Source organism: Escherichia whittamii, assembly GCF_014836715.1.
Taxonomy (GTDB): Bacteria; Pseudomonadota; Gammaproteobacteria; order Enterobacterales; family Enterobacteriaceae; genus Escherichia; species Escherichia whittamii.
The window spans coordinates 230,686-288,356 of the sequence record NZ_JACSQI010000005.1 but is presented as its reverse complement, the minus strand read 5'-3'; the positions used below and the strand labels follow the sequence as shown (position 1 = coordinate 288,356).

Here is a 57,671-nt window from a genome sequence, read left to right as displayed (position 1 = left end):
CCGGATGTAACAACGACGTTGTGCGGCTATCGTAAAACGATAACCCCAGCCAGGTCGGCGCGAACACCAGGCTTAACAGCATCACCGGTTTTTTGTTCACTGGTAAATTAGCCGCGCGCGCCGGAATAAACAGCATTTCTCCTTCCACCATGTGCTGCTGCTTTGCTTCCAGCAGGTTGCCGTATTCGCCGCGCAGCACAATATCCAGACGGGGAAAATCAATACACAAACTGCCTACCGGCAGCGAGGCAGGCTGGCTGGCAAACCAGACGCGCCCAAGCAGTTGCGGGTTAAGCACCAGGCCGCTGAACAGATCGGCGAAAAATTGTTGATCGGCGGGCAAGCCTGTTGCTTTCATGGATCTTCCTGATTACAGATGCATTAACTGGCGGAATTCTTTAACTTTACTGCGGCTGACCGGCACTTCAAAATCCAGATCTTTCAGCCGCAGAATATAGGTATTGTTAAACCACGGTTCGATCTCGCGGATTTTGTTCAGGTTGACGCAAAATGAGCGATGGCAGCGGAAAAAATGCGACGACGGCAGTTTGCTGCAAAACTCGGTGATGTTCATCGGCATCACATAAGATTCACGCCGCGTATAGACAAAGGTCATTTTCTCGTGCGCTTCGGCGTAGTAGATATCATTAACCGGCGTCACGATGAGGCGTTCATCTTTCACCAGATTAATGGTGTCATTCTCACGCGTTAACGGCACGGCGGGCGTGCTGCTGGTTTGCTGTTGCTGCCAGGCGGTTTCCAGCTTTTGCAGCATCCCGGTAATCCGTGACTCCTGATACGGTTTGAGAATGTAGTCAAATGCCTCCAGTTCAAACGCTTCCACCGCATGCTCTTTCCACGCGGTGATAAACACAATAAACGGTTTATGAGCGAACTGGCTGATGTTTTGCGCCAGCAGCACGCCATCCAGCGACGGAATATTGATATCCAGAAAAATGGCGTCGACGCGGTTATGCTGCAAAAACTTCAACACGTCCAGACCGTCGTCAAAGGTGCCGACAATCTCCATCTGGCTGTGCTCTTTAATAAGCCAGCTAAGTTCCTGTTGTGCCAGGAATTCGTCTTCAACAATGATGACTTTCACAATATCACTCCGGCTCAAAGCAATAACGTAGCTTGTGAGGCGACAGGGGTGCGTTGGTTAGGAATGTAAAACGCAATTTCCGTTCCTGGTTCCAGGCGGCGGATATGCAGCCCCTCGCCATATAACAACTTCACGCGATGATGCACATTCAGCAGGCCGATTTTATTGCCTGGCATTTCGTTCGCTTCGACCCGCTCAATCACCTTTGGATCGATGCCATGCCCGGTATCTCTTACCGCAATGCGTACTCGGTTACCGCACTCCGCAACGCTGATGGTGACAACGCCTTTTCCCTTGCAAGGCTGAATACCGTGGACGATGGCGTTCTCCACCAACGGCTGGATCAGCAAGCTGGGTATACAGCAATTCACCTCTTCATCAATATCGTAGATAACTGCCAGCTTGTCGCCAAAGCGGGCCTGCTCAATGGCGATATAGTCTTTGATTTGGTACAGCTCTTTTTTGATATCAATTTGCTCATCGTCTTTTAATTCAATGTTATAGCGCAGATAGCGCGACAAATTAAAGATCAGCTGGCGAGCAGTGTCTGGATTCAGACGGATCGACGATGAAATAGCGTTCAGAGCGTTAAACAGAAAATGGGGATTAATTTTACTTTGCAGGGCGCGAAGCTCTGCCTTATTTGCCATTTCCCGCAGCTGCTCGGCACGGGAAACCTCCAGTTGGGTAGAGATGATTTGCGACAGACCGACCGCCATCTCCTGTAATGACGAAGTTATCTGATGCGCATGGCAGTAGTAAATTTTCAGCGTCCCGGTCACAACGCCTTTCTCCCACAATGGGATCACCAGCATGGAATGAATCTCTGGTGTGCGGTGGGCTTCATCATTGTTTTTAATGATGATTTTGCCGTAATTCATTGCCTGACGCGTCGTTGGGCTAATGAAGTCATCGCCATTCTGATAGTTATGCTCACCGACGCCAACATAGGCCAGTACATGTTCGGTATTGGTTATTGCCACCGCATCGGCGTGAATGTCATCGCGGATAATTTCGCAAACTTTACGTAATGATTCGCTATTCACATGACGAAACAGCGGCAGCGTTTTATTGGCGATATCCAGCGCCAGCTTGGCCTGGCGCGCGGCGCTGGCCTCTTTTTCGCCCTCAACGCTTTGCACCAGCAGCACAATAAAGCCAATACAAACGCTGCCGAGGATCATCGGGATACCGATTTTGGAGACGATATCCAGCCCCAGCTCAGTGGTTGGCGCCCAGACAATCACCAGAATCATGGTCAACGTTTCACAGAGCATGCCGCCGAGAATACCGACACGCCAACGTTGCGCTTTAGGGATTTTCAGATTGATCCAACCAGAGATGCATCCCGCCAGAATACTGGTGATGAAGCAGGGGATAGCCGTCACGCCGCCAATATCAATTAAATAACGATGAATACCCGCGATCACGCCGGTAATGATGCCCACCCACGGGCCAAACAGAATCCCGCCTGACATTACCGCGATAATACGCACGTTAACCAGCGAACCTTCCACTGGTACGCCGGACCAGGTGCTGAACAAGGCGAACATCGAGAAAATGGCGGTAACAGCGAGCAGCTCTTTCGCTGAGTGCGCCGACTTGTGCAACAGCTCGCGAAACAGGCGGATACGAATAAGGAAGAACAGGCAGATAAGCATTAGCGCTGCCCGATCGAAGACCGCCAGCAGCATGTTGAATATTTCGTGCACGGGTGACTCTGAATAAGGTTTAAACCTCTATGATAGGTAACCTGAGGGCTGATGACCAGTGCGCTACTTTTGAGGAAAAACCACAAATTTAAAAGGGGATTGAAAGCTAAATGGTGTACTGGCAATGCATCTCTTGTCAGCATCAAACTAATTGGTAAATTTTTTGAAATTATATTGTTAATGCAATTGATGATAATTTTCTTGTTGGCGAATCTAAATTTCCTGTTTTTAATGTTTCGATCCTCTTTTTTTCGCATTGATAATAATTTTCTAAAACGCTGGACAGACAGAAATTAATCAGGCTATTTTCAAATCAGCCACCATCGTGGCTGCGTCGCTCGGACGGTCCGGGCGCTAACGTTAATCTGAGGGAATTATGGCTGACACTCGCCCTGAACGTCGCTTTACGCGCATTGATCGTCTCCCGCCTTACGTTTTTAACATTACCGCTGAACTGAAAATGGCTGCGCGTCGGCGCGGCGAAGATATTATTGATTTCAGTATGGGTAACCCGGACGGCGCGACCCCGCCGCATATTGTCGAAAAATTATGTACTGTGGCGCAGCGACCGGACACACACGGTTACTCTACCTCACGCGGTATTCCTCGGTTACGTCGCGCGATTTCTCGCTGGTATCGGGAACGCTACGATGTTGAGATCGACCCGGAATCAGAAGCCATCGTCACCATTGGCTCGAAAGAGGGGCTGGCGCACCTGATGCTGGCGACGTTGGATCACGGCGATACCGTGCTGGTGCCGAATCCAAGCTATCCCATTCATATTTACGGCGCGGTGATTGCTGGTGCGCAGGTACGTTCAGTGCCGCTGGTGGAAGGTGTCGATTTCTTCAACGAACTGGAACGCGCTATTCGTGAAAGTTATCCGAAACCGAAGATGATGATCCTCGGCTTCCCGTCAAACCCTACTGCGCAATGCGTAGAACTGGAGTTCTTCGAAAAAGTAGTGGCGCTGGCGAAACGCTACGATGTGCTGGTGGTCCACGACCTGGCCTATGCTGATATCGTTTACGATGGCTGGAAAGCGCCGTCAATCATGCAGGTGCCAGGCGCACGTGACGTAGCGGTCGAGTTCTTTACCCTGTCGAAAAGTTACAATATGGCGGGCTGGCGTATCGGCTTTATGGTCGGCAATAAAACGCTGGTTAGCGCGCTGGCACGCATCAAAAGTTATCACGATTACGGTACCTTTACGCCATTACAGGTTGCCGCCATCGCGGCGCTGGAAGGCGATCAGCAGTGCGTGCGTGACATTGCCGAACAGTATAAGCGTCGGCGCGATGTGCTGGTAAAAGGGCTGCATGAAGCGGGCTGGATGGTCGAAATGCCGAAGGCTTCGATGTATGTCTGGGCAAAAATTCCGGAACCGTATGCGGCAATGGGCTCGCTTGAATTTGCTAAGAAGCTGCTGAACGAAGCGAAAGTGTGTGTCTCGCCAGGAATCGGCTTTGGCGACTACGGCGACACGCATGTCCGCTTTGCGCTGATTGAAAACCGCGACCGTATTCGTCAGGCAATCAGAGGGATTAAAGCGATGTTCCGCGCTGACGGCTTACTGCCCGCCAGCAGCAAACATATTCACGAAAACGCTGAATAACGCCTTCGCCAGAAATGCAAACAGGAGCCAGATGGCTCCTGTTTTTCGTTTCGCAGTTTACTTTTAGATCATCAGGGCAAAAGTACCGGCCCAAACGATGACCATAAAAGAAATGCCCATAAAGAAATATTTCACTTTACATCTCTCCGCGTAATTACTGCTACGCCTGAATGACTTCATTACACCTGATACAGTGAGCTGACACCCGCGGGCATCACCTCAGAATTCTGAGCATATTGGCTCGAGACGGCGCTAATGTACGCCTAAAACTAAATCGAAACAAGTGGCATTTTCTTATTTACTTTTAGTAACTTACGAGTGTCGCATATCGGCGACAGATTGATTTCCGGCAGTAATAATTCACGATTCAGCGAAGGGAAAAATCTTAAGAAAAAAGCCATAAAAACCATGATGTTATTATGGCTTATCCGAGGAGGGAAAAAGTCTGGGTTATTTGCTAAACGTATAACGAGGCTTCACCCACCGGACGCGTTTTGAAGCGGCGATGGATCCAGAGATACTGCTCTGGTGCGCGCATAATCTCTTTCTCAATAATTTTGTTCATATAGGCGGCGGCCTGAATTTCATCAGCCGGATAGCCTTCCATCTCTGGCGTAATAAACAGACGGTAACCGCTATAATCGGTTTTTCGTACCATCGTCACAGTTAGCATAGCCGCGCCAGAGAGGCGAGAGAGGACGTAGGTACCATTGGTCGTGGCAACATTTTCTACCGCAAAGAACGGTGCGAAGGAGCTACCCTTACGACCATAATCCTGGTCAGGTGCAAACCATACGGCTTCACCTTTTTTCAGTGCACTGACAATGCCGCGCAGATTATTTCTACCGATCATCGCTTTATTGGAACGCATGCGACCACGGGTCTGCACCCATTCCATCAGTTGATTATTATGCGGACGGTAAGTTGCCATCATCGGTTGGCAAAGCCCCATTACGCGGCCACCCAACTCCAGCGACATAAAGTGCACACCGACAACCATCACGCCGCGATTTTGCATTTGTGCGCGTTGCAAGTTATCCAGCCCTTCGACATCAAACCACTTACGCACGCGACGATCTGGCCAGAACCACGCCATTCCGGTTTCTACCAACGCCATTCCGAGCGAGCGAAAGTTGTCGGTAATCATCTTCTCGCGCTCTTCAGAGGAAAGCTGCGGGAAGCAAAGCTCAAGGTTTTTGCGGGCGATGGATTCGCGACGTTTCAAGAAGGGCCTGGCCATTGTGCCGATACGCGTGCCAAGAAAGCACAGAACAGGGTAAGGAAGTTGTACCCAAAGCCAGAGTACGCCAAGACCAAACCACGTCAGCCAGTAGCGAGGATGCAGGAACTCGCGGGAAAATTTGCATTGTGGAAACATAGTTACCTTCAGTAGATACGAATTGTTGTATCGCAGAAGATTCCATGTCTACAGCGGTACACTCAATTGATTGGGCCATCATGTACGACAATGGTTCCTGTAAAGAGTGTAAAGACTAGTCAGGACATAACCACGAGGAGCATGAATACGGTTTTTCTATTTTATCACCAGCTGATTATTTTCAGCTACTGATTATTTATTGCTCAAGTAAATATTTTTCAGGGATGTACAGTCATGTCTATAATATATTGTTTTTATTGATGTTTTGTTAATATTGCCAGTGATTAAGAATTGTCTTACTATTGAAGTAAATAAAGTAACACGTTTTTTAGCACGGCAGGAGGTTGAGCTATGATTTATTTATGGATGTTTCTCGCCTTGTGTATCGTCTGCGTTAGCGGATATATCGGTCAGGTATTAAATGTAGTTTCTGCTGTCTCTTCTTTCTTCGGCATGGTCATCCTTGCCGCACTCATTTATTACACCACGATGTGGCTAACCAGTGGCAATGAGTTGGTCACGGGAATATTTATGTTTCTTGCACCAGCCTGCGGATTGATGATTCGCTTTATGGTGGGGTACGGAAGGCGGTAGTAGGGGGACGAAAATTTTTATGGCAGGTGTTCAGAGCACCAACTGAAGAGATTGTTCACCTGTGACCATCCATTTCGTGAATATATAATGCCACTTTAGAGCAATCGGCTGGACATGACCGTTATTGTTGAGTTGATGGCCGTTTTTACGGTCATTTCCGATAAAGGGCATTTGCATAGAATTGTGTGCAAACACGAAAAAAAGAGAGTATTAGGAATTTGGGGGCATTCCAGTAATTTACAATCAGAAAGGAATGACATATGTACCGGTCTTTCGATTTTGATAAAACCCCTGAAGTACTTCAGTCCGGATCTAACGGATAAAGACGTCATTTTAACCCAGTTAATCAAATAGTTAACCTCAGCTGCATTGACTGCGGAATTTGGCTCTCGTTTGATTCAGTAGTTGGAAGCATGGCCTTAAAACGGTTCCAGTAAAAAGATCATTTAAGCTACAACGGGCAGTTTCGAACGGGCTACGTCACGCGATTCTAATCGCTCGGTTGACTCCCTGTTAGTGAAAAGAGCCAGACCGCGCTGCCCGATAAGGTTAAACGGATTATCATTCTCTTGTTGCATTTGGGATACGTTGCCAGGATATCTGCAGTGAGATTGAAGATTTATATGTTTTCAGCGTGTCCGCTACGACTATCATCATCGTGGCAAATAAAGTTATTTCTGAGTTAAACCAGTGGCAACAACGTCCACTAGAAAAGTTCTAGCGTCTGGCTGGATGCTATTCAATATAAAATACAGGAAGATGACCGTTATCAGGACAAAGCAGTTAAGACGATACAAGAGCTGAATCTGGAAAGTAAAAAGAACCTCTGAGTCTGTATCTGCTTAAAAAAGAATCGCTAATTTCTGGTCATTTGTATTAAGTGACCAGAAAAATTAAAGCCCCTGCTTCGGGGCATAAATCATGCAATACTTTAGTGGCAGTGAATTTCGCTAATTAAGTTTGTTGGAACAATCATAACCCAGTTTGCTGGTTTGATTTGTATGGCTGAATTTGCGTTATCAATTTTTTCAGCGTGACATATTGAATAATAAAAATGATCATTTAAAAAAATGTTTTTCTTTGCCATTTCACTTTCTGATATTATGTCTGCATTCACAATATAAATACACAATAACACTCCGGAAATAAAATAAGATAAATAACTGATTGGCTTTGAGAAATTACATTGGGATAAACATGCTATGAACAATAAGATAGAGAGAAAATTTGTTCCTACAAAATATCTATCGGGAAATGTAATTTGATAGTTATTCAAGAGATCGCTGAGGCCGATTCTACCGAAAACAGTCGTAATAAGACAGATAAAGAGTGCGATCGCTAAAGTAAGTAAATGTTTTTTTATTGTTGCATCTTTAGTTTTGTAAATAATCGTTGTGCAAAAGATAACATATACGAATGATAGGGCTATCGATATTGAATCATTTAATTTTTCATACCACGGAAATACAAATGGATAAAGTAGCAGTCGAGCTGTTACCATTTCAATAATATTATTAGGATTATAGCCATAGTCACCAAGTCCACCAGAGCCATTGAGTCGAGGAAGTATAAATAAAGCTAATATGACCATGGATATTGCTAAAGGTAGCATATCCTTAATTAAAGTATATTTATTTTTAACATTCAACAACTTGAAGGAATAATAAACTCCTACAATTATAAATACGACTGGGTTTGTTGCGGCAGTTAACCAGATCATCATGTCAATAATAAATTTAGCAATTTTTTTATTGACGTACTCTCTCTGTATAATAAGAGCACTCGCTATAGCTGGCATATAAAAACCAATTTGTAACAAATGACCGATATTTTCAGATTGAGAATGGCCTAAGGGCAATAAGAGAGTTATGAAATATGCTAAAATAGAAAATAATGGATTGGATATTTTAATAATTAAATGAAAAGCCATAACGGCCATTAGACTATAGAAAAAATATGATACTACAGCTATAGATTGCGGAAGAAGTAATAAGGGACTCCCGCTTATAATACTGCTGATTGATGTTGATACAAACAAAAAGAAAATATTAAAGAATACAAAATAATCTTCTCTGGCATTAATGAAGGTTTCTAGCCAACCATGATTCAATGCATTAGCAACCCAGACACCATCTTCCGCATAAAGCCAGGGATTGATGATTGGAGTCGTATAACGCATAGCCAAAACTATCATGCCAAATATTATTAAAATAATATAACTGCTGATGTTTATATTTTTCATTTTCATTTTCCTTTTCCTTTTCCTTGATTATAAAATCCAAAACACGCTTTAAATAAGACAATCAATACGGAAAAGTTTCCTTTGATTCCATTTATTTTTGTAGGTATTTCACCTTTAGGATAACGACGAATGGTCGGAATTTCTAAGCAACGATAACCAAGTTGTGGGACTCGGTATGAAAGATATGCCAGTAGTTCATAAGATGAGAAAATATCACGGAACGGTGCAACACGCTCGTCAAGCAGCATTTTACTACTATAACCCCTAAATCCTTGAGTAGTATCTGTCCATTTAAATCCTGAAAAGAAACTAAGCATAGGCGCATGGATAAAGCGTATTGCAATATCTCGGGTGAGAGGAGTATTTTCTGCTACACCACCATTAAGGAAACGAGACGCCTGAACGAAATGTACACCATTTTTTAGAGCTGTGATAAATTGTGGAATAGCCACAGGATCATCTTTGTCATTTCCATCAATAGTCACAATGCCTTCATAACCTTGCTCAAGAGCAAAAGCATAGGCACATCTTAGCTGTGCGCTTAGCTTACCTGGTGCTTTTTTCAGTATTAGACCACGAACGCCTTTTTCCTGTAGGATATTGGGATTCAGAGAACCATCGGTGCTGCCACCATCAACAATAATTATATCTGCATAAGTTGATACATTTATGGCAGCCATTCTTGCTAATAGGTTATGTATGCGAATGCCCTCGTTAATTACGGGGATAACGACACAATAATTGTGTTTTTTACCAAGCCACATTTGGTTTTCGTAGGCAGGGACTTGCCATTTGGCGCGAAGTGTTTGAGATATGAATTCAGTCATAATGTTTACTTAACTTTAAGGGTAATAAGGGCGACACCACTCATCACCAACAGAATTCCAGTAATGGTAGACCAGTAAACTGGTTCGCGGAAAATAACGACAGAGAATAATGCGACACAGGCAATTGCACCAGAGGTCAGTATTGGGTGTGCTACATTCAAAGGTAAAAATGCCAGTGTAACAGCATATAACAAAAAGGCAATTCCATATAGAAATATCCCTAACCATAATGGCCAATTTGCAAGCGCGGCAAGAGGTTCAGTCAGACTTGGAAGCCTTCTGGGAGGGGTTATTGCTAATTTTATCAGAACACTGGCCGAGGCATTAGAAAATATGCCAAGAATCAAAATGAGCCACTTCATTCTATTCCCTCTTTCTACTGACGATAATGAGAAATTGCGAAATCAAGAGCATCCTCAATAGAGGAAAGCGAATGTTTATTTTGGGGATCGAGCATTTCAATTGTTGCAATAGAGTTCGGTAATGCGTGATAGAGAGCATTAGCAATATGCGTATGGTTCGCACCGCTACAGCCTAAAGGAGCCAGATCTGGTTCACTGAGATGAATGTGACCTATGATATCAGCGTCTTGCTGAAGGATATCATTAATATTTTCTTTGTTAATTATGATGGCACCAGTATCCAGCTGCATTTTAATTGCAGGGTGATTTACTTGCCGAACAACAAAAGCAGTTTCAGCACTGTTAATCATAAAATTTGCCCCGTAACAGACTGGGTTTGGTTCAAGGCAAAAATAAACGCCTTCTTGCTGTGCAATATCACCAAGATGATTAAAGAAATTTATTGCAATTTCAAGAGTAATACTATCAGACAATCCCTTTCGGTCGCGGTTTTTAGGTGATCCAAACACTAATGCTGGAATTCCTAAACCGGCAGCAATACGACTGATAGCCTGTAAGTGAACCAACATTTTTTTTTGTACTTCGTTGGTTGAAAAAATATTTAACCCTTGAGTTCCAAATAATAGTGATTGCATACCAACTAATGAAATTCCATTATCATGCCAGTAATTGCGAACGGCAAATATTTCGCGTTCACTTGCGTCTAACGGATTGGGGAAGTATTTTCCAGGGACAATATCTATTGCATCAATCTGTCTGGAATGTAGTAAGTGACAGATGGAATTATCATTAGTTATATTCCAGGCCATACCTGAGAGTGAAAGTCTCATTTTAATTACTGCCTATTTCAGATTGTGCATAAGCGCGTATTGCCATCAATGATTCACGACGGTTATACTGATAGTCATGATCGTTAGTAAATAGGTGACTATGGCAACTTTTCATATCGTAATATCCAGGTTTATCCTGAATGTGATTGCAAAACTCGAAGCCAAAGCTATGTTGTGCTATATCAGCGACGCTTATTGGTGCCGCAGTCAAATGTATCAGTGATAATTTATGTTGTAGCGCAATATTAATGTCATACCACAAGTTGATCATCGGGTAAAATTGAAAAATACTACGACTTTCAATTTGTAAAATATTATTTTTATGCAAAAAATCATAGATAATGTTTTTTTTGAGACCTGGCCCAACGAGGCCTGGTAATCGTACAATTAGATTGTCTGGGAATTGTTTGCTAACAAATTGTTCTAAATAATATCTGTGTGCACCGTAAGCATGTAATCCTTCTGTTTCGATTGATGTGGTCTCATCAACATTAACTGGATCTTTAAAGACATCTACAGTACTAATCAAAATAAATTTTTGACAAGATATTGTTTTTAATTTTTCAATTAGGTTATTGATTTTTTTTATGTCGCCGGCAGGGTCTTTATTTGCAAGCCATTTTTGTGCAGGGGCACCGGCACAAACTACCGTGTCAAATGTTTTTCCAACAATTTCGTCGATGTTGGTTGAGCGATATAGTGCATCGAAACGACGTTGCCTTAATAAAGTTGTACCGACAAAACCGGAATATCCAATCAATGCGTCCATTCTTCCCCCATAGTCTGTGGTGTTAAACCATCACGACCAGTTTGTACATAATTAGACTCTAGTGGCAGAGAAGTGTGCATAACATTAAACCTATCGGTATTAACCATGACTTCACTTGTTCGTTCATAAACCACTGCATACTCTGCCTGTGAGTTGCTTTCATCCAACAGGCGCCCCAAATACTCGCCAAAAAAAGCCATCATGACGAACTGAATTATAAATAATGAAGTTACAACTAATATAGTCGTTGTCCAGCCTTCAACAATAAGCCCACTGAACAGATGGATCAACACGCTATAACAAGCAAATAGAAAACCCGCAAGACTTCCGCCGAAACCGAGAATAGACATCCAACGTAGCGGCTTCGTGGAGTTAAATATTACCAAGTGCATCAATCGATGCAATGATTTTACTACCCCGGCGCCCTCTGATTGTTTTAGAGGTTTGTAGATGAGGGCTTCGGCTGGATAGCCGGTTTTGTGAATACGAAGATAGAATTGGTGGTGAAATCGACCGATTCGAGTAACGGCATTTACAGCGCGACGGCTTAAACAACGTAACCCCGTTGAGTTAGAAGGAATCTCATAATCTATGGTGCGCAATGCAACATTCATGAGTCGACGAAGTATCCGATAACGTAGTGAACGAACGTTATTCGAAACACCAATTACGACATCGGCACCTTCACGACATTTGTTAACACTTTGAGGTACGACTTCTACTGGATCGGCCAGTGGATTCCATAAAACAACAAAATCACCAATAGCACTTTCTAATCCAGCCGCTAAAGCAACATCATGAAATACGGAAGTGGATAGCTGGATTATTCGTACACAAGGAATATCCTTCAACACTCGATCTTCTACCTGTGCGCTAGTACTGTCTAACCCCGGTGCTATAACGACTAATTCGTAATCACTGTATAGCGTATCCAGAAGTGAGGCAAGTTTAGATAAAGGAGCATAGATATCATTCAAGTGGTCTGGAATGACAATAACGACTGATACAAAAGATTCACTTTTCATTTTTATCAACTCAACTCGATCACGCGTTCTATTTCATGTAGAGCATCATAAATATTGTCAATTTTCCCACCCATCACGCAGTGAAGCCCCTTCAATATATAATTCGGGCGAAATAAAATTGGGCGAGAATCATCGCTATCGCTTCGTGGAAGGATTGTTTTTACTTCCCAGATTGAGCTTTGATATTGGCATTCACTCAAACAAGGGATATAACGTGTGGCATCTCTTATCATATGCCCCCAGGCCGAATGCCGTTCATTCAGTTCATACTTTCTATATGCATCCTCATAAGGTTTATTTGGTCTGTCATTCCATTGGTAATGGGGTGTGTATCGAACATGGCTGAAGGAATGTAGTTGAGCTGGTGGGAATGGCATAACAGAAAAAAATGGGCCGCACATTAGTGTTAGCCCCATTTTTTTTAGCTCATCTGGAACAGTTACAAGACACATTTCCGTCATTTCATGACGAAGGGGAATTAATGTAAGCTCAGAACCATTCAAGAGATAATTAATTCTTGAATAAGTACAATTGAAAAGATGATCAACATAACTAATATCTGGTTGTCCAGATATTGTTGTGATTACCTCTAACCCCTCACCAGATTTGCTAACTTTTTCAACAACCGCGTCCGTTACAATAGTAACTTTCGCCGCTGAAAGCCGTTGTAGCATTGTATTACGCAGCTTATGGGAATCAAATGCATACTCACGGGTAGTAAACACCGCATCAATAAGTACAGGATTAATCAAACGTTTCACTGACGGAGGAGCATCTTCACATTCAGCACCTATACGTTGACAAAATCGACTAAATTGTGCACCTGTTATTTTACTCAACGCACCTGCAACAAGGTAATATTTGGCAAAATCATCTTCAATGCAGTCGCGAAATTCTGTAACAAAACGAGGGAAAGAGATACGAGAGCGTAACGCTGTCAAGATGCTGCGTGGATAATGATAGCCATTGTGCACTCGAGCCTGATTAACATAGGATGCACGGGACATGAGTTCTTGACTTTTCTCATAAACTGTAACTTTACAACCTTTCAATGCAAGTTGTTCTGCCAGATACAAACCAAAAAAACCGCCTCCTGCGATTGCAACATTTTTACTCCCCATAATCGTAACCTCCGAAAAATACGTTAAAACTAAAAGTATTAACGTTGGTAAGTTTTGGCTTGCAAAAATTTAACCGCAGTTATATTTTTAGATTATCCTTAATATTAAGATAATACTTAATTCATGAGATGAATGAAAGTCTATTGTGAATTTTTAGTGGTTTATTGAATTTGTTCAGCTGAACAGCGGTGATATGCTCACCTTAGAACAAACAAGTATCCCAATGAAAAGAAGAAATTTCAGTGCAGATTGTAAATGCGAATCCGCTCAACGGGTTGTTGACCAGAACTACACAGTGGCAGATGCCGCCAAACTATGGATGTCGGCCTTTCCACGATGACAAGATGGGGCAAACAACTGCGCAATGAGCGTCAGGGCAAAGCACCAGAAGCCTCCCCGATAACTCCGGAACAAATCGAAATACGTGAGCTAAAGAAAAAGCTACAACGAATTGAAATGGAATACGAAATATTAAAAAAGGCTACCGCGTTTTTGATGCCGGACTCCCTGAACAGTTCTCGATAATCGGGAAACGCAGGTCGCGTTATCCTGTGGTCACTCTCTGCCATGTGTTCGGGGTTCATCGCAATAGCTACAAATACTGGATCGTTCTGGAAAACCAGACGGCAGACGGGCTGTATTACGCAGTCAGGTACTTGAGCTACATGGCATCAGCCATGGTTCGGTCGGAGTAAGAATCATCGCCACAATGGCAACCCAGAGAGGCTATCAGATGGGGTGCTGGCTTGCTGGCAGGCTTATGAAAGAGTTGGGGCTGGTCAGTTGCCAGCAGCCGACTCACCGGTACAGGCATGGCGGTCATGAACATGTTGTTATCCCTAACTATCTTGAACGGCAGTTCGCCGTGACAGAACCAAATCAAGTAGTGTGGTGTGGCGGCGTGACTTTGTTGGCTCGCTCCATTGCGCCGCGATCTTCAAATCTGCGGATTACTTCCAGCAGTTGCATCGGCTCAATATCCTGAATTTCGAGGCCGCCGATGATAGGTAAAATGTCGTCATCAAACATTTTTGCAAGTTCAGTCGCATACCCTACAGACCAGACTTGCTTCTTGTGCTCGTACCATTCCTTGTAAATGGCGCTAAAGGAATTGTTGTTTGACGAAGCCTTTTTCGCTTTTACCGGATCGATGCCAACCGAGATGTCTTGCCTCGCAGTCCATGCCTTATCCTTTGCCTCCTGCAAAGTCATAAGCGGATATTTTCCGACGGTCAGTATTTTCTCCTTACCGTCAATTTTGTAGCGAAGCTGTCATACCTTTTTACCGGACACAGGGACATAAAGGTACAGGCCATTACCATCGAGAAGGCGTAATGGTTTTTCTTTCGGCTTTGTTGCTTCAATCTGCTTAACGGTGAGCATGGGTAAAATTATTTTATCCACTTTTTACCCGTCATGGAGTGCGGCTGTTAACAATCTTACGCGAACCATGACGAACTGTGGATGCACGGGAAGTTTGATATTCAAGGGGATTTCGCGGACTGGTACAGATGATGGGAGCGAACTGATAAATGGTGTCCCCTGCAGGAATCGAACCTGCAATTAGCCCTTAGGAGGGGCTCGTTATATCCATTTAACTAAGAGGACAATGCGGCATGAGTATAACCGCTATTAAACAGCGGGGTAAGTACACTGCCGCTCGATTGCTTAAACCCTCGCCACTTATAGCGGATTTTTATCATTTTTCTTAATGGTTTCCGCACGTTCTGCTTTCTGGCGTGCCTCTTCTTTACGCTTGTTACTCATATCGTTACGGATCTGCGCATGGCTCATTAATGCGAAGATGAAGGTACCGCCGCAGATGTTCCCCGCCAGAGTAGGTAGCGCAAATGGCCAGATGAAATCACTCCAGTGCAGCGCGCCGTTAAATACCAGATAGAGGATCTCTACAGAACCGACGACGATGTGGGTTGTGTCGCCCAGTGCAATAAGCCACGTCATCAATATAATTACTACAATCTTTGCCGCTCCCGCCGCAGGGAACATCCATACCATAGTAGCTATTAGCCAGCCGGAAATGATCGCATTGGCGAACATCTCGCTGGGCGAGTTCTTCATCACATCCATGCCGATTTTGACAAACGCATCGCGGGTTTCTTCATTAAAGATTGGCATATACTCAAAAGCCCACGCCGCAATAGCTGTTCCCAGAATATTACCTAACAGAACCACCCCCCAAAGTCGCAACAATAAACCGACATTGCCCATTGTCGGCTTTTGCATTACAGGCAGTACCGCAGTAACTGTATTCTCGGTGAATAATTGTTGGCGCGCCATAATAACGATAATAAAACCAAAGGTATAACCGAGATTCTCCAGCAAAAAACTGCCCGGTACGCCTTCCAGTTCGACATGAAATATCCCTTTTGCCAGTAGCGAAGCGCCCATCGACAGACCCGCCGCAATGGCTGACCACAGTAGCGCCATCGCGTCACGTTCCAGCTCTTTTTCGCCGTCCTGACGGATATGTTCGTGGATAGCCATTGCCCGGGAAGGGAGCCGGTCTTCATCTATTTCAATTTTTTTTCCGCGCTCTTTTTCTTCGCTCTCGACTTCAATTTCGTCGCTGTGTTTATCAATTTTATCGTTATCCATGGTGAGTTCTCTTGATTAGCACGTATAGCTAAAGCGTAGCGGCTTTTTTGCTCGCAACCGGCGGGAGTTACTCTGAAAATACATAAAAGGCAACGTTTGCCTTTTTCTGTTTCTATAGAATCAAGTAGCCTACAGGGCGGTGATTACCAGGCTATGATCAAATCAGTAAAACAGGGCGTATGGACATCATTTGACGTGCTGTTACAATCGCCCACACCTAAACAGGCGGATACGGTATCGTTCCGTCATGGATGGCAAACTGCATAAGCCATAAAAAAACAGGGAGACATTTATGAAGCTTCGCCTGTCGGCGCTTGCTCTGGGAACTACGCTTCTGGTGGGGTGTGCGAGTTCCGGAACAGATCAGCAAGGGCGTTCTGACCCGTTAGAAGGGTTCAACCGCACCATGTACAATTTTAACTTCAATGTGTTAGACCCGTATGTGGTTCGACCGGTGGCTGTCGTGTGGCGTGATTATGTTCCGCAACCGGCACGTAATGGGTTAAGCAACTTTACTGGCAACCTTGAAGAACCTGCGGTGATGGTTAACTACTTCCTGCAGGGCGATCCTTATCAGGGGATGGTCCACTTTACCCGCTTTTTCTTGAACACTCTTTTGGGGATGGGCGGTTTTATTGATGTTGCTGGGATGGCGAATCCGAAACTGCAACGAACGGACCCTCACCGCTTTGGTAGCACGCTCGGCCACTATGGCGTGGGGTATGGGCCTTATGTCCAGTTACCGTTCTACGGTAGCTTTACGCTGCGTGATGACGGCGGTGATATGGCTGATGGCCTCTATCCAGTGCTTTCGTGGTTGACCTGGCCGATGTCGGTAGGTAAATGGACGCTTGAAGGTATCGAAACGCGTGCGCAACTGCTGGATTCTGATGGCCTGCTTCGTCAGTCGTCCGATCCTTACATCATGGTGCGCGAGGCGTACTTCCAGCGTCATGATTTCATCGCCAATGGCGGAGAACTCAAACCGCAGGAAAACCCGAACGCGCAAGCGATTCAGGATGATTTAAAAGATATCGATTCTGAATAAGAGCCAATAAAAAAGGTGAGTTGAAAAACTCACCTTTTTTCTTATTAAACTAACGTGTTATTAGAACGCGTAGTTAAAGTTCGTGCCGAACAGCCAGGCTTTACCTTCAGACTCGAACTGATATGGCCCTTCGTTGATCTTCACGCTTTGACCGTGCATATAAGAGACACCGACATCTACAGAAGCATCTTTATTAAATGCATAAGTAGTACCTGCACTCAGCCAGAAACGGTCCTGATCCGGAATGGAGATAGAACGGTTCTGTGCAGGAACTGGGCTGTCATCGAAGGCAATACCGGTACGGAAGGTCCAGTTATCATCGTAGTAATAAGTTGTACCTAACGCGATGCGGTAAGCATCTTTAAAGCCTTCATGCTTCTGGAACAGCGTATCACCACTGGTTGATGTTGCTTTCAGTTGTTGGAACTGACTCCAGCTAGTGTAAGCCAGGCTATAGTGAATCGCCCACTGCGGCGCTACACGGTTATAACCAGATACTTCCCACATTTCAGGCAGATTCAGCGTCAGATATCCTGACTGTGTTGCACCACCTGTGGCACCTGGCAAACCAAAGTTGTAGTTATTCAAACCAATTGGCAGATCGCTACTGTAGTTACCTTTGAAATCAATTTTTACTTCAGAACGGTAGGTCAACGCGTAGCGGTTATTTTTATCCAGTTCATACAGGATACCGGCATTCCAACCGAAGCCCCATTGGTTACCGTTCAGGTGAGCAATTTTGGTGTTGCTTTCAATACCATTAGCGGTTGCCGCCAGTGCTTGACCCTGTGGTGTCCGTCCGGCTGGAGATTGCATAATCTGACCAGCAACCAGTTGCCCCAGATCGCCCGCGAAACGTTCAATTTTCGCACGAGCATAGACGGCGTTCAGACCAAGACCGAAACTCCAGGAGTTGTTTAAGCGGTAGGCACCGCTTAAGTTCATGTTCACGGTTTCAAGGTCAGTTGTACCGCCTACAGAACCGCCTGCATAAGTGTCGTTAAATTCTGTTGCCAGACCATAGTTAGAGGTAATGGAAGCCCCCCAACCAAATTGGTCATTTATCGGCGCAACAAAATGTGCGTTCGGAACCCATGCCGTAGGTGCGATGTTATCCGCGTCGAGGCTACGACCAGACGGAGAAGTTCCGCTGATATTCACATCCGGATCAATATAAACCGCGCCCGCTGAAAAAGTTGGGCGGTCAAACATGGTAATCAACGCGGGGTTACGGCTGACGTTACCAGCATCATCGGCAATTGCGCCTTCCCCTGAATAAGCCCGGCCCAGGCCTGAGGAAGAAAATTCGTTTAACTGAAAGCCTGCCGACCAGGCCTGGGTGGAGATAAGTGCCACTGCGACTGCGATAGCAGACTTTGTAAACAGGGTTTTCTGGCTCATGACCATAACCTCAATAATTTATTTTTATACAAACTATGTTACGTGCTGTAACAGGAGCGCGAAGTGTAGGGTCTGATGTACATCTTAGAAATCAGACCAGTGGCGAGAGTATAGGTCGGACCAGATGGGATGTTGCAAGTATGTTTCTATATTTTTTCAAATATGATCTAAGAAACGCGATCCAGCTGGCAAAATTTGGAGGTGGCGCACTCATGGATTCGGGTGAATTTTGTTTTAGATCATTTTTAAGTGTGATTTCGGTCGCTTATCCGATTTTGCAGAATTAACAACTGGAGTGGCACTTTTCAGAAGCGTAAAATATCCGCAACGTTTATCTGGCACCTTGGGTGCACATACAGAGGAAATCAACGATGAGTAAATGTAGTGCTGATGAAACCCCGGTTTGCTGCTGTATGGATGTTGGCACCATTATGGACAACTCCGATTGCACCGCGTCTTACAGCCGTGTGTTTGCAAACCGCGCAGAAGCAGAACAAACGCTGGCGGCGCTGACTGAAAAAGCCCGTAGCGTGGAATCCGAACCGTGCAAAATCACCCCGACCTTCACTGAAGAGTCTGATGGTGTGCGCCTGGATATCGATTTCACTTTTGCCTGCGAAGCTGAAATGCTGATCTTCCAGCTGGGTCTGCGTTAATTCCTCTCGGGTACATACGCCCCTGCCAGCAACAGGCAGGGGCGTTTTCTTTTCTTTCTCCTGTCTTCAGTGTGTCATAGCTCTCACTTTCCTTTTTCTCCGCTTGGCTAAATGTAAAAAAATAGTTAAGACTATGATCAGGTCAGACCACTTTATATATTTTTTTACAGGGGAGTGTTATGGGTCAGGTTTTACCGCTGGTTACCCGTCAGGGCGATCGTATCGCTATCGTTAGCGGGTTACGTACGCCTTTTGCCCGCCAGGCGACGGCTTTTCATGGCATTCCTGCTGTTGATTTGGGGAAGATGGTCGTAGGTGAATTGCTGGCACGCAGCGAAATTCCCGCAGAAGTGATTGAGCAACTGGTCTTCGGCCAGGTTGTGCAAATGCCAGAAGCGCCCAATATTGCGCGTGAAATTGTTCTCGGTACTGGAATGAATGTGCATACCGATGCTTACAGCGTCAGCCGCGCTTGCGCTACCAGTTTCCAGGCCGTCGCGAACGTTGCTGAAAGCCTGATGGCGGGAACTATTCGAGCGGGGATTGCCGGTGGGGCAGATTCCTCTTCGGTATTGCCAATTGGCGTCAGTAAAAAATTGGCGCGCGTGCTGGTGGATGTCAACAAAGTTCGAACCATGAGCCAGCGCCTGAAACTCTTTTCTCGCCTGCGTTTGCGTGACTTAATGCCCGTACCGCCTGCGGTGGCGGAGTATTCCACCGGATTACGGATGGGCGACACCGCCGAACAAATGGCGAAAACGTATGGCATCACCCGTGAACAGCAAGATGCGTTGGCCCACCGTTCGCATCAGCGTGCTGCCCAGGCATGGTCAGACGGTAAATTAAATGAAGAAGTCATGACCGCGTATATCCCGCCTTATAAACAGCCTCTCGCGGAAGATAATAATATTCGCGGCAATTCCACGCTTGCCGATTACGCAAAGCTGCGCCCGGCGTTTGATCGTAAACACGGAACGGTAACGGCGGCAAACAGTACGCCGCTGACCGATGGCGCGGCAGCGGTGATCCTGATGACTGAATCCCGGGCGAAAGAATTAGGGCTGATACCGCTGGGATACCTGCGTAGCTACGCATTTACCGCTATTGATGTCTGGCAGGACATGCTGCTCGGCCCGGCCTGGTCAACACCGCTGGCGTTGGAACGTGCTGGTTTGACAATGGCCGATCTGACGTTGATTGATATGCACGAAGCGTTTGCCGCCCAGACTCTGGCCAATATTCAGCTGCTTGGCAGCGAACGTTTTGCTCGCGACGTACTGGGTCGTGCACATGCCACAGGAGAAGTGGACGATAGCAAATTTAACGTGCTTGGCGGCTCGATTGCTTACGGGCATCCCTTCGCGGCGACCGGCGCGCGGATGATTACTCAGACCTTACACGAACTTCGCCGTCGTGGCGGTGGATTTGGTTTGGTGACCGCCTGTGCCGCAGGTGGGCTTGGTGCGGCAATGGTTCTGGAGGCGGAATAATGGAAATGGCATCAGCGTTTACTCTTAATGTCCGTCTGGACAATATTGCCATCATCACCATCGACGTTCCCGGCGAGAAAATGAACACCCTGAAGGCGGAATTTGCCTCGCAGGTGCGCGCCATTATTAAGCAACTCCGCGAAAACAAAGATCTGCGTGGTGTGGTGTTTATCTCTGCGAAACCAGACAACTTTATCGCTGGCGCAGATATCAACATGATCGGCAACTGCAAAACGGCGCAAGAAGCGGAAGCACTGGCGCGGCAGGGGCAACAGTTGATGGCGGAGATTCATGCTCTGCCAGTTCCGGTTATTGCCGCTATTCACGGTGCCTGCCTGGGGGGCGGGCTGGAGTTGGCGCTGGCGTGTCATGGCCGCGTCTGTACTGACGATCCTAAAACTGTCCTCGGTTTGCCGGAAGTACAACTTGGATTGTTACCCGGTTCAGGCGGTACTCAGCGTTTACCGCGCCTGACAGGCGTCAGCACAGCATTAGAGATGATCCTCACCGGAAAACAACTTCGGGCGAAACAGGCATTAAAGCTGGGGCTGGTGGATGACGTCGTTCCGCACTCCATTTTACTGGAAGCCGCAGTTGAGCTGGCGAAGCAGGATCGTCCATCTTCCCGCCCTCTACCTGTACGCGAGCGTATTCTGGCAGGACCGTTAGGTCGTGCACTGCTGTTCAAAATGGTAGGCAAGAAAACCGAGCAGAAAACTCAGGGTAACTATCCGGCGACAAAACGCATCCTTGACGTTATTGAAACCGGATTAGCGCAGGGGACCAGCAGTGGCTATGACGCCGAAGCCAGGGCGTTTGGTGAACTGGCGATGACGCCGCAATCGCAGGCTTTGCGTAGTATCTTTTTTGCCAGTACTGAAGTGAAGAAAGATCCCGGCAGTGATGCTCCGCCTGCGCCATTAAACAGCGTGGGGATTTTAGGTGGTGGCTTGATGGGCGGTGGAATTGCCTACGTTACTGCCTGTAAAGCGGGTCTGCCGGTAAGAATTAAAGATATCAATGCCCAGGGCATAAATCATGCGCTGAAATACAGTTGGGATCAGCTGGAGGGCAAAGTGCGTCGCCGACATCTCAAAGCCAGCGAACGTGACAAACAACTGGCATTAATTTCGGGAACGACGGATTATCGCGGCTTTGCCCATCGCGATCTGATTATTGAAGCGGTGTTTGAAAATCTCGAATTAAAACAAAAGATGGTGGCGGAAGTGGAGCAAAATTGCGCCGCTCATACCATCTTTGCTTCGAATACTTCATCTTTACCGATTGGCGATATCGCCGCTCACGCCACGCGACCAGAGCAAATTATCGGTCTGCATTTCTTCAGCCCGGTAGAAAAAATGCCGCTGGTGGAGATCATTCCTCATGCGGGGACATCGGCGCAAACCATCGCCACCACGGTAAAACTGGCGAAAAAACAGGGCAAAACGCCGATTGTGGTAAAGGATAAAGCCGGGTTTTATGTCAATCGCATCTTAGCGCCTTATATTAACGAAGCTATCCGCATGTTGACCGAAGGTGAACGTGTTGAGCAGATTGATGCCGCACTGGTGAAGTTTGGTTTTCCGGTGGGGCCAATCCAACTTTTGGATGAGGTAGGAATTGATACCGGGACTAAAATTATTCCTGTACTGGAAGCTACTTATGGAGAACGTTTTAGCGCACCTGCAAATGTTGTTTCTTCAATTTTGAATGATGATCGCAAAGGCAGAAAAAATGGCCGAGGTTTCTATCTTTATGGCCAAAAAGGGCGTAAAAGCAAAAAACAGGTCGATCCTGCCATTTACCCGCTAATTGGTGCGCAAGGGCAGGGGCGACTCTCCGCACCGCAGGTTGCTGAACGGTGTGTGATGTTGATGCTGAATGAAGCAGTACGTTGTCTGGACGAGCAGGTTATCCGAAGTGTGCGTGACGGGGATATTGGCGCGGTATTTGGAATAGGTTTTCCGCCGTTTCTTGGTGGCCCATTCCGCTATATCGATGCTCTCGGTGCGGGGAAAGTGGTTGCAATAATGCAACGGCTGGCCACGCAGTATGGTTCTCGTTTCACCCCTTGCGAGCGTTTAGTCGAGATGGGCGAGCGTGGGGAAAGTTTTTGGAAAACAAGTGCAACTGACCCTCATTAAAAGGGTCAAAGCTATATGAATCCGCGCTGAGTGGCGGCGTGTTGGTCAATATGTAAACGCATGTTGACTATACTTACGCCATTGAGGTAAAAAACAGCGTTTCATTCGGTGAATGGATAAGGCACAATGCCGGCCACCGTTTTCTTTTTTTAGTTTCAGATGAAAGAAGACGGGCGAATCTGGTTAACAAAAGCGGTGCAATATGCAAGTTTTTATCATGCGTCACGGCGACGCAGCCCTCGATGCCGCCAGTGATTCGGTTCGTCCCCTGACCACTAACGGTTGTGACGAATCTCGCCTGATGGCGAACTGGCTGAAAGGTCAAAAAGTGGAAATCGAACGCGTTCTGGTGAGCCCGTTCCTGCGAGCCGAGCAAACACTGGAGGAAGTAGGGGATTGTCTGAACCTGCCTTCCAGTGCAGAAGTTCTGCCGGAGTTAACGCCCTGCGGCGATGTTGGTCTGGTCAGTGCCTATTTGCAGGCGTTGACCAATGAAGGTGTTGCTTCGGTGTTGGTTATCTCCCATTTACCGTTAGTCGGGTATCTGGTCGCCGAGTTATGTCCGGGCGAAACGCCGCCTATGTTTACCCCCTCGGCCATTGCCAGCGTAACGCTTGATGAAAGCGGAAACGGCACATTCAACTGGCAGATGAGCCCGTGTAATTTGAAGGTGGCGAAAGCTATCTGATTCGTTTGAAAAGATGCCCGATGTAAGGTTTACACCGGGCATCTGCCTTCTTGCAATACGATGAATTTATTCAATATCGCTGATGGAGTCGGTGCGCTTCAATGGTAGCATGTTGAGTGAAAATCGTATCCGCGTATAAATTTTTATTTGAAATATTCCGCTCTGTGGATAGACCATGCCACTCATTTAATGGTGGGTGTTTTTTCGCATATCTGAACTAACGAAACATATAAAAGGAATAGGTAAAGATATTATTTAGTCTTAATTTTATATTGCTTGTAGCGTTTAAATATTATATTTCACCAAAAATAGAATTACAATCCAGTTATTTTTCTTTGTCTGTTTTATGAACAAATGGTATTTGTTTTTGGTATGCCAGTAATGCTTTTTAACCATTTTATTGGACTTTTATAAGATTATCCTGATAAATGGGTGCTGTTTTTTATATATTAAGAAACTCTACATTCAATCGTTAGTAAATTTAATTTGTATTGCGTTCCTGAAAATATCACCATCCACCCACACCAAAGAATATCTTCTTATGCGACCTATTTTCTTGTTAGTTAGATCGGATAGCTTATTCAATGGCTGGGTATAAATAATTGCTATTGACTGAATCAATGTATTGCAATGTTTATATTTTTAATTATTTATGGTTTAAGGACAAATAATGAGTAAGTTTGTAAAAACAGCTATTGCTGCAACAATGGTAATGGGGGCGTTCGCTTCTACTTCAACAATCGCTGCTGGCAACAACGGTACTGCACGTTTCTACGGCACCATTGAAGATTCCCCGTGCTCCATCGTTCCTGATGATCACAAACTGGAAGTCGATATGGGTGACATTGGTTCGGGGATCCTGAAAAACAACGGGACTTCCACACCAAAAAATTTCCAGATCCATCTGCAAGACTGTGTGTTTGACACTCAGACAACCATGACCACGACCTTCACCGGTAACGTGTCCTCTGCCAACAGCGGCAATTACTACACTATTTACAATACTGACACTGGCGCGGCATTTAACAATGTCAGCCTGGCGATTGGTGACGCTCAGGGTACCTCTTACAAAAGTGGCATGGGCATCGACCAGGCAATCGTAAAAGATACTTCTACCAACAAAGGCAAAGCGAAGCAGACTCTGAACTTTAAAGCCTGGCTGGTGGGTGCTGCGGATGCGCCAGATCTGGGTAATTTCGAAGCAAATACCACCTTCCAGATTACTTACCTGTAAGGCATACCCCCATAGCGACACTGCTATGGGGGATTTAAATGGATTTTGACCGAACAAGAATAAAAACGGATAGAAACGTGTATGCCTGACCATTCTCTTTTTCGATTACGGATACTTCCATGGTGCATTGCGCTGGCAATGTCAGGAAGTTATAGCAGTGTCTGGGCTGAAGACGACATTCAGTTTGATTCCCGTTTTCTGGAATTAAAAGGCGACACAAAAATTGATCTGAAGCGTTTTTCCAGCCAGGGGTATGTAGAACCCGGAAAATACAATTTACAGGTTCAACTAAATAAACAGCCATTGGCGGAAGAGTACGATATTTACTGGTATGCTGGCGAAGATGACGCGAGCAAAACCTATGCTTGCCTGACACCAGAATTGGTGGCGCAGTTTGGTTTAAAAGAAGACGTGGCGAAAAATCTGCAATGGAGTCACGACGGTAAATGCCTGAAACCCGGCCAACTGGAAGGGATGGACATTAAAGCTGACCTGAGTCAGTCGGCGTTAATCATTTCATTACCACAAGCTTATCTCGAATATACCGATATTGACTGGGACCCGCCTTCACGCTGGGATGATGGCATCTCCGGAGTCATCGCGGACTACAGCATCAACGCACAAACACGACACGAAGAAAATGGTGGTGATGACTCTAACGAGATCAGCGGCAACGGTACGGTTGGGGTTAACCTCGGGCCCTGGCGCTTGCGAGCCGACTGGCAGAGCGATTATCAGCATACCCGCAGTAACGATGAAGAAACCGATAACAGCACCGAGAAAAACTGGGACTGGAGTCGTTACTACGCATGGCGCGCGTTACCGAGCCTGAAAGCCAAACTGTCGTTAGGTGAAGACTACCTCAACTCCGATATTTTCGATGGCTTTAACTACATTGGCGGTAGCATCAGCACTGACGATCAAATGCTGCCGCCGAACCTGCGCGGTTATGCCCCGGATATTTCCGGCGTGGCGCATACGTCGGCAAAAGTCACCGTCAGCCAGGAGGGCCATGTGATCTATGAAACCCAGGTGCCTGCCGGGCCATTTCGTATTCAGGATCTTGGGGAATTTACCTCCGGTACGCTGCATGTGCGCATTGAAGAACTGAACGGGCAGGTGCAGGAATACGACATCAGCACCGCCTCCATGCCGTTCCTGACTCGCCCCGGCCAGGTTCGCTACAAAGTGATGATGGGGCGTCCGCAGGAGTGGGGACACCATGTGAACGGGGGATTCTTCTCAGGTGGGGAAGCCTCCTGGGGGATAGCCAACGGCTGGTCGCTGTACGGCGGGGCGCTGGGCGATGAAAATTATCAGTCAGTCGCACTTGGCGTAGGGCGCGACCTCTCCATTTTCGGGGCGATGGCCTTTGATATCACCCATTCGCATACCCGGCTTGACGATTCGACCGCTTACGGAAAAAGCACACTTGACGGTAACTCCTTCCGGGTCAGTTACTCTAAAGACTTTGATGAACTAAATAGCCGCGTCACCTTCGCCGGATACCGCTTCTCGGAAGAGAACTTTATGACCATGAGCGAATATCTTGACGCCAATGACAGCAATATGGTGCGCTCCGGCAACGATAAAGAGATGTACACCGCCACCTATAACCAGAACTTCAGAGATATCGGTGTTTCTGTTTATCTGAACTATACGCGCCATACATACTGGGACCGCGAGGAGCAGACCAACTACAACGTAATGCTTTCCCATTATTTCAACATGGGCGGCATTCGTAACATGAGTATTTCTCTGACCGGTTATCGTTACGAGTATGACAACAGCGCCGATAAAGGCGTTTATATCTCCTTAAGTATGCCGTGGGGCGATAACAGCACCGTGAGTTACAACGGCAATTACGGTAGCGGTTCAGACAGCAGTCAGGTGGGGTACTTCAACCGTATTGATGATGCCAGTCACTATCAGATAAACGTTGGCGCCAGTGAAAATCACTCTAGCGTAGATGGCTATTACAGCCATGACGGTTCAATGGCGAAGGTGGACCTTAGCGCCAACTACCATGAAGGGCAGTACACTTCTGCCGGGCTGTCGCTGCAAGGCGGGGCCACGCTAACTGCGCACGGTGGCGCGTTGCATCGTACTCAAAACATGGGGGGGACGCGCCTGCTTATAGACGCTGATGGCGTGGCTGATGTACCGGTCGAAGGTAACGGTTCAGCGGTTTACACCAACATGTTTGGTAAAGCGGTTGTTGCAGACGTCAATAACTACTACCGTAATCAGGCCAACATCGACATCACAAAACTACCGGAAAACGCTGAAGCCACCCAGTCAGTGGTGCAGGCGACGCTAACCGAAGGGGCGATTGGCTACCGTAAATTTGCGGTTATCAGTGGGCAAAAGGCGATGGCTATTCTGCGCCTGAGCGATGGCAGTTATCCGCCATTTGGCGCAGAAGTGAAAAATGAACACGACCAGCAGGTCGGCCTGGTTGACGATGGCGGCAACGTCTATCTGGCTGGGGTAAACGCTGGCGAACGTATGAGTGTTTCATGGAATGGGGCGTCCCACTGTGAGATCTTGCTGCCGGACCCGCTTCCTGCCGACCTGTTCAACGGCCTGTTACTGCCGTGTCAACAAAAAGGTACTGTGGGGCCTGCCACTCCTGTGAAAGTAAAACCGGTGATTAATGAACAGACGCAGCAGGTGACTCCTACAGCAGCGCCAACCTCAATTTCAATAAACCAATAACGTGATTAAGGAATGATCCATGTTTACTACTTTGACTCCTACAATAAAAATGGTTGTTCCGGCGCTGGCGATCGCCGTCAGCTTCGCCGCTCATGCATCGGTGACGCCCGACCGCACTCGTTTAATCTTCAATGAAAGCGACAAATCCATCAGCGTAACTTTGCGCAACAATGACTCTAAGCTACCGTACCTGGCGCAAAGCTGGATAGAAGACGAAAAGGGCAACAAAATCAGCTCGCCTTTGACGGTACTGCCGCCGGTACAGCGTATTGATGCGATGATGAATGGTCAGGTAAAAGTCCAGGGAATGCCGGATATCAATAAATTGCCCGCTGACCGTGAGAGCATGTTCTACTTCAACGTGCGCGAAATCCCGCCAAAATCTAACAAACCCAACACACTGCAAATTGCACTGCAAACGCGGATCAAACTGTTCTGGCGACCGAAGGCGTTGGCAGAAATCAACATGAGAGATCCGTGGCAGCACAAGGTGACGTTAACCCGTAATGGTCAGGCCTTCACCGTCAATAATCCGACGCCATATTACGTCATTATCAGCAACGCCAGTACGCAGAAAAATGGCAATCCGTCAGTCGGCTTTACGCCGCTGGTGATGTCGCCGAAAACGTCCGCGCCACTGAATGTGAAGATGGACACCGTTCCTGTGCTGACTTACGTCAACGACTACGGTGCGCGGTTGCCGCTGATCTTCACGTGTAATGGTAATAGTTGCCAGGTAGATGCAGAGCAGAGCCGCAAAGGCTGATGGCAGGAGCGCCCCGATGAAAGGATCTTGTTTAGCCTCGACTGCGGTCTGTTTGCTGATGTGCAGCGTCGGTAGTTTACCGGCGATGGCTGGCAGTAAATCCGTAGAGTTAACGCTGCGCGTGTTAGTGGATGCGCCGCCACCCTGTTCAGTGAAGGGCAGTGCGGTTGAGTTTGGCAATGTGCTTATTAAAAACATTGATGGTGCCAGCTATCGACAGCCAGTGGCTTACACCCTGAACTGTCAAAACAGCTCCTCCAACGATCTGCAAATGCAGTTACAAGGAACAACCAGCACCATTAACGGCGAAACGGTGCTCAGTACCGGCATTAATGGTTTTGGTATTCGGGTACAGAATGCGGCCGATCATTCTCTTTTTGTTCTCGATAGCGGCCACTGGATGCCATTTAACATTGGTAGCTTGCCGACCCTGGAAGCCGTCCCGGTGAAACAAAACGGTGCGCAACTCACTGCATCAGAATTTAGCGCAACGATGACCATGGTGGTTGACTATCAATGAAACGATTTGCGTTTTGCTTATTGTGTGGCTGTGTCGGTAGTGCCCTGGCAGCCGATAACGACATCTCATTTCACGGTACGTTGGTTGCGCCGCCTGCTTGCACCATTAGCGACGGCAAGACAATCGAAGTCGAGTTTCGTAATGTGATTATTGACGATATTAACGGTGATAATTTCCGCCAGGAGGTACCCTACACGATCTCATGCGACCCCGATATTCGTGACGATGCCTGGGAGATGACGCTAACCTGGATGGGAAGCCAAACAAGCTATGATGATGCCGCCATCGAGACAGACGTAACAGGGTTAGGTATTGAACTTCAGCAAAATCACCAGCCATTTAAGCTGGGTACGCCGCTGAAAATCAATCCTGAAAATCCGCCGACACTGCAAGCCGTCCCGGTAAAAGCCACTAATGCAGATCTTAGCGATGGGACATTCTCTGCTTACGCAACATTACAGGTGGATTACCAATGAACCTGAAACAAACATTTCACTCTGCAACGGTTCTGGGCGTTGTGTTGCTGTCACCCTGCGCATCAGCGGCGGAAAACTTACATTTCTACGGTAATTTACTCAGTAAATCTTGCACGTTGGTGGTGCAGGGGGAGGTTCTGGCTGAAGTGCATTTTCCTACGGTGAGCCGCAAAGATTTAATGGTTATCGGGCAATCGGCGCGGGTACCCGTTGTATTTCAACTTAAGGATTGTAAGGGGCCTGCGCAATATGAAGTAAGGGTAACGCTGACAGGGACAGAAGATGCAGAACAGCCCGGTTTTTTGGCGCTGGATGCCTCATCTGCTGCACAGGGCGTGGGGATTGGCATGGAAAAAACGGATGGAACTCCAGTGCCGGTCAACAACACAACCGGAGTGACTTTCTTGCTCAGTAACGGCAATAACAATCTTAATTTTAATGCCTGGTTACAGGCGAAAAGCGGTCGTGAAGTAACGATGGGGGAGTTTACTGCCTCTCTGACTGCAACATTTGAGTACATTTAAAATGAGAATACTACGATGGTTGTGCTGCCTGGTGATGTTGATGTGCGCCACGGAAGGTCTGACTGCGGGGCATAGCGTTGATTTATACTACGGTAATAGCGAAAATCCACTGTCTGCTATGTTCTTTAACCTGAAAATAATGATGCCTTCGGGGGTCTATGATGGTGAATATAAAAGCGATGGCGTGTTGCGTACTGGCGATTATTTGAGCAATGTCAGTTGGAGTGGCCCCCCTCCAGCACCTTCGGTTAAATTGTTAAGCTTCAGGCAAAATCTCAATAAGTCTTTATGTCCGGGACTACCTTCTGGATGGGACTGCGGACAGCTTACCTTTGAAATTATTGTCTCTGCGGATATTGAATCTTATTTTTATTGTCCGTGGCTGGTGGTTATGAACGACGTAGTTACTTTACCTGCGTATCAAGGAGGCCTGTCATACCCGGGGCCGAATGGTTACGCCACGGTCTGCCCGACCGTTTCTGTTACGCCTTATGATATTTCATGGGATGAGAGCTATGTCAATAAGTCGAAACTTCTCACTTTGCAGTCGACGGGCGAGGTGGTTGAGAAAACACTTTCAACCTATTTGATGAAAGATGGAAAATTGTGTGATAGCTCGCAGATGAATGAAACCGGAGGTTACTGCCGCTGGGTCGCGCAGATGATTACCTTTACTGCGACCGGTTGTGATAAGGCGGAAGTCACTGTCACGCCAAACCGGCATCCGATTACGGATAAGCAACTGCACGATATGATCGTGCGTGTCGATACCAGTAGCAGGCAGCCCATCGATTCTACCTGTCGATTCCAGTACATATTGAACGAGTTGTAGCAAGTAGGCCGGATCAGGCGTTTACGCCGCATCCGGCTTTTACCATTCAGGGCAACTCTGGCGGCAGCCACTCTTCCACTTCAATCAACACTAACAACGCCGCATCTCCGCCGTACTCTTTCGGTGCCTGGTGAAACGCCATCACATGCGGATGTTGCGCCAGCCACAGCGGCGTTTGCTGTTTTAAAATATGCTTACCATGACCATGCATCACGCAGGCACAAAACACATGCTCACGGCGGCAGGCGGCGATCAATGCGCCTAACTCTTGTTTGGCTTGCAATTGCGTCAGACCATGCAAATCTAAAAACAGCTCTGGTGAATAATCACCACGACGCAGTTTCTTCGCCTCAAAATGGCTCACATCCGGGCGGACATATTTAACCGGACCTTCGGTATTTAATAACGGTTGAAACTCATCGGAGAAATAATGACTGGCATCAGCCTGTTCCTGAATCAACCGCTTCACCGGCACTTCGCTGATTTTTTTACGCTGCGGTCGGTGGACAATTGTGTCCTGCTTAATCTTGCGAGTGCCCGCCATCAACTGGCGAAACAGTGCCTGGTCCTCCTCGCTGAGTGTTGTTTTCTTTTTCATTTATGTATCTCTGTTTTAATTTTCCTACAGTTTACCCGACTCGCAGCGCAATCGATCGGTCAAAACGTATTTTTCCTGCGTCATCGCCGCGTGAATGCTGATTTATCGTCATCTTCATGGCAAACTAGCCGCCGAAATTAATGCGACCATGCCCTGGAGGAATACGTGGATAAAATTTTCGTTGATGAAGCAGTAAATGAGCTGCAAACCATTCAGGACATGTTGCGCTGGTCGGTTAGCCGCTTCAGCGCGGCAAATATCTGGTACGGCCACGGCACCGACAACCCGTGGGATGAAGCGGTGCAACTGGTATTGCCATCGCTCTATCTGCCGCTGGATATTCCGGAAGATATGCGCAACGCCCGCCTGACCTCCAGCGAAAAACACCGTATTGTTGAGCGTGTGATCCGCCGCGTCAACGATCGCGTTCCGGTGGCCTATCTGACCAACAAAGCCTGGTTCTGCGGCCATGAATTTTACGTCGATGAACGCGTGCTGGTGCCGCGCTCACCGATTGGTGAACTGATCAACAATAAGTTTGCCGGACTTATCAGCAAGCAACCGCAACATATTCTGGATATGTGCACTGGTAGCGGTTGCATCGCCATTGCCTGCGCTTATGCCTTCCCGGAAGCGGAAGTCGACGCGGTAGATATCTCTCCCGACGCGCTGGCGGTAGCCGAACAGAACATCGAAGAACATGGTCTGATCCACAACGTCATTCCGATTCGTTCCGATCTGTTCCGTGACTTGCCGAAAGTGCAGTACGACCTGATCGTCACTAACCCGCCGTATGTTGATGCGGAAGATATGTCCGACCTGCCAAACGAATATCGTCACGAGCCGGAACTGGGCCTGGCATCTGGCACTGACGGCCTGAAACTGACGCGCCGCATTCTCGGTAACGCGGCAGATTACCTTGCTGATGATGGCGTGCTGATTTGTGAAGTGGGCAACAGCATGGTACATCTTATGGAACAATATCCGGATGTTCCGTTCACCTGGCTGGAGTTTGATAACGGCGGCGATGGTGTGTTTATGCTCACTAAAGCGCAGCTTATTGCGGCACGGGAACATTTTGGAATTTATAAAGATTAAATTTACTCGTCATTCTTCAAGTTGCATGTGCTGCGTCTGCGCTCGTTCACCCCAGTCACTTACTTCTGTAAGCTCCTGGGGATTCACTCACTTGTCGCCTTCCTGCAACTTGAATTATTTAGAGTAAAAAATGCAAACACAACAATAACGGAGCCGTGATGGCTGGAAACACAATTGGACAACTCTTTCGCGTAACCACCTTCGGCGAATCGCACGGGCTGGCGCTCGGCTGCATCGTCGATGGTGTTCCGCCAGGAATTCCGCTGACGGAAGCGGATCTGCAACATGATCTCGACCGTCGTCGCCCTGGGACCTCGCGCTATACCACCCAGCGTCGTGAACCGGATCAGGTAAAAATTCTCTCCGGCGTTTTTGAAGGTGTTACCACTGGTACAAGTATTGGCCTGCTGATCGAAAACACCGATCAGCGTTCCCAGGATTACAGCGCAATTAAAGACGTTTTCCGTCCAGGCCATGCCGATTACACCTACGAACAAAAATACGGTCTGCGCGACTATCGCGGCGGTGGACGCTCCTCCGCCCGCGAAACCGCCATGCGCGTTGCGGCAGGGGCGATTGCCAAAAAATATCTCGCTGAGAAATTTGGCATCGAAATTCGCGGCTGCCTGACCCAGATGGGTGACGTTCCCCTGGAAATCAAAGACTGGTCGCAGGTTGAACAAAATCCGTTCTTCTGCCCAGACCCGGACAAAATCGACGCGTTAGATGAACTGATGCGCGCGCTGAAAAAAGAGGGTGACTCCATCGGCGCGAAAGTCACTGTGGTGGCAAGTGGCGTACCCGCAGGACTTGGCGAACCGGTATTTGATCGTCTGGATGCCGACATTGCTCATGCGCTGATGAGCATCAACGCGGTGAAAGGTGTGGAAATTGGCGATGGTTTTGACGTGGTGGCGCTGCGTGGCAGCCAGAACCGCGACGAAATCACCAAAGAAGGTTTTCAGAGCAACCATGCAGGCGGCATTCTTGGCGGTATCAGCAGCGGGCAGCAAATCATTGCCCATATGGCGCTGAAACCGACCTCCAGCATTACCGTGCCTGGGCGCACGATCAACCGCTTTGGCGAAGAAGTTGAGATGATCACTAAAGGTCGCCACGATCCCTGTGTCGGGATCCGCGCCGTGCCAATCGCAGAAGCGATGCTGGCAATCGTTTTAATGGATCACCTGTTACGGCAGCGGGCGCAAAATGCCGATGTGAAGACTGATATTCCACGCTGGTAAAACATGAACAAAACCGCGATTGCGCTACTGGCCCTGCTTGCCAGTAGCGTCAGCCAGGCAGCGACGCCGTGGCAAAAAATAACCCAACCTGTGCCGGGTAGCGCACAATCGATAGGTAGTTTTTCTAATGGTTGTATCGTCGGCGCTGACACGTTGCCGATACAGTCCGAACATTATCAGGTCATGCGTACCGATCAGCGTCGCTATTTCGGTCACCCGGATCTGGTGATGTTTATTCAGCGTCTGAGTAGCCAGGTGAACAATCTGGGCTTGGGTACGGTGCTGATTGGCGATATGGGAATGCCCGCTGGTGGGCGTTTCAACGGCGGTCACGCCAGCCACCAGACCGGGCTGGATGTCGATATCTTCCTGCAACTGCCAAAAACACGCTGGACCTCCGCGCAGCTCTTGCGCCCGCAGGCATTAGATCTGGTTTCCCGCGACGGTAAACGCGTTGTCCCCACGCTGTGGAAGCCGGAAATTTTCAGCTTGATCAAACTCGCCGCCCAGGACAAAGACGTAACGCGCATTTTTGTTAATCCGGCGATTAAACAACAACTTTGCCTTGATGCGGGTACCGATCGCGACTGGTTACGAAAAGTGCGACCCTGGTTCCAGCATCGCGCACATATGCATGTACGATTACGTTGTCCTGCCGATAGTCTGGAGTGTGAAGATCAACCTTTACCGCCACCGGGCGATGGTTGCGGGGCAGAACTGCAAAGCTGGTTTGAACCTCCAAAACCGGGAACAACAAAGCCTGAGAAGAAGACACCGCCTCCGTTGCCGCCTTCCTGCCAGGCGCTACTGGATGAGCACGTGATCTAATGGAAACGTTTAATAGCCTGTTTATGGTTTCCCCGCTGTTGCTGGGAGTCCTCTTTTTTGTCGCCATGCTGGCGGGATTTATCGACTCGATTGCCGGTGGTGGTGGGTTACTTACCATTCCGGCGTTAATGGCGGCGGGGATGTCTCCAGCTAACGCGCTGGCAACCAATAAACTGCAAGCTTGTGGTGGCTCAATCTCGGCCACTATCTATTTTATTCGCCGCAAAGTCGTCAGTTTAAGCGACCAAAAACTCAATATCGCCATGACCTTTGTTGGCTCAATGAGCGGCGCACTGCTGGTGCAATATGTTCAGGCCGATATATTACGGCAGATATTGCCCATCCTGGTGATTTGCATCGGCCTCTATTTCTTATTGATGCCCAAACTGGGAGAAGAAGATCGCCAGCGCCGGATGTACGGTTTGCCCTTCGCGTTAATTGCCGGTGGCTGCGTCGGTTTTTATGACGGATTCTTTGGTCCGGCAGCAGGATCGTTTTATGCGCTGGCCTTCGTTACGCTGTGCGGATTCAACCTTGCCAAAGCCACTGCCCACGCAAAATTACTCAACGCGACTTCAAACATCGGCGGTTTGCTGCTGTTTATTCTCGGCGGCAAAGTGATCTGGGCAACGGGATTCGTGATGCTGGTGGGGCAGTTCCTCGGCGCACGTATGGGTTCAAGACTGGTGTTGAGCAAAGGACAAAAGCTGATCCGCCCGATGATCGTAATCGTCTCGGCGGTGATGAGTGCCAAATTACTTTATGATAGCCATGGACAGGAGATCCTCCACTGGTTGGGGATGAACTAATGAACACTACACACCACTACGAGCAGTTGATTGAAATTTTTAATAGCTGCTTTGCCGATGAATTTAATACCCGTCTGATTAAAGGCGACGACGAACCGATCTATCTTCCTGCTGATGCGGAAGTACCGTATAACCGAATCGTCTTCGCTCATGGCTTTTATGCCAGCGCCATCCATGAGATTTCGCACTGGTGCATTGCCGGGAAAGCGCGCCGTGAGCTGGTTGACTTCGGCTACTGGTATTGCCCGGACGGACGCGATGCCCAAACGCAAAGCCAGTTTGAAGATGTTGAAGTTAAGCCGCAGGCGCTTGACTGGTTGTTCTGCGTGGCGGCGGGATATCCGTTTAACGTCAGTTGCGACAATCTGGAAGGGGATTTCGAACCGGATCGCGTGGTGTTCCAGCGGCGGGTACATGCGCAGGTGATGGATTATCTGGCAAACGGCATTCCGGAACGTCCGGCACGCTTCATAAACGCATTACAAAATTATTATCACACGCCGGAACTTACGGCGGAACAGTTCCCGTGGCCGGAAGCGCTCAACTAAAGCCAGCGCCACGTTTTACAATGAGGAAAGAAGATGATCGCGGAGTTTGAATCACGCATTCTGGCATTAATCGACGGTATGGTTGACCATGCCAGTGATGATGAGTTGTTTGCCAGTGGGTATTTGCGTGGACACCTGACATTAGCCATCGCAGAACTGGAAAGTGGTGATGACCACTCCGCTCAGGCGGTACACACGACCGTTAGCCAGAGTCTGGAAAAAGCCATTGGCGCGGGTGAATTGTCGCCGCGTGACCAGGCGCTGGTAACCGATATGTGGGAACACCTGTTTCAGCAGGCTTCACAGCAGTAATTTGTTAGCGTCTGGAGCATAATGCCTGATGCGACGCTTACCGCGTCTTATCAGGCCTACAGGTTACACGTAGGTCGGATAAGGCGTTCACGCCGCATCCGACATTGATTGCACCATGCCTGATGCGACGCTTACCGCGTTTTATTAGGCCTACATGTTACACGTAGGTCGGATAAGGCGCTCACGCCGCATCCGACAAATAATGCCAAAGCAGATTACCCGACCTTAACCGCTTTACCTTTCAATAACTTCCGCACCCATAACCGATTCGGGTTTAACGCCGCCAGCGTACTGGCATCCATCGGAATTGGTTCTTCACTCATCTGCGCCGCCAGAATTTCGGCGCATAGCGGGGCAGAGCACAAACCACGCGAACCCAAAGCAGCTAGCATAAAGAGATCGGTATAAACTGGTGCGCTGACCGCGTTTTCTTTTTGTTCTGCCAGCGAGGCATATTCCGCGAGTGTTGCGTCATAATCAGGTACATTGCCTACCATTGGCAGATGATCGCGGGTGGCACAACGTACACCGCAACGAGCGTCTTTATCACTGACATCAACTTCTTTCGCCCACTGCGCTTGCGGGAAACAATCAATCAACCGCTGGCGGTTCTGCTGCTGATCCTCCTCACTGTACGCTGTCTCTTCACTACCGCGATGGTAACTGGCACCAATACAATGGTGCTGATTCGCCGGATTTTGTGGCGTGAGATAACCGTCATAGCACAGCACCTTCTTCAGCGTCGCCAGTTCCGGCGTTGTCGGAATATGGCTGACCTGACCGGCAACCGAATATACCGGCAGAGATGATGTTTGGCTGAAACGGCTGATTTGATGCCCGTTCGCCAGTACCACCACGCTATGCGTCGCTTGCTGATTATTCTTAAAACTCAACAACCAACAGTCATCTTTACGGGATAAATCTTGTAACTGATGTTGATAATGAATCTGCAAACCTTGCTGTTCTGCCAGTTCCAGCACATTACGTGTCAGTTCCGCCGGACACAGCCAGCCACCCTGCGGATAAGTAATGCCGCCGCAATGGGTCGCAACGCCCGTAATTTGTTCAACCTCATTTGCCTCAACGGCAACAGCCAACTCTGCGGGTAAATCCATCGACAGCATCTGTGCGATTTTGTGCTGACTTTTTTCATCCCAGCCTAACTGCGTGACGCCGCACCAGTCATGATCAAATTTAACGGGCAATAAATCATAAATCCGACGAGCAAAAGTAAACGCATTAGAGAAAAAGCGGTTTAGCGATTCATCGTGTTTACTTAAGAGCGGATACAGCGCTCCCTGACGATTGCCGGAAGCACCCAGCGCGGGGGCTTCATCCGCGCAATAAAGCGTTACCTGCCAGCCGCGACGCAATAGCGCCAGTGACAACAACGCGCTGGCAATACCGCCGCCGATAATCGCCGCTTCCCGTTTGCTGCTGCCCGTACGGTTAAACCACGGCGTGGAGCAGGGGAGTGGTAATGCCTGTTCCATCACCCCGCAAAGCATTTCCCGTTTGCGCCCAAAGCCCTTACGCTTTTGCATCGTGAATCCGGCTTCCTGCAAACCACGGCGGACAAAACCGGCAGACGTAAAGGTTGCCAGCGTGCCGCCAGGGCGCGCCAGTCGGGCCATTGCATTAAACAGGTTTTGCGTCCACATATCCGGGTTTTTCGCGGGCGCAAAGCCGTCCAGAAACCAGGCATCCACTTTTTGATTCAGCGAATCGTCCAGTTGGCTGGTCAGTTCGTTAATATCGCCAAACCATAAATCCAGCGTTACGCGGCCTTCATCGAGCAATAACCGATGGCAACCGGGCAGGGGTAAAGGCCACTGTGCCTGAAGCTGTTCCGCCCACGGCGCCAGTTCTGGCCAGTGTTGGTGCGCTAACGCTAAATCAGCACGAGTGAGGGGAAATTTCTCAAAACTAATGAAATGTAAGCGTTGTAACTGCGCCTGCGGATGCGCTTCGCGAAACTGAGCAAATGCCTGCCATAGCGTCAGGAAGTTTAATCCGGTGCCGAAGCCGCTTTCTCCTACCACAAACAAAGGATGTGGATGACAGGGGAAGCGTGCCTCTAATTGGTTACCCCCAAGAAAAACATAACGCGTCTCTTCCAGTCCGTTATCGTTGGAAAAATAGACATCGTCAAAATCTCGGGAAACAGGTGTACCCTCAGCATTAAATTCGAGGTTGGCAGGTTGTATGGAGTAGTGTTTCACGTAAGTTACTCGTCTTACAGGCGGTGACTCGATCTTAGCGATGTGTGCCAGGCTGCGCAAATTTCTCTATTAATTGGCTGATCGGACTTGTTCGGCGTACAAGTGTACGCTATTGTGCATTCGAAACTTACTCTATGTGCGACTTACAGAGGTATTGAATGAAACGTGCAGTGATTACTGGCCTGGGCATTGTTTCCAGCATCGGTAATAACCAGCAGGAAGTCCTGGCATCTCTGCGTGAAGGACGCTCAGGGATCACTTTCTCTCAGGAGCTGAAGGATTCCGGCATGCGTAGCCACGTCTGGGGCAACGTAAAACTGGATACCACTGGCCTCATTGACCGCAAAGTTGTGCGCTTTATGAGCGACGCATCCATCTATGCATTCCTTTCTATGGAGCAGGCAATTGCAGATGCAGGCCTCTCCCCGGAAGCTTACCAGAATAACCCGCGCGTTGGCCTGATTGCAGGTTCCGGCGGCGGCTCCCCGCGTTTTCAGGTGTTCGGCGCTGACGCAATGCGCGGCCCGCGCGGCCTGAAAGCGGTTGGCCCGTATGTGGTCACCAAAGCGATGGCATCTGGCGTTTCTGCCTGCCTCGCCACGCCGTTTAAAATTCACGGTGTTAACTACTCCATCAGCTCCGCATGTGCAACTTCCGCACACTGTATCGGTAACGCAGTAGAGCAGATCCAACTGGGCAAACAAGATATCGTGTTTGCTGGCGGCGGCGAAGAGCTGTGCTGGGAAATGGCCTGCGAATTCGACGCAATGGGCGCGCTGTCTACTAAATACAACGACACCCCGGAAAAAGCCTCCCGTACTTATGACGCTAACCGTGACGGTTTCGTTATCGCTGGTGGCGGCGGTATGGTTGTGGTCGAAGAACTGGAACACGCGTTGGCACGTGGTGCGCATATCTACGCTGAAATCGTTGGCTACGGCGCAACGTCTGATGGCGCCGACATGGTTGCTCCGTCTGGCGAAGGTGCAGTTCGCTGCATGAAGATGGCGATGCACGGTGTTGATACCCCAATTGACTACCTGAACTCTCACGGTACTTCGACTCCGGTTGGCGACGTGAAAGAGCTGGCGGCTATTCGTGAAGTGTTCGGCGATAAGAGCCCGGCGATTTCTGCAACCAAAGCAATGACCGGTCACTCACTGGGCGCTGCTGGTGTACAGGAAGCTATCTACTCTCTGCTGATGCTGGAACACGGCTTTATCGCCCCGAGCATCAACATTGAAGAGCTGGACGAGCAGGCTGCGGGTCTGAACATCGTGACCGAAACGACCGATCGCGAACTGACCACCGTTATGTCTAACAGCTTCGGTTTTGGCGGCACCAACGCCACGCTGGTAATGCGTAAACTGAAAGATTAATTTGGAGTAGGTCGGATAAGACGCGCCAGCGTCGCATCCGACGATACGCACCAATACCGCATCCGGCACTAACGTAAAAGGGAACCTGATGGTTCCCTTTTCACATCATTGACAATCGCCGTCTGTTCCAGGCAAACTTCCCGTTTTGTCGATATCCTGCTAGAAAGACGTACGCGTTAAATCCTGCCAACGCACCGTAACCCTGAAAACCAGAGAGATGAGACGGGGAGACACCTCGCCTTGCGCTGCATTCTGGAGTAATGCATGACTGCTGTAAGCCAAACAGAAACACGATCTTCTGCCAATTTTTCGCTCTTCCGCATCGCTTTTGCGGTTTTTCTAACCTACATGACCGTAGGGCTGCCGTTGCCGGTTATCCCGCTGTTTGTTCATCATGAACTGGGCTATGGCAATACCATGGTCGGGATTGCCGTCGGTATTCAGTTTCTGGCTACAGTGCTGACGCGTGGCTACGCCGGGCGGCTGGCCGATCAATATGGCGCAAAACGTTCAGCTCTCCAGGGCATGTTCGCCTGTGGTCTGGCTGGCGGCGCGCTGATGCTGGCGGCGCTATTGCCTGTCTCCGCACCGATTAAATTTGCCCTGCTGGTCGTCGGGCGTTTGATTCTTGGTTTTGGCGAAAGTCAGTTGCTTACGGGGGCTTTGACCTGGGGATTGGGCATTGTCGGGCCGAAACACTCCGGCAAAGTGATGTCGTGGAACGGGATGGCGATTTATGGCGCACTGGCGGTGGGCGCACCGCTTGGCTTGTTGATTCATAGCCATTACGGTTTTGCCGCACTGGCGCTTACCACAATGGCATTGCCTTTACTGGCGTGGGCTTGTAACGGCACAGTACGCAAAGTACCGGCAATGGCGGGAGAACGTCCGTCGCTGTGGAGCGTTGTCGGGCTTATCTGGAAACCGGGTCTTGGTCTGGCGCTTCAGGGCGTTGGCTTTGCGGTTATCGGGACCTTTGTTTCGCTCTACTTTGCCAGCAAAGGATGGGCGATGGCTGGTTTTACGCTCACCGCATTTGGCGGCGCATTTGTCGTGATGCGCGTGATGTTTGGCTGGATGCCAGACCGTTTTGGCGGCGTGAAAGTGGCGCTTGTCTCTTTGCTGGTCGAAACGGTCGGTTTGTTGCTGCTCTGGCAAGCGCCTGGCGCGTGGGTGGCATTAGCCGGTGCGGCACTAACCGGGGCAGGGTGTTCACTTATCTTCCCGGCGCTCGGTGTGGAAGTCGTTAAGCGCGTTCCGTCTCAGGTTCGCGGTACTGCGCTCGGCGGTTATGCGGCGTTTCAGGATATCGCCCTCGGTGTTTCCGGGCCGCTGGCTGGTGTCCTGGCGACCACATTTGGCTATTCGTCGGTATTCCTTGCCGGGGCGATATCGGCGGTGCTGGGGATTGTCGTGACGATACTGTCATTTCGTCGTGGTTAACTCAATAACCAGATTAATATCACTATGATGGCGGTCAACAATATCCACAGGCTGGGGCGCATTGCCAATTCTTGCATCGTGTTAATGAATGGCGTAAAGGGATTGAGCAACGGTTGAATATCTCGCGGTTCAGTCCCATTCACCCGCCGCTGATAAAGCTGGTTGAGGATATCCTCGGCCTGTGCGGAAGTCAGGGCTGATTGCGCAGAAAGGCCATATTTTTGCTCAACATAGGTCGATAATACCGTCAGTTCGCCGGCATCCAGTGGCTGTTTTAGCGCCATCTGAAGTGATTCCAGCGTCGGTGTATTTTGCTGACTTAACACCTGACGTGCCTGCAACCAGGTAACCAGGTGGGTAAACATTTTTGCCGGGATCAACTCACCATTTTTTACCCCAGAAAGTTCCAGCATTGATTGCCAAATCTGTTTGCTGGGTTCTCCCGTTGCCGCCGCGAGTTTAGTGACCAGTTGCTTGAGTGTATTGTGTTCTGCCGGTAACAAAGGACGGTCGGTCGCCGGGCGCTGTTGCGGCTGCGGGATAACCATCTTCCCTTCCTTTAACAGAGTCAGGACGGTTTTTAATTGCTCCGGTGAGAGTTGATTCAGCGGCGTCTGACCAAAGTTATGGCGGATGTAATCTGTAACCGCCTGACGATTATTCCCCAACCGTAAATACTCGCTCAATTGAGCCAAAAGCTGGCGGACAGAATGGCTTTCTTGCGCGGCCAGTAAACGTTGTGCAAGGTTATGTTCTGCGGCGGGGAAGTTGCGTGAAAGTAACGGTGAATCACCCGGCAGACCGATATCGTGCTTTATACTGGCCCACAATTCCGCGCTCTGTTGTTGCGTCAGAGAAGTCACTTTGGTCATCAAACTTTCCAGCACTGTACGTTGCAAGCTGGATAAAGGCTGATTGCCTGCGCCAGACGACAGTTTATCCCCCTGACTCGGTGGTTGCCCGGGAGGGGCGGAAATAGGTTGTATCATTACGTATCCTTCTACCTGAAATCATCGCAAGTATGCCTGGCCGCGAGATTATGGCACACTTGTTCGGTTAACTCTCGTTCTCATACAGGTACCACAAACGTGAAAATCCTTGTTGATGAAAATATGCCTTATGCCCGCGAATTATTTAGTCGCCTGGGGGAGGTGAAAGCGGTTCCGGGGCGTCCAATTCCAGTTGCTGAACTGGATGATGCAGATGCTTTGATGGTGCGTTCGGTCACGAAAGTGAATGAATCTTTGCTGGCAGGAAAACCAGTAAAATTTATTGGCACCGCGACTGCAGGGACGGACCATGTCGATGAAACGTGGTTAAAGCAGGCGGGAATTGGTTTTTCTGCTGCACCTGGCTGCAATGCGATTGCGGTAGTGGAATATGTTTTCTCGTCACTGCTGATGCTTGCCGAACGCGATGGATTTTCACTGCACGAGCGTACCGTGGGGATCGTGGGCGTCGGCAACGTAGGGCGACGGTTACAGGCGCGGCTGGAAGCGTGGGGGATCAAAACATTACTTTGCGATCCACCACGCGCCGATCGTGGGGATGAAGGCGATTTCCGCCCTCTTGATGAACTAGTCGCGCAAGCAGACATTCTGACTTTCCATACGCCACTGTTTAAAGACGGTCCGTACAAAACGCGGCATCTGGCGGATGAGAAACTGATTCGCAGCCTGAAGCCGGGGGCGATTCTGATTAACGCCTGCCGTGGCGCAGTCGTTGATAATACCGCACTACTGACCTGTCTGAATGAAGGCCAGAAGTTAAGCGTGGTGCTGGATGTCTGGGAGGGCGAGCCAGAGCTCAACGTCGAACTACTGCAAAAAGTGGATATCGGCACGCCGCATATCGCGGGCTATACCCTCGAAGGTAAAGCGCGTGGCACGACGCAAGTGTTTGAAGCCTATAGCAAGTTTATTGGGCATGAACAACACGTTGCGCTGGATACGTTACTGCCCGCGCCAGAGTTCGGTCGCATTACGCTGCATGGTCCACTCGATCAACCGACGCTGAAAAGACTGGTGCATTTGGTGTATGATGTGCGCCGCGATGACGCACCGCTGCGTAAAGTCGCCGGAATTCCGGGTGAGTTCGATAAACTGCGCAAAAATTACCTTGAGCGCCGCGAATGGTCGTCTCTGTATGTGATTTGTGATGACGCCAGTGTGGCATCATTACTGTGTAAACTGGGTTTTAACGCCGTTCATCATCCGGCTCGTTAATCTCTTCTTCATGCTCTCTGCTGTAACATAGGCAGGGAGCTTTGCATTTTCTGGAGTAAACCACCATGTCTGAAGGCTGGAACATTGCCGTCCTGGGCGCAACTGGCGCTGTGGGCGAAGCCCTGCTTGAAACGCTGGCTGAACGTCAGTTCCCGGTTGGGGAAATTTATGCACTGGCACGTAACGAAAGCGCAGGCGAGCATCTGCGTTTTGGTGGTAAGACAATCACCGTGCAGGATGCCGCCGAATTTGACTGGACGCAGGCGCAACTGGCGTTTTTCGTCGCAGGCAAAGAAGCGACCGCTGCCTGGGTTGAAGAAGCAACCAACTCAGGCTGCCTGGTTATCGACAGCAGCGGATTGTTCGCTCTCGAACCAGACGTACCGCTGGTGGTGCCGGAAGTAAACCCGTTTGTACTGGCTGATTACCGTAATCGTAATGTCATCGCCGTACCGGACAGCCTGACCAGCCAGCTGTTGGCTTCTCTGAAACCGTTAATCGATCAGGGCGGGTTGTCGCGTATTAGCGTTACCAGCCTGATTTCAGCCTCCGCACAGGGCAAAAAAGCGGTCGATGCGTTAGCGGGGCAGAGTGCGAAATTGCTCAACGGCATTCCGATTGACGAAGAAGATTTCTTCGGGCGTCAGCTCGCGTTCAACATGCTGCCGTTACTGCCGGACAGGGAAGGTTCTGTACGTGAAGAACGCCGTATCGTCGATGAAGTGCGCAAAATCATGCAGGACGAAGGGCTGATGATTTCGGCAAGCGTCGTCCAGGCACCGGTATTTTATGGCCATGCTCAGATGGTCAACTTTGAAGCACTGCGTCCGCTGGCGGCGGAAGAGGCGCGTGATGCGTTTGCTCAAAGCGAAGATATTGAGCTTTCTGAAGAGAATGAATTTCCAACGCAGGTGGGCGATGCTTCCGGGTCGCCGCATCTTTCTGTGGGCTGCGTGCGCAATGATTACGGTATGCCGGAGCAAATCCAGTTCTGGTCGGTGGCCGATAACGTCCGTTTTGGTGGCGCACTGATGGCAGTGAAAATCGCCGAGAAACTGGTGCAGGAGTACCTGTACTAATGTCCGACCAGCAACAACCGCCAGTTTATAAAATTGCGCTGGGCATTGAGTACGACGGCAGTAAGTATTACGGCTGGCAACGACAGAACGAAGTTCGCAGCGTGCAGGAGAAGCTGGAAAAGGCGCTCTCCCAGGTGGCGAACGAACCAATTACCGTCTTCTGCGCCGGGCGTACTGACGCAGGCGTACATGGCACCGGGCAGGTAGTGCATTTCGAAACCACCGCGCAGCGCAAAGACGCTGCGTGGACATTAGGCGTAAATGCGAATTTGCCTGGTGACATCGCTGTGCGTTGGGTTAAAGCTGTACCTGATGATTTTCATGCCCGATTTAGCGCCACGGCTCGCCGTTATCGCTACATCATCTACAATCATCGGTTGCGTCCGGCGGTGCTGAGTAAAGGTGTGACCCACTTTTACGAACCGCTGGATGCCGAACGGATGCATCGTGCTGCGCAATGCTTGTTGGGCGAGAATGATTTCACCTCATTTCGCGCTGTGCAGTGCCAGTCCCGAACGCCGTGGCGCAACGTTATGCATATTAACGTCACGCGACATGGTCCTTATGTGGTGGTGGATATCAAAGCGAATGCCTTTGTACATCATATGGTGAGGAATATTGTCGGTAGCCTGATGGAAGTAGGCGCCCACAACCAGCCAGAGAGTTGGATAGCAGAGTTGTTAGCGGCAAAGGACAGAACGCTGGCGGCAGCAACGGCGAAAGCGGAAGGGCTATATCTGGTTGCGGTAGATTACCCTGACCGATTTGATCTTCCAAAACCGCCAATGGGCCCGCTATTTCTGGCGGACTAATGAGAATAATGCTCTAAAAATTTCAGGCTGAAGCCAACGTAGCTACAGCCTGAGAAATGAAGAGTACAAGGCGTAGGCAATTATGGACCTGATTTATTTCCTCATCGATTTTATTTTGCACATTGATGTGCATCTGGCGGAGCTGGTCGCGGAGTATGGCGTCTGGGTTTATGCCATTCTGTTTTTGATTCTGTTTTGTGAAACCGGGCTTGTGGTAACACCATTTTTACCAGGTGACTCCCTGCTGTTTGTCGCTGGCGCGTTGGCATCTCTGGAGACTAACGATCTCAACGTCCATATGATGGTAGTACTGATGTTGATTGCTGCAATTGTGGGTGATGCGGTCAACTACACTATTGGGCGACTGTTCGGTGAGAAGTTATTCAGTAACCCCAATTCGAAAATTTTCCGTCGTAGTTATCTCGACAAAACGCACCAGTTTTATGAGAAACATGGCGGCAAAACCATTATTCTCGCTCGTTTTGTGCCTATCGTCAGAACGTTCGCCCCGTTTGTTGCGGGTATGGGCCACATGTCGTACCGTCACTTCGCCGCTTATAACGTGATCGGCGCACTGTTATGGGTACTGCTTTTTACCTATGCAGGTTATTTCTTCGGTACAATCCCGATGGTTCAGGATAACCTTAAGCTGCTGATCGTCGGTATTATTGTGGTTTCCATTTTGCCGGGCGTCATCGAAATTATCCGTCACAAACGCGCTGCGGCACGCGCCGCAAATAAAAAGTAACTCCGCGGTTCGACCACTTTTTTATCCAAAGTTTCGGGCTGTTATGTTTTAATGTGCAACATTCATGGTCTGTTGGGGGCAAAAATGGCATTATGCGTCCCCAAAGATAAAACTGGCATCGAACCAGGTTCAGACAGAAAGGTCCCTAATGAGCTGGATTGAACGAATTAAAAGCAACATTACTCCCACCCGCAAGGCGAGCATTCCTGAAGGTGTGTGGACTAAGTGTGATAGCTGCGGTCAGGTTTTATACCGCGCTGAACTGGAACGTAATCTTGAGGTCTGTCCGAAGTGTGACCATCACATGCGTATGTCGGCGCGTAATCGCCTGCATAGCTTGTTAGATGAAGGCAGCCTTGTGGAGCTGGGTAGCGAGCTTGAGCCGAAAGATGTGCTGAAGTTCCGTGACTCCAAGAAGTATAAAGACCGTCTGGCCTCTGCGCAGAAAGAAACCGGCGAAAAAGACGCGCTGGTGGTGATGAAAGGCACCCTGTACGGTATGCCGGTTGTCGCTGCAGCATTCGAATTTGCCTTTATGGGCGGATCAATGGGCTCAGTGGTTGGCGCTCGTTTCGTGCGTGCCGTTGAGCAGGCGCTGGAAGATAACTGCCCGCTGATCTGCTTCTCCGCCTCTGGTGGCGCACGTATGCAGGAAGCGCTGATGTCGCTGATGCAGATGGCAAAAACCTCTGCGGCACTGGCGAAAATGCAGGAGCGCGGGTTACCGTACATTTCCGTGCTGACCGACCCGACCATGGGCGGTGTTTCTGCAAGCTTCGCGATGCTGGGCGATCTCAATATTGCTGAACCAAAAGCGTTAATCGGCTTTGCCGGTCCGCGCGTTATCGAACAGACCGTTCGCGAAAAACTGCCGCCAGGATTCCAGCGCAGTGAATTCCTGATCGAGAAAGGCGCCATTGATATGATCGTCCGTCGTCCGGAAATGCGCCTGAAACTGGCTAGCATTCTGGCGAAGCTGATGAATCTGCCTGCGCCTAATCCTGATGCGCCGCGTGAAGGCGAAGTGGTGCCACCGGTGCCGGATCAGGAACCAGAGGCCTGATAACTGATAAGGGCAGGGCCACTGGCTCTGCCCTTTTGCTATTTATTCTCCCCGTAAAGAATCAGCGGATACCATGATTATCAAACGCACTCCTCAAGCCGCGTCGCCTCTGGCTTCGTGGCTTTCTTATCTGGAAAACCTGCACAGTAAAACTATCGATCTCGGCCTTGAGCGCGTCAGCCAGGTTGCGGCGCATCTTGGCGTCCTTAAACCTGCACCGTTTGTGTTTACCGTTGCGGGAACTAATGGCAAAGGCACGACCTGCCGTACGCTGGAGTCGATTCTGATGGCGGCAGGGTACAAGGTGGGTGTGTACAGTTCGCCGCATCTGGTGCGTTATACCGAGCGCGTTCGTATACAGGGCAAAGAGCTGGCAGAGTCGGCCCATACAGCCTCTTTTGCCGAGATTGAGGCCGAGCGCGGCGATATTTCTCTGACTTATTTTGAATACGGTACGTTGTCGGCATTATGGTTGTTCAAACAGGCGCAACTCGATGTGGTGATTCTGGAAGTAGGTCTGGGCGGTCGTCTGGATGCTACTAACATTGTCGATGCTGATGTTGCCGTGGTGACCAGTATCGCGCTGGATCATACCGACTGGCTGGGGCCAGATCGTGAAAGCATTGGTCGTGAAAAAGCGGGGATCTTCCGCAACGAAAAACCGGCAATCGTCGGTGAGCCAGAAATGCCTTACACCATTGCCGATGTAGCACAGGAGAAAGGCGCACTGTTGCAACGTTGTGGCGTTGAGTGGAATTATTCCGTCACTGACCATGACTGGTCATTTACCGATGCTCACGGCACGCTGACGGGGTTACCGTTGCCACTTGTCCCGCAACCGAATGCCGCAACAGCACTGGCGGCACTGCGAGCCAGCGGTCTGGAAGTCAGTGAAAAGGCAATTCGTGACGGTATTGCCAGCGCAATTTTGCCTGGACGTTTCCAGATTGTGAGCGAGTCCCCACGCGTCATTTTTGATGTTGCCCATAATCCTCATGCGGCGGAATATCTTACCGGACGCATGAAAGCGTTACCGAAAAACGGGCGCGTGCTGGCGGTTATCGGTATGCTACATGATAAAGATATTGCCGGAACGCTGGCCTGGTTGAAAAGCGTGGTTGATGACTGGTATTGTGCGCCACTGGAAGGGCCGCGCGGTGCCACGGCAGCACAACTGCTTGAGCATCTGGGGAACGGCAAACCATTCGATAGTGTTGCGCAGGCATGGGATGCCGCAATGGCGGACGCTAAACCGGAAGATACCGTGCTGGTGTGTGGTTCGTTCCATACGGTCGCACATGTCATGGAAGTGATTGACGCGAGGAGAAGCGGTGGCGAGTAAGTTTCAGAATCGGTTAGTTGGCACTATTGTGCTGGTAGCTCTGGGAGTTATTGTGCTTCCAGGGTTGCTTGATGGGCAGAAAAAACATTATCAGGATGAGTTTGCAGCGATCCCGCTGGTGCCGAAAGCGGGCGATCGTGACGAGCCTGATATGATGCCAGCCGCCACTCAGGCGTTGCCGACACAGCCGCCAGAAGGCGCGGCAGAAGAGGTGCGGGCAGGTGATGCCGCAGCGCCTTCGCTCGACCCGGCAACCATTGCGGCCAATAATACCGTGTTTGAACCGGAGCCTGTACCGGTCGCTCCACCGAAACCGAAACCGGTGGATCCGCCTAAGCCGAAGGTTGAAGTGCCGCCCCCGCCGAAGCCAGAAGCGAAGCCGGTTGTTGAAGAAAAAGCAGCGCCGACGGGTAAAGCATACGTTGTGCAACTGGGCGCGCTGAAAAATGCCGATAAAGTGAATGAGATTGTCGGTAAGCTGCGTGGCGCGGGATATCGGGTTTATACTTCGCCGTCGACGCCAGTGCAGGGTAAAATCACCCGTATTCTCGTGGGACCAGATGCCTCGAAAGATAAGCTGAAAGGATCGCTTGGCGAACTGAAGCAGATCTCTGGTTTGAGCGGCGTGGTTATGGGCTACACGCCAAATTAATACGGTTTTGCCTGATGCGACGCTGGCGCGTCTTATCAGACCTGGGCAGGGGTAGACCCGTAGGTCGGATAAGGTGTTCACGCCGCATCCGACAGCCGTTGCCTGATGCGACACTAACGCGTCTTATCAGGCTTGTGCAGGAGCAAAACCGTAGGTCGGATAAGGCGTTCACGCGGCATCCGACAATGATTGCCCGATGCCGCAAAGACATAAAAAGTCGATGGCGTTGAATGTTTTTTCAGCGCCATTTTTATTGATGCGCGGGAAGGAAATCCCTACGCAAACGTTTTCTTTTTCTGTTAGAATGCGCCCCGAACAGGATGACAGGGCGTAAAATCGTGGGACACATATGGTCTGGATTGATTACGCCATAATCGCGGTGATTGCTTTTTCTTCTCTGGTTAGCCTGATCCGCGGCTTTGTTCGTGAAACGTTATCACTGGTGACATGGGGTTGTGCTTTCTTTGTCGCCAGTCATTACTACACTTACCTGTCAGCCTGGTTTACGGGCTTTGAAGACGAACTGGTTCGAAATGGGATTGCCATCGCGGTACTGTTTATCGCAACCCTGATCGTTGGCGCAATCGTCAACTTCGTGATAGGTCAGTTGGTTGAGAAAACCCATCTGACAGGCACCGATCGGGTGCTGGGCGTCTGTTTCGGTGCGTTGCGCGGTGTGTTGATTGTTGCCGCCATACTCTTCTTTCTCGACTCCTTTACCGGAGTGTCGAAAAGCGAAGACTGGAGCAAATCACAGCTGATCCCGCAGTTCAGTTTTATCATCAGATGGTTTTTTGATTATCTGCAAAGCTCGTCAAGTTTCTTGCCCAGGGCGTAAGTGCTCTGAGATGTGGCTTAACGAGGAAAAAGACGTATGTGCGGTATTGTCGGTATCGCCGGTGTTATGCCGGTTAACCAGTCGATTTATGATGCCTTAACGGTGCTTCAGCATCGCGGTCAGGATGCCGCCGGCATCATCACCATAGATGCCAATAACTGCTTTCGTTTGCGTAAAGCGAACGGGCTGGTGAGCGATGTATTTGAAGCTCGCCATATGCAGCGTTTGCAGGGCAATATGGGCATTGGTCATGTGCGTTACCCTACGGCTGGCAGCTCCAGTGCCTCTGAAGCGCAGCCGTTTTACGTTAACTCTCCGTATGGTATTACGCTTGCCCACAACGGCAATCTGACCAACGCTCACGAGTTGCGTAAAAAACTGTTTGAAGAAAAACGCCGCCACATCAACACCACTTCCGACTCGGAAATTCTGCTTAATATCTTCGCCAGCGAGCTGGACAACTTCCGCCACTACCCGCTGGAAGCCGACAACATTTTCGCCGCCATTGCCGCCACGAACCGCCAAATTCGCGGCGCGTATGCCTGCGTAGCGATGATTATCGGCCACGGTATGGTCGCCTTCCGCGATCCTAACGGGATTCGTCCGCTGGTGTTGGGGAAACGTGATATCGACGAGAATCGCACGGAATATATGGTCGCTTCCGAAAGCGTTGCGCTCGATACGCTGGGCTTTGAGTTCCTGCGTGACGTCGCCCCAGGCGAAGCGATTTACATCACTGAAGAAGGGCAGTTGTTTACCCGTCAGTGTGCAGACAATCCGGTCAGCAATCCGTGCTTATTTGAGTATGTTTACTTTGCCCGTCCGGACTCATTCATCGACAAAATTTCCGTTTACAGCGCCCGCGTTAATATGGGCACGAAACTGGGTGAGAAAATTGCCCGTGAATGGGAAGATCTGGATATCGACGTGGTTATTCCGATCCCGGAAACTTCCTGCGATATCGCGTTGGAAATCGCCCGAATTTTGGGCAAACCGTACCGTCAGGGCTTTGTTAAAAACCGCTATGTTGGTCGTACCTTCATCATGCCGGGTCAGCAACTGCGTCGTAAATCTGTGCGCCGTAAACTGAACGCTAACCGCGCTGAGTTCCGCGATAAAAACGTCCTGCTGGTTGATGACTCCATCGTGCGCGGCACCACCTCTGAACAAATTATCGAGATGGCACGCGAAGCCGGAGCGAAGAAAGTATATCTCGCCTCTGCGGCACCGGAGATTCGCTTCCCGAACGTTTATGGTATTGATATGCCAAGCGCCACGGAACTGATCGCCCACGGTCGTGAAGTGGATGAAATTCGTCAGATCATCGGTGCCGACGGTTTGATTTTCCAGGATCTCAACGATCTGATCGAAGCTGTTCGCGCTGAAAATCCGGATATCCAGCAGTTCGAATGCTCAGTGTTTAACGGCGTTTACGTTACTAAAGATGTTGATCAGGGCTATCTCGATTTCCTCGATACCTTACGTAATGACGACGCCAAAGCATTGCAACGTCTGAATGAAGTGGAAAACCTGGAAATGCATAACGAAGGATGACGCCTTCGCTCAGGGTGCCAGTCTGGCACCCTGACTTGCAACTCCCGCCGAAATCCTGCAAAGTCTGCCAGCAAGTCTGACAGGGCAACTCTCTATGAAACGACTCATTGTAGGCATCAGTGGTGCCAGCGGCGCGATTTATGGCGTGCGCTTATTACAGGTTCTGCGCGATGTTGCAGATATCGAAACGCATCTGGTGATGAGCCAGGCGGCGCGCCAGACCTTATCTCTCGAAACGGATTTTACCCTGCGCGAAGTGCAGGCGTTAGCTGATGTAACTCATGATGCGCGCGATATTGCCGCCAGCATCTCTTCTGGTTCTTTCCAGACGCTGGGGATGGTGATTTTACCCTGTTCAATCAAAACCCTTTCCGGCATTGTCCATAGCTATACCGATGGCCTGTTGACTCGTGCGGCAGATGTGGTGCTGAAAGAGCGTCGACCGCTGGTGCTCTGCGTGCGTGAAACACCGTTGCACTTAGGCCACCTGCGCTTAATGACTCAGGCGGCAGAAATTGGTGCGGTGATTATGCCTCCTGTTCCGGCGTTTTATCATCGCCCGCAATCCCTTGATGATGTGATAAATCAGACGGTTAACCGTGTTCTTGACCAGTTTTCGATAACCCTTCCTGAAGATCTCTTTGCCCGCTGGCAGGGCGCATAACGCCGCTGTTGCCCTGTTTCAGGGCAATTTTGCAACCGCGATCAAATCCTCGACATTTTGTTCCTTCCATTGAATCGAAACGCTGCGATTCAACCGCCATACCTGCTATCTTCAATTTCAGGACAATAATGCAACGTCTTATTAACATATTTTACGTTGAATGTTGCTGCTGTCGGCAAGATGGCATAAGACCTGCATGAACGAGCCTGCAAACACACAACACAATACACAACATAAAAAAGCCATTTCACTTGAGGGTTATGTATGAAGAAGTCGATTCTCGCTCTGTCTTTGTTAGTCGGTATTTCCGCAGCGGCTTCCAGCTATGCTGCGCTGCCGGAGACGGTACGTATCGGAACCGATACCACCTATGCGCCGTTCTCATCGAAAGATGCCAAAGGTGACTTTGTTGGCTTTGATATCGATCTCGGTAACGAGATGTGCAAACGGATGCAGGTAAAATGTACCTGGGTTGCCAGTGATTTTGACGCGCTGATCCCCTCACTGAAAGCGAAAAAAATCGACGCGATTATTTCGTCGCTCTCCATTACCGACAAACGTCAGCAGGAGATTGCTTTCTCCGACAAGCTGTACGCCGCGGATTCCCGTCTGATTGCCGCCAAAGGTTCGCCGATTCAGCCAACGCTGGATTCACTGAAAGGTAAACATGTAGGAGTGCTGCAAGGCTCCACTCAGGAAGCCTACGCTAACGATACCTGGCGCAGTAAAGGTATTGATGTTGTGGCCTATGCCAACCAGGATTTAGTCTATTCCGATCTTGCTGCGGGGCGTCTGGATGCTGCGTTACAAGATGAAGTTGCTGCCAGTGAAGGGTTCCTTAAGCAACCAGCCGGTAAAGAGTTCGCCTTTGCAGGTCCATCAGTGAAAGACAAAAAATACTTTGGTGACGGCACCGGTGTTGGGTTGCGTAAAGATGATGCCGAACTGACAGCCGCCTTTGACAAAGCGCTTGGCGAGCTGCGCCAGGATGGTACTTACGACAAGATGGCGAAAAAGTACTTCGATTTTAATGTCTACGGTGACTGATACGTCGCAGGGAGGCTGCACCTGATAGCGTCATTATCATGGTGCGCTCCAGGTTTGTTGCACTATCGTGGTGCATTGAAATGCATACTTAAGCAATTTTAATGAAAAATAATACGGCTAACTGGCCTGGATATTTTGCCTTGTTGGTCAATTTTATGGCACGATAAGTGTAACAAACCTGTAAACACTCCCTATTAAAAGACTGTCAGTTGAGGACATTATGAAAAAACTGGTGCTATCGCTCTCTCTGGTTCTGGCCTTCTCCAGCGCGACTGCTGCTTTTGCTGCTATTCCGCAAAATATTCGCATCGGTACTGACCCAACTTATGCACCGTTTGAATCAAAAAATTCACAAGGTGAATTGGTTGGCTTTGATATCGATCTGGCAAAGGAATTATGCAAACGCATCAATACGCAATGTACATTTGTCGAAAATCCGCTGGATGCGTTAATTCCGTCATTAAAAGCGAAGAAGATTGACGCCATCATGTCATCGCTTTCTATCACTGAAAAACGTCAGCAGGAAATAGCCTTCACCGACAAATTGTACGCCGCCGATTCTCGTCTGGTTGTGGCGAAAAACGCCGACATCCAACCGACAGTAGAATCGCTGAAAGGCAAGCGGGTAGGCGTATTGCAGGGGACTACTCAGGAGACGTTCGGTAACGAGCACTGGGCGCCAAAAGGCATTGAAATCGTCTCTTATCAGGGGCAGGACAACATTTATTCTGACCTGACCGCCGGGCGTATTGATGCTGCGTTCCAGGACGAAGTTGCCGCCAGCGAAGGTTTCCTCAAACAGCCAGTCGGTAAAGATTACAAATTCGGTGGTCCATCGGTTAAAGATGAAAAACTGTTCGGTGTAGGCACCGGCATGGGCCTGCGTAAAGAAGATAACGAACTGCGCGAGGCACTGAACAAAGCCTTTGCCGAAATGCGCGCTGACGGTACTTACGAGAAATTAGCGAAAAAGTACTTCGATTTTGATGTTTATGGTGGTTAATCACCATCGGTGAAAGAAAGCCCGCTCCCTTTGGGCAACCGGAGGGAGACAAGAGGCGGGAAATTCACCACACACGACAGGACAGGCAGCATGTTGTATGGGTTTTCAGGTGTTATTTTACAGGGTGCGCTCGTCACGCTGGAGCTGGCTATCAGTTCTGTAGTGCTCGCTGTAATCATCGGTTTAATTGGCGCTGGCGGTAAGCTTTCGCAAAATCAGCTCTCGGGGCTGATTTTCGAAGGATATACCACGCTGATTCGCGGCGTGCCGGATTTAGTGTTGATGCTGCTGATATTTTATGGTTTGCAGATTGCGCTAAATACGGTGACGGAGGCGATGGGCGTCGGGCAGATTGATATTGATCCGATGGTTGCCGGTATTATCACCCTGGGGTTTATTTACGGTGCTTACTTCACCGAAACGTTCCGTGGCGCGTTTATGGCGGTGCCGAAAGGGCAAATAGAGGCGGCGACGGCGTTCGGTTTTACCCGTGGGCAAGTGTTTCGGCGGATTATGTTTCCGGCGATGATGCGTTACGCTCTGCCGGGCATTGGCAACAACTGGCAGGTGATCCTCAAATCTACCGCCCTGGTTTCGTTACTCGGCCTGGAAGATGTGGTCAAAGCCACTCAACTGGCAGGCAAAAGTACCTGGGAACCGTTCTATTTCGCCATCGTTTGTGGCGTGATTTATCTGGTTTTTACCACCGTTTCCAATGGTGTGCTGCTGTTCCTTGAGCGCCGCTACTCCGTGGGTGTGAAGAGGGCTGACCTGTGATCGAAATCTTACATGAATACTGGAAACCGCTGCTGTGGACTGACGGTTATCGCTTTACCGGTGTGGCAATCACCCTCTGGCTGCTGATTTTGTCGGTAGTCATGGGCGGCATTCTGGCGCTGTTTCTGGCAATTGGTCGCGTCTCCAGCAATAAATACATCCAGTTTCCCATTTGGCTGTTTACCTATATTTTTCGCGGTACGCCGCTGTATGTGCAGTTGCTGGTGTTCTATTCCGGCATGTACACGCTGGAGATTGTTAAAGGGACCGAGTTCCTTAACGCTTTCTTCCGCAGTGGCCTGAACTGTACCGTGCTGGCGCTGACGCTCAACACCTGCGCTTACACCACCGAGATTTTTGCCGGAGCGATCCGCTCGGTGCCTCACGGGGAAATCGAAGCTGCCAGAGCCTATGGTTTCTCGACCTTTAAAATGTATCGCTGCATTATTTTGCCGTCAGCGCTGCGTATTGCTTTACCGGCCTACAGCAACGAAGTGATCCTGATGTTGCACTCTACCGCGCTGGCGTTTACGGCCACGGTACCGGATCTGCTGAAAATTGCCCGCGATATCAACGCCGCGACTTATCAACCTTTTACCGCCTTCGGCATTGCTGCGGTACTCTATTTAATGATCTCTTATGTCCTGATCAGCCTCTTTCGCAGGGCAGAAAAACGCTGGTTGCAGCATGTGAAACCTTCTTCAACGCACTGAGAATACGATGTCCGAGAATAAATTAAACGTTATCGATTTGCACAAACGCTACGGCGAACATGAAGTGCTGAAAGGGGTGTCACTGCAAGCGAACGCCGGGGATGTGATCAGCATCATCGGATCGTCGGGATCGGGGAAAAGTACCTTTCTGCGCTGTATTAACTTCCTCGAAAAACCGAGTGAAGGATCGATCGTGGTTAACGGCCAGACCATCAATCTGGTGCGGGATAAAGACGGCCAACTCAAAGTCGCCGATAAAAATCAGCTGCGCTTACTGCGCACGCGCCTGACCATGGTGTTCCAGCACTTCAATCTCTGGAGCCATATGACGGTACTGGAAAACGTCATGGAAGCGCCCATTCAGGTGCTGGGCCTGAGCAAGCTGGAAGCACGCGAGCGGGCGGTGAAATATCTGGCGAAAGTTGGCATAGACGAACGCGCGCAGGGGAAATACCCGGTGCATCTTTCCGGTGGTCAACAACAGCGTGTTTCCATTGCACGGGCGCTGGCGATGGAACCGGAAGTTCTACTGTTTGATGAACCTACATCGGCCCTTGACCCAGAGCTGGTGGGCGAAGTGCTGCGCATTATGCAGCAGCTGGCGGAAGAGGGGAAAACGATGGTGGTGGTGACTCACGAAATGGAATTTGCTCGCCATGTCTCTACACATGTTATTTTCCTCCATCAGGGGAAAATTGAAGAAGAGGGCGCGCCAGAACAATTATTTGGCAACCCGCAAAGTCCTCGTTTGCAACAGTTCCTTAAGGGGGCGCTGAAATAGTTATCTCTCCGGTGGCTAATGCTGCCGGAGTATTTTCAAGGCTAATTTGCGAGTTAGCTTCCATTGAGATGTATATATTGCAGTCCACTTAAAATAGTTCTGAAGTCGCTGTCCAGATATAAAAACTGCCTGCTGCATTGCTTATAAAGGGTGGTTATTGTCTCGTCATCTTAAATTTGAGGGGTGACGGAACGCCATGACCATATCGACAACTTCCACACCGCATGATGCGGTATTTAAATCCTTTTTACGTCATCCGGACACCGCGCGGGATTTTATTGATATTCACCTTCCCGCGCCGCTACGTAAACTGTGTGATTTAACGACGCTAAAACTGGAACCCAACAGTTTTATTGATGAAAACCTGCGACAATATTATTCCGACATCTTGTGGTCAGTGAAAACTGAGGATGGGATGGGGTATATTTATGTCGTCATTGAACACCAAAGTAAGGCGGAAGAACTAATGGCTTTTCGCATGATGCGCTATTCCATCGCGGCGATGCAAAACCATCTTGATGCAGGCTATAAAGAACTGCCTTTAGTGATCCCAATGCTGTTTTATCACGGTTGCAGGAGTCCTTATCCTTATTCTCTCTGCTGGTTAGATGAATTTGCGGAACCTGCTATAGCCCGCAAAATTTATTCATCGGCTTTTCCGCTGGTGGATATTACCGTAGTGCCGGATGACGAGATTATGCAACACCGTAAAATGGCATTGCTGGAGTTAATTCAGAAACATATTCGCCAGCGCGATCTGTTGGGATTAGTAGAGCAAATTGTTTCCCTATTAGTTACAGGGAACACTAATGACAGACAGCTAAAAGCCCTGTTTAATTACGTATTACAAACGGGGGATGCCCAGCGTTTTCGTGATTTTATTGGTGAGATAGCGGAACGTGCACCACAAGAAAAGGAGAAACTGATGACCATTGCTGACAGATTACGTGAAGAAGGGCGGAATGATGGATTAATTCTGGGAAAACGCGAAGAAGCTCTGCGAATTGCTCAGGAGATGCTGGAGAGGGGGGTAGACAGAGAGTTAGTTCTGATGGTGACCCGACTTTCGCCAGACGATCTTATCGCGAAAAGCCACTAATCCTGTAAAACCGGAGGCTATCTGGTGGATGTTTGCGGTTAAACGCATCAGCGAACAACATCTGCCAGCGCCTCGTCTAAATCGTACCAGCGAAACGCAA

57 protein-coding genes, 1 tRNA gene and 2 pseudogenes (2 of these 60 only partly in view) are annotated in these 57,671 nt (G+C 49.2%); 40 read left to right on the top strand and 20 right to left on the bottom strand.

The window, feature by feature from the left end; translation table 11 throughout:
- The 3 genes in view from H9644_RS10905 to ypdA are tightly spaced (at most 14 nt apart) and all read right to left on the bottom strand, a layout consistent with a single transcriptional unit that may run on beyond the window.
- Window positions 1-358, bottom strand: the 5' portion of a protein-coding gene (locus H9644_RS10905; protein ID WP_191774541.1) for an AraC family transcriptional regulator. 500 nt of this gene lie to the left of the window's left edge; the window shows 358 of its 858 coding nt (coding positions 1-358); its start codon is at window positions 356-358; the stop codon falls past the left edge of the window.
- A 12-nt stretch (window positions 359-370) separates the two neighbouring features.
- Window positions 371-1,105, bottom strand: coding sequence for a two-component system response regulator YpdB (gene ypdB, locus H9644_RS10900; RefSeq protein ID WP_064526407.1), 735 nt, complete (start codon window positions 1,103-1,105; stop codon window positions 371-373).
- Between the two features lie 14 nt (window positions 1,106-1,119).
- Window positions 1,120-2,817: a two-component system sensor histidine kinase YpdA gene (gene ypdA, locus H9644_RS10895; RefSeq protein WP_074399435.1), complete on the bottom strand. Its 1,698-nt coding sequence runs from the start codon at window positions 2,815-2,817 to the stop codon at window positions 1,120-1,122.
- A 376-nt stretch (window positions 2,818-3,193) separates the two neighbouring features.
- On the opposite strand from ypdA, the gene alaC reads away from it, so the two are divergent.
- Window positions 3,194-4,432, top strand: a complete 1,239-nt coding sequence (gene alaC, locus H9644_RS10890; protein ID WP_191774539.1) for an alanine transaminase — start codon at window positions 3,194-3,196, stop codon at window positions 4,430-4,432.
- A gap of 63 nt (window positions 4,433-4,495) precedes the next feature.
- Here the strand turns inward: alaC and ypdK are convergent, their stop codons facing one another.
- Window positions 4,496-4,567, bottom strand: coding sequence for a membrane protein YpdK (ypdK, locus tag H9644_RS10885; protein WP_010723117.1), 72 nt, complete (start codon window positions 4,565-4,567; stop codon window positions 4,496-4,498).
- A gap of 322 nt (window positions 4,568-4,889) precedes the next feature.
- On the bottom strand, window positions 4,890-5,810 hold the full coding sequence (lpxP, locus tag H9644_RS10880; protein WP_064526419.1) for a kdo(2)-lipid IV(A) palmitoleoyltransferase: 921 nt from the start codon (window positions 5,808-5,810) through the stop codon (window positions 4,890-4,892).
- A 351-nt stretch (window positions 5,811-6,161) separates the two neighbouring features.
- Between lpxP and H9644_RS10875 the strand changes: the two genes are divergently transcribed.
- Both H9644_RS10875 and H9644_RS21945 read left to right on the top strand, forming a co-directional pair.
- Complete coding sequence (locus H9644_RS10875) at window positions 6,162-6,404, top strand: YfdY family protein (protein WP_064526421.1); 243 nt, start codon at window positions 6,162-6,164, stop codon at window positions 6,402-6,404.
- 583 nt (window positions 6,405-6,987) lie between these two features.
- The gene (locus H9644_RS21945) at window positions 6,988-7,125 is read left to right on the top strand and encodes a transposase (protein WP_123057946.1); all 138 of its coding nucleotides are present in this window, start codon (window positions 6,988-6,990) and stop codon (window positions 7,123-7,125) included.
- Window positions 7,126-7,335: 210 nt separating this feature from the next.
- Here the strand turns inward: H9644_RS21945 and H9644_RS10865 are convergent, their stop codons facing one another.
- From H9644_RS10865 to H9644_RS10835, 7 genes are read right to left on the bottom strand one after another with little or no spacing between them, the layout of a single operon-like run.
- Complete coding sequence (locus tag H9644_RS10865; protein ID WP_225221364.1) at window positions 7,336-8,652, bottom strand: hypothetical protein; 1,317 nt, start codon at window positions 8,650-8,652, stop codon at window positions 7,336-7,338.
- Window positions 8,649-9,473: a glycosyltransferase family 2 protein gene (locus H9644_RS10860; protein ID WP_191774536.1), complete on the bottom strand. Its 825-nt coding sequence runs from the start codon at window positions 9,471-9,473 to the stop codon at window positions 8,649-8,651. The genes H9644_RS10865 and H9644_RS10860 overlap by 4 nt, the downstream gene beginning before the upstream one ends.
- 5 nt (window positions 9,474-9,478) lie before the next feature.
- Window positions 9,479-9,835: a DMT family transporter gene (locus H9644_RS10855; RefSeq protein ID WP_064526430.1), complete on the bottom strand. Its 357-nt coding sequence runs from the start codon at window positions 9,833-9,835 to the stop codon at window positions 9,479-9,481.
- 14 nt (window positions 9,836-9,849) lie between these two features.
- Complete coding sequence (locus H9644_RS10850) at window positions 9,850-10,665, bottom strand: sugar phosphate isomerase/epimerase family protein (protein ID WP_064526433.1); 816 nt, start codon at window positions 10,663-10,665, stop codon at window positions 9,850-9,852.
- Window position 10,666: 1 nt separating this feature from the next.
- Window positions 10,667-11,434 carry a Rossmann-fold NAD(P)-binding domain-containing protein gene (locus H9644_RS10845; RefSeq protein ID WP_064526436.1) on the bottom strand — a complete coding sequence of 256 codons (768 nt, stop codon included), beginning with the start codon at window positions 11,432-11,434 and terminating at the stop codon, window positions 10,667-10,669.
- Window positions 11,422-12,459 carry a glycosyltransferase family protein gene (locus tag H9644_RS10840; protein ID WP_191774535.1) on the bottom strand — a complete coding sequence of 346 codons (1,038 nt, stop codon included), beginning with the start codon at window positions 12,457-12,459 and terminating at the stop codon, window positions 11,422-11,424. The genes H9644_RS10845 and H9644_RS10840 overlap by 13 nt, the downstream gene beginning before the upstream one ends.
- Window positions 12,460-12,464: 5 nt before the next feature.
- Window positions 12,465-13,580, bottom strand: a complete 1,116-nt coding sequence (locus tag H9644_RS10835; RefSeq protein WP_064526441.1) for an FAD-dependent oxidoreductase — start codon at window positions 13,578-13,580, stop codon at window positions 12,465-12,467.
- A 223-nt stretch (window positions 13,581-13,803) separates the two neighbouring features.
- Between H9644_RS10835 and H9644_RS10830 the strand changes: the two are divergent.
- Window positions 13,804-14,493, top strand: a pseudogene (locus tag H9644_RS10830) (transposase); the annotation flags it as partial.
- On the opposite strand, the pseudogene intS reads toward H9644_RS10830, so the two are convergent.
- The 3 genes and pseudogenes from intS to H9644_RS10815 all read right to left on the bottom strand — a co-directional run.
- A pseudogene (intS, locus tag H9644_RS10825) lies at window positions 14,487-14,963 on the bottom strand (prophage integrase IntS); the annotation flags it as partial. The pseudogenes H9644_RS10830 and intS sit on opposite strands and share 7 nt — an antisense overlap.
- 150 nt (window positions 14,964-15,113) lie before the next feature.
- A tRNA-Arg gene (locus H9644_RS10820) sits at window positions 15,114-15,188 on the bottom strand.
- Window positions 15,189-15,263: 75 nt separating this feature from the next.
- Window positions 15,264-16,196, bottom strand: coding sequence for a formate/nitrite transporter family protein (locus H9644_RS10815; RefSeq protein WP_191774534.1), 933 nt, complete (start codon window positions 16,194-16,196; stop codon window positions 15,264-15,266).
- A gap of 292 nt (window positions 16,197-16,488) precedes the next feature.
- Between H9644_RS10815 and mlaA the strand changes: the two genes are divergently transcribed.
- A complete protein-coding gene (mlaA, locus tag H9644_RS10810) occupies window positions 16,489-17,244 on the top strand; it encodes a phospholipid-binding lipoprotein MlaA (RefSeq protein ID WP_191774533.1) in 756 nt (251 codons plus the stop codon).
- Between the two features lie 60 nt (window positions 17,245-17,304).
- Here the strand turns inward: mlaA and fadL are convergent, their stop codons facing one another.
- The gene (gene fadL / locus H9644_RS10805; RefSeq protein WP_191774532.1) at window positions 17,305-18,645 is read right to left on the bottom strand and encodes a long-chain fatty acid transporter FadL; all 1,341 of its coding nucleotides are present in this window, start codon (window positions 18,643-18,645) and stop codon (window positions 17,305-17,307) included.
- A gap of 371 nt (window positions 18,646-19,016) precedes the next feature.
- Here fadL and H9644_RS10800 point away from each other — a divergent pair, with 371 nt between their 5' ends.
- The 11 genes from H9644_RS10800 to H9644_RS10750 all read left to right on the top strand — a co-directional run bounded on the left by H9644_RS10800 (window position 19,017) and on the right by H9644_RS10750 (window position 30,693).
- Window positions 19,017-19,301, top strand: coding sequence for a YfcZ/YiiS family protein (locus H9644_RS10800; protein ID WP_001296261.1), 285 nt, complete (start codon window positions 19,017-19,019; stop codon window positions 19,299-19,301).
- Between the two features lie 179 nt (window positions 19,302-19,480).
- Window positions 19,481-20,791: an acetyl-CoA C-acyltransferase FadI gene (gene fadI, locus H9644_RS10795; protein ID WP_191774531.1), complete on the top strand. Its 1,311-nt coding sequence runs from the start codon at window positions 19,481-19,483 to the stop codon at window positions 20,789-20,791.
- Entirely contained in the window at window positions 20,791-22,935 is a 2,145-nt protein-coding gene (gene fadJ / locus H9644_RS10790) for a fatty acid oxidation complex subunit alpha FadJ (RefSeq protein WP_191774530.1), read from the top strand. Before fadI ends, fadJ begins: the two co-directional genes overlap by 1 nt.
- Before the next feature lie 202 nt (window positions 22,936-23,137).
- Complete coding sequence (gene sixA / locus H9644_RS10785) at window positions 23,138-23,623, top strand: phosphohistidine phosphatase SixA (RefSeq protein ID WP_191774529.1); 486 nt, start codon at window positions 23,138-23,140, stop codon at window positions 23,621-23,623.
- Window positions 23,624-24,293: 670 nt separating this feature from the next.
- On the top strand, window positions 24,294-24,857 hold the full coding sequence (locus H9644_RS10780) for a fimbrial protein (protein WP_191774528.1): 564 nt from the start codon (window positions 24,294-24,296) through the stop codon (window positions 24,855-24,857).
- Window positions 24,858-24,938: 81 nt separating this feature from the next.
- Window positions 24,939-27,575 carry a fimbrial biogenesis outer membrane usher protein gene (locus H9644_RS10775; protein WP_191774527.1) on the top strand — a complete coding sequence of 879 codons (2,637 nt, stop codon included), beginning with the start codon at window positions 24,939-24,941 and terminating at the stop codon, window positions 27,573-27,575.
- Between the two features lie 49 nt (window positions 27,576-27,624).
- Complete coding sequence (locus tag H9644_RS10770; protein WP_225221382.1) at window positions 27,625-28,341, top strand: fimbria/pilus periplasmic chaperone; 717 nt, start codon at window positions 27,625-27,627, stop codon at window positions 28,339-28,341.
- A 16-nt stretch (window positions 28,342-28,357) separates the two neighbouring features.
- Window positions 28,358-28,861, top strand: a complete 504-nt coding sequence (locus tag H9644_RS10765) for a fimbrial protein (RefSeq protein ID WP_404825874.1) — start codon at window positions 28,358-28,360, stop codon at window positions 28,859-28,861.
- Window positions 28,858-29,337, top strand: a complete 480-nt coding sequence (locus H9644_RS10760; RefSeq protein ID WP_191774523.1) for a fimbrial protein — start codon at window positions 28,858-28,860, stop codon at window positions 29,335-29,337. The genes H9644_RS10765 and H9644_RS10760 overlap by 4 nt, the downstream gene beginning before the upstream one ends.
- A complete protein-coding gene (locus tag H9644_RS10755) occupies window positions 29,334-29,861 on the top strand; it encodes a fimbrial protein (protein ID WP_191774516.1) in 528 nt (175 codons plus the stop codon). Before H9644_RS10760 ends, H9644_RS10755 begins: the two co-directional genes overlap by 4 nt.
- A 1-nt stretch (window position 29,862) precedes the next feature.
- Entirely contained in the window at window positions 29,863-30,693 is an 831-nt protein-coding gene (locus H9644_RS10750; RefSeq protein ID WP_191774514.1) for a StfH/YfcO family fimbrial adhesin, read from the top strand.
- A 46-nt stretch (window positions 30,694-30,739) separates the two neighbouring features.
- Here H9644_RS10750 and smrB read toward each other — a convergent pair whose 3' ends face one another.
- Window positions 30,740-31,291 carry an endonuclease SmrB gene (smrB, locus tag H9644_RS10745; RefSeq protein ID WP_000730806.1) on the bottom strand — a complete coding sequence of 184 codons (552 nt, stop codon included), beginning with the start codon at window positions 31,289-31,291 and terminating at the stop codon, window positions 30,740-30,742.
- Window positions 31,292-31,456: 165 nt separating this feature from the next.
- Between smrB and prmB the strand changes: the two genes are divergently transcribed.
- From prmB to H9644_RS10715, 6 genes are all read left to right on the top strand, one after another.
- Window positions 31,457-32,389, top strand: a complete 933-nt coding sequence (prmB, locus tag H9644_RS10740) for a 50S ribosomal protein L3 N(5)-glutamine methyltransferase (protein ID WP_064526487.1) — start codon at window positions 31,457-31,459, stop codon at window positions 32,387-32,389.
- Between the two features lie 158 nt (window positions 32,390-32,547).
- Entirely contained in the window at window positions 32,548-33,633 is a 1,086-nt protein-coding gene (gene aroC, locus H9644_RS10735) for a chorismate synthase (RefSeq protein ID WP_191774513.1), read from the top strand.
- A gap of 3 nt (window positions 33,634-33,636) precedes the next feature.
- A complete protein-coding gene (mepA, locus tag H9644_RS10730) occupies window positions 33,637-34,461 on the top strand; it encodes a penicillin-insensitive murein endopeptidase (RefSeq protein WP_064526493.1) in 825 nt (274 codons plus the stop codon).
- Window positions 34,461-35,270, top strand: coding sequence for a sulfite exporter TauE/SafE family protein (locus tag H9644_RS10725; protein ID WP_064526496.1), 810 nt, complete (start codon window positions 34,461-34,463; stop codon window positions 35,268-35,270). The genes mepA and H9644_RS10725 overlap by 1 nt, the downstream gene beginning before the upstream one ends.
- Complete coding sequence (epmC, locus tag H9644_RS10720; protein WP_064526500.1) at window positions 35,270-35,818, top strand: elongation factor P hydroxylase; 549 nt, start codon at window positions 35,270-35,272, stop codon at window positions 35,816-35,818. The genes H9644_RS10725 and epmC overlap by 1 nt, the downstream gene beginning before the upstream one ends.
- A gap of 33 nt (window positions 35,819-35,851) precedes the next feature.
- The gene (locus H9644_RS10715; RefSeq protein ID WP_000559761.1) at window positions 35,852-36,130 is read left to right on the top strand and encodes a YfcL family protein; all 279 of its coding nucleotides are present in this window, start codon (window positions 35,852-35,854) and stop codon (window positions 36,128-36,130) included.
- 215 nt (window positions 36,131-36,345) lie between these two features.
- Here the strand turns inward: H9644_RS10715 and mnmC are convergent, their stop codons facing one another.
- Window positions 36,346-38,352, bottom strand: a complete 2,007-nt coding sequence (gene mnmC / locus H9644_RS10710; RefSeq protein ID WP_191774509.1) for a bifunctional tRNA (5-methylaminomethyl-2-thiouridine)(34)-methyltransferase MnmD/FAD-dependent 5-carboxymethylaminomethyl-2-thiouridine(34) oxidoreductase MnmC — start codon at window positions 38,350-38,352, stop codon at window positions 36,346-36,348.
- Window positions 38,353-38,510: 158 nt separating this feature from the next.
- Here mnmC and fabB point away from each other — a divergent pair, with 158 nt between their 5' ends.
- Both fabB and H9644_RS10700 read left to right on the top strand, forming a co-directional pair.
- Window positions 38,511-39,731: a beta-ketoacyl-ACP synthase I gene (fabB, locus tag H9644_RS10705; protein WP_130236950.1), complete on the top strand. Its 1,221-nt coding sequence runs from the start codon at window positions 38,511-38,513 to the stop codon at window positions 39,729-39,731.
- A 264-nt stretch (window positions 39,732-39,995) separates the two neighbouring features.
- Window positions 39,996-41,174, top strand: a complete 1,179-nt coding sequence (locus tag H9644_RS10700; protein WP_105288998.1) for an MFS transporter — start codon at window positions 39,996-39,998, stop codon at window positions 41,172-41,174.
- Here H9644_RS10700 and flk read toward each other — a convergent pair.
- A complete protein-coding gene (gene flk, locus H9644_RS10695) occupies window positions 41,171-42,163 on the bottom strand; it encodes a flagella biosynthesis regulator Flk (RefSeq protein ID WP_064526512.1) in 993 nt (330 codons plus the stop codon). The two genes, H9644_RS10700 and flk, sit on opposite strands and share 4 nt — an antisense overlap.
- A 99-nt stretch (window positions 42,164-42,262) precedes the next feature.
- Here flk and pdxB point away from each other — a divergent pair, with 99 nt between their 5' ends.
- From pdxB to H9644_RS10615, 16 genes are all read left to right on the top strand, one after another.
- On the top strand, window positions 42,263-43,399 hold the full coding sequence (gene pdxB, locus H9644_RS10690; protein WP_064526514.1) for a 4-phosphoerythronate dehydrogenase PdxB: 1,137 nt from the start codon (window positions 42,263-42,265) through the stop codon (window positions 43,397-43,399).
- A 65-nt stretch (window positions 43,400-43,464) separates the two neighbouring features.
- Window positions 43,465-44,478, top strand: a complete 1,014-nt coding sequence (locus H9644_RS10685; protein WP_064526517.1) for an aspartate-semialdehyde dehydrogenase — start codon at window positions 43,465-43,467, stop codon at window positions 44,476-44,478.
- A complete protein-coding gene (truA, locus tag H9644_RS10680) occupies window positions 44,478-45,290 on the top strand; it encodes a tRNA pseudouridine(38-40) synthase TruA (RefSeq protein WP_001283589.1) in 813 nt (270 codons plus the stop codon). Before H9644_RS10685 ends, truA begins: the two co-directional genes overlap by 1 nt.
- Before the next feature lie 82 nt (window positions 45,291-45,372).
- Window positions 45,373-46,038, top strand: coding sequence for a DedA family protein (locus H9644_RS10675; protein ID WP_064526520.1), 666 nt, complete (start codon window positions 45,373-45,375; stop codon window positions 46,036-46,038).
- Window positions 46,039-46,186: 148 nt separating this feature from the next.
- Window positions 46,187-47,101, top strand: coding sequence for an acetyl-CoA carboxylase, carboxyltransferase subunit beta (gene accD, locus H9644_RS10670; RefSeq protein ID WP_064526523.1), 915 nt, complete (start codon window positions 46,187-46,189; stop codon window positions 47,099-47,101).
- A 73-nt stretch (window positions 47,102-47,174) separates the two neighbouring features.
- A complete protein-coding gene (folC, locus tag H9644_RS10665) occupies window positions 47,175-48,443 on the top strand; it encodes a bifunctional tetrahydrofolate synthase/dihydrofolate synthase (protein ID WP_064526525.1) in 1,269 nt (422 codons plus the stop codon).
- Window positions 48,433-49,095 (top strand): cell division protein DedD, encoded by a 663-nt coding sequence (gene dedD / locus H9644_RS10660; protein ID WP_064526528.1) that lies wholly within the window; start codon window positions 48,433-48,435, stop codon window positions 49,093-49,095. Before folC ends, dedD begins: the two co-directional genes overlap by 11 nt.
- Window positions 49,096-49,444: 349 nt before the next feature.
- Window positions 49,445-49,933 carry a colicin V production protein gene (gene cvpA / locus H9644_RS10655; RefSeq protein ID WP_064526531.1) on the top strand — a complete coding sequence of 163 codons (489 nt, stop codon included), beginning with the start codon at window positions 49,445-49,447 and terminating at the stop codon, window positions 49,931-49,933.
- A gap of 36 nt (window positions 49,934-49,969) precedes the next feature.
- On the top strand, window positions 49,970-51,487 hold the full coding sequence (gene purF / locus H9644_RS10650) for an amidophosphoribosyltransferase (protein WP_064526534.1): 1,518 nt from the start codon (window positions 49,970-49,972) through the stop codon (window positions 51,485-51,487).
- A gap of 94 nt (window positions 51,488-51,581) precedes the next feature.
- On the top strand, window positions 51,582-52,151 hold the full coding sequence (gene ubiX, locus H9644_RS10645) for a flavin prenyltransferase UbiX (RefSeq protein ID WP_191774507.1): 570 nt from the start codon (window positions 51,582-51,584) through the stop codon (window positions 52,149-52,151).
- Window positions 52,152-52,415: 264 nt separating this feature from the next.
- The gene (gene argT, locus H9644_RS10640) at window positions 52,416-53,198 is read left to right on the top strand and encodes a lysine/arginine/ornithine ABC transporter substrate-binding protein ArgT (RefSeq protein ID WP_064526540.1); all 783 of its coding nucleotides are present in this window, start codon (window positions 52,416-52,418) and stop codon (window positions 53,196-53,198) included.
- Window positions 53,199-53,418: 220 nt separating this feature from the next.
- Window positions 53,419-54,201 (top strand): histidine ABC transporter substrate-binding protein HisJ, encoded by a 783-nt coding sequence (gene hisJ / locus H9644_RS10635; RefSeq protein ID WP_064526543.1) that lies wholly within the window; start codon window positions 53,419-53,421, stop codon window positions 54,199-54,201.
- Between the two features lie 90 nt (window positions 54,202-54,291).
- On the top strand, window positions 54,292-54,978 hold the full coding sequence (hisQ, locus tag H9644_RS10630) for a histidine ABC transporter permease HisQ (protein ID WP_191774503.1): 687 nt from the start codon (window positions 54,292-54,294) through the stop codon (window positions 54,976-54,978).
- Entirely contained in the window at window positions 54,975-55,691 is a 717-nt protein-coding gene (locus H9644_RS10625; protein WP_064526550.1) for an ABC transporter permease, read from the top strand. Before hisQ ends, H9644_RS10625 begins: the two co-directional genes overlap by 4 nt.
- 7 nt (window positions 55,692-55,698) lie before the next feature.
- A complete protein-coding gene (gene hisP, locus H9644_RS10620) occupies window positions 55,699-56,472 on the top strand; it encodes a histidine ABC transporter ATP-binding protein HisP (protein ID WP_191774501.1) in 774 nt (257 codons plus the stop codon).
- Between the two features lie 196 nt (window positions 56,473-56,668).
- Window positions 56,669-57,571: an Rpn family recombination-promoting nuclease/putative transposase gene (locus H9644_RS10615; RefSeq protein ID WP_191774499.1), complete on the top strand. Its 903-nt coding sequence runs from the start codon at window positions 56,669-56,671 to the stop codon at window positions 57,569-57,571.
- A gap of 47 nt (window positions 57,572-57,618) precedes the next feature.
- Here H9644_RS10615 and H9644_RS10610 read toward each other — a convergent pair whose 3' ends face one another.
- Window positions 57,619-57,671, bottom strand: partial view of a TIGR01777 family oxidoreductase gene (locus H9644_RS10610; protein WP_191774497.1) — the end only. It continues 841 nt past the right edge of the window; only the last 53 of its 894 coding nucleotides appear in the window; its start codon lies beyond the right edge, outside the window; its stop codon occupies window positions 57,619-57,621.

What these genes read in the sequence shown, in the direction of transcription:
- hisP (WP_191774501.1), top strand. Translation starts at nt 55,699, where the DNA reads ATGTCCGAGAATAAATTAAACGTTATCGATTTGCACAAACGCTACGGC.
- fabB (WP_130236950.1), top strand. Translation starts at nt 38,511, where the DNA reads ATGAAACGTGCAGTGATTACTGGCCTGGGCATTGTTTCCAGCATCGGT.
- H9644_RS10875 (WP_064526421.1), top strand. Translation starts at nt 6,162, where the DNA reads ATGATTTATTTATGGATGTTTCTCGCCTTGTGTATCGTCTGCGTTAGC.
- H9644_RS10765 (WP_404825874.1), top strand. Translation starts at nt 28,358, where the DNA reads ATGAAAGGATCTTGTTTAGCCTCGACTGCGGTCTGTTTGCTGATGTGC.
- H9644_RS10835 (WP_064526441.1), bottom strand. Translation starts at nt 13,580, where the DNA reads ATGGGGAGTAAAAATGTTGCAATCGCAGGAGGCGGTTTTTTTGGTTTG.
- smrB (WP_000730806.1), bottom strand. Translation starts at nt 31,291, where the DNA reads ATGAAAAAGAAAACAACACTCAGCGAGGAGGACCAGGCACTGTTTCGC.
- H9644_RS10780 (WP_191774528.1), top strand. Translation starts at nt 24,294, where the DNA reads ATGAGTAAGTTTGTAAAAACAGCTATTGCTGCAACAATGGTAATGGGG.
- accD (WP_064526523.1), top strand. Translation starts at nt 46,187, where the DNA reads ATGAGCTGGATTGAACGAATTAAAAGCAACATTACTCCCACCCGCAAG.
- sixA (WP_191774529.1), top strand. Translation starts at nt 23,138, where the DNA reads ATGCAAGTTTTTATCATGCGTCACGGCGACGCAGCCCTCGATGCCGCC.
- mepA (WP_064526493.1), top strand. Translation starts at nt 33,637, where the DNA reads ATGAACAAAACCGCGATTGCGCTACTGGCCCTGCTTGCCAGTAGCGTC.
- H9644_RS10775 (WP_191774527.1), top strand. Translation starts at nt 24,939, where the DNA reads ATGCCTGACCATTCTCTTTTTCGATTACGGATACTTCCATGGTGCATT.
- H9644_RS10850 (WP_064526433.1), bottom strand. Translation starts at nt 10,665, where the DNA reads ATGAGACTTTCACTCTCAGGTATGGCCTGGAATATAACTAATGATAAT.
- H9644_RS10675 (WP_064526520.1), top strand. Translation starts at nt 45,373, where the DNA reads ATGGACCTGATTTATTTCCTCATCGATTTTATTTTGCACATTGATGTG.
- H9644_RS10725 (WP_064526496.1), top strand. Translation starts at nt 34,461, where the DNA reads ATGGAAACGTTTAATAGCCTGTTTATGGTTTCCCCGCTGTTGCTGGGA.
- purF (WP_064526534.1), top strand. Translation starts at nt 49,970, where the DNA reads ATGTGCGGTATTGTCGGTATCGCCGGTGTTATGCCGGTTAACCAGTCG.
- cvpA (WP_064526531.1), top strand. Translation starts at nt 49,445, where the DNA reads ATGGTCTGGATTGATTACGCCATAATCGCGGTGATTGCTTTTTCTTCT.
- truA (WP_001283589.1), top strand. Translation starts at nt 44,478, where the DNA reads ATGTCCGACCAGCAACAACCGCCAGTTTATAAAATTGCGCTGGGCATT.
- H9644_RS10615 (WP_191774499.1), top strand. Translation starts at nt 56,669, where the DNA reads ATGACCATATCGACAACTTCCACACCGCATGATGCGGTATTTAAATCC.
- fadI (WP_191774531.1), top strand. Translation starts at nt 19,481, where the DNA reads ATGGGTCAGGTTTTACCGCTGGTTACCCGTCAGGGCGATCGTATCGCT.
- H9644_RS10865 (WP_225221364.1), bottom strand. Translation starts at nt 8,652, where the DNA reads ATGAAAATGAAAAATATAAACATCAGCAGTTATATTATTTTAATAATA.
- folC (WP_064526525.1), top strand. Translation starts at nt 47,175, where the DNA reads ATGATTATCAAACGCACTCCTCAAGCCGCGTCGCCTCTGGCTTCGTGG.
- epmC (WP_064526500.1), top strand. Translation starts at nt 35,270, where the DNA reads ATGAACACTACACACCACTACGAGCAGTTGATTGAAATTTTTAATAGC.
- alaC (WP_191774539.1), top strand. Translation starts at nt 3,194, where the DNA reads ATGGCTGACACTCGCCCTGAACGTCGCTTTACGCGCATTGATCGTCTC.
- H9644_RS10760 (WP_191774523.1), top strand. Translation starts at nt 28,858, where the DNA reads ATGAAACGATTTGCGTTTTGCTTATTGTGTGGCTGTGTCGGTAGTGCC.
- flk (WP_064526512.1), bottom strand. Translation starts at nt 42,163, where the DNA reads ATGATACAACCTATTTCCGCCCCTCCCGGGCAACCACCGAGTCAGGGG.
- H9644_RS10840 (WP_191774535.1), bottom strand. Translation starts at nt 12,459, where the DNA reads ATGAAAAGTGAATCTTTTGTATCAGTCGTTATTGTCATTCCAGACCAC.
- hisJ (WP_064526543.1), top strand. Translation starts at nt 53,419, where the DNA reads ATGAAAAAACTGGTGCTATCGCTCTCTCTGGTTCTGGCCTTCTCCAGC.
- H9644_RS10855 (WP_064526430.1), bottom strand. Translation starts at nt 9,835, where the DNA reads ATGAAGTGGCTCATTTTGATTCTTGGCATATTTTCTAATGCCTCGGCC.
- hisQ (WP_191774503.1), top strand. Translation starts at nt 54,292, where the DNA reads ATGTTGTATGGGTTTTCAGGTGTTATTTTACAGGGTGCGCTCGTCACG.
- H9644_RS10700 (WP_105288998.1), top strand. Translation starts at nt 39,996, where the DNA reads ATGACTGCTGTAAGCCAAACAGAAACACGATCTTCTGCCAATTTTTCG.
- H9644_RS10755 (WP_191774516.1), top strand. Translation starts at nt 29,334, where the DNA reads ATGAACCTGAAACAAACATTTCACTCTGCAACGGTTCTGGGCGTTGTG.
- H9644_RS10750 (WP_191774514.1), top strand. Translation starts at nt 29,863, where the DNA reads ATGAGAATACTACGATGGTTGTGCTGCCTGGTGATGTTGATGTGCGCC.
- fadL (WP_191774532.1), bottom strand. Translation starts at nt 18,645, where the DNA reads ATGAGCCAGAAAACCCTGTTTACAAAGTCTGCTATCGCAGTCGCAGTG.
- aroC (WP_191774513.1), top strand. Translation starts at nt 32,548, where the DNA reads ATGGCTGGAAACACAATTGGACAACTCTTTCGCGTAACCACCTTCGGC.
- fadJ (WP_191774530.1), top strand. Translation starts at nt 20,791, where the DNA reads ATGGAAATGGCATCAGCGTTTACTCTTAATGTCCGTCTGGACAATATT.
- H9644_RS10770 (WP_225221382.1), top strand. Translation starts at nt 27,625, where the DNA reads ATGGTTGTTCCGGCGCTGGCGATCGCCGTCAGCTTCGCCGCTCATGCA.
- lpxP (WP_064526419.1), bottom strand. Translation starts at nt 5,810, where the DNA reads ATGTTTCCACAATGCAAATTTTCCCGCGAGTTCCTGCATCCTCGCTAC.
- H9644_RS10715 (WP_000559761.1), top strand. Translation starts at nt 35,852, where the DNA reads ATGATCGCGGAGTTTGAATCACGCATTCTGGCATTAATCGACGGTATG.
- mlaA (WP_191774533.1), top strand. Translation starts at nt 16,489, where the DNA reads ATGAAGCTTCGCCTGTCGGCGCTTGCTCTGGGAACTACGCTTCTGGTG.
- H9644_RS10815 (WP_191774534.1), bottom strand. Translation starts at nt 16,196, where the DNA reads ATGGATAACGATAAAATTGATAAACACAGCGACGAAATTGAAGTCGAG.
- H9644_RS10685 (WP_064526517.1), top strand. Translation starts at nt 43,465, where the DNA reads ATGTCTGAAGGCTGGAACATTGCCGTCCTGGGCGCAACTGGCGCTGTG.
- argT (WP_064526540.1), top strand. Translation starts at nt 52,416, where the DNA reads ATGAAGAAGTCGATTCTCGCTCTGTCTTTGTTAGTCGGTATTTCCGCA.
- ubiX (WP_191774507.1), top strand. Translation starts at nt 51,582, where the DNA reads ATGAAACGACTCATTGTAGGCATCAGTGGTGCCAGCGGCGCGATTTAT.
- H9644_RS10860 (WP_191774536.1), bottom strand. Translation starts at nt 9,473, where the DNA reads ATGACTGAATTCATATCTCAAACACTTCGCGCCAAATGGCAAGTCCCT.
- H9644_RS10800 (WP_001296261.1), top strand. Translation starts at nt 19,017, where the DNA reads ATGAGTAAATGTAGTGCTGATGAAACCCCGGTTTGCTGCTGTATGGAT.
- H9644_RS10845 (WP_064526436.1), bottom strand. Translation starts at nt 11,434, where the DNA reads ATGGACGCATTGATTGGATATTCCGGTTTTGTCGGTACAACTTTATTA.